Origin of the sequence: Streptomyces sp. NPDC013187 (assembly GCF_042899705.1) — a bacterium.
In the GTDB taxonomy this organism is placed as follows: domain Bacteria; phylum Actinomycetota; class Actinomycetes; order Streptomycetales; family Streptomycetaceae; genus Streptomyces; species Streptomyces hawaiiensis_A.
Genome location: NZ_JBIBAF010000006.1, coordinates 171,871 through 227,588, shown reverse-complemented (window position 1 = coordinate 227,588; position 55,718 = coordinate 171,871). Strand labels below are relative to the sequence as shown.

The window sequence follows — 55,718 nt, the reverse complement described above, 5'->3', positions numbered from 1 at the left end:
CAGCCGGGGACCCACCACCGTCACGGCGACCAGGTCGGTCACCGCGGAACGCCCCGTGCGGGGGTCGACGATGTGGTCTCCGCGCTCCGCCGTCCCGGACGTGGCCACGGACAGTTCCTCCGCCCCGGCCGCCGAGACGACCGCCGCGAGACCCCCCGGACGCAACGGGTCGGACACGCCCACCCGCCACGGCCGCTGCCCACCCGGTGTCCCGAGCAACTGCACATCGCCGCCGCCGTTCAGGTTCACCCCGCACACCCCGGGCACGTCCGCCAGCAGCCGCGCCGCCCGCTCGACCGCCCAGCCCTTCACGATGCCGGTCGGATCGAGGCGGCCCTGATACGACGTGCTGAACCAGCCGTCGCTCAGCCGCTCGGCCTCGGCGGCCAGTTCCAGCACCTCGGCGACCTCGGGATCGCACTGGGCGACGGTCACCTCACCGCGCTGCAGCCGCGAGATCTGGCTGTCCTCGCGGTACGTGCTGAACACCGCGTCCACCCGGTGCAGCCCGGCGACGGCCTCGTCCAGGGCGGCGCGCACGGCGGCCGGTTCCCCGCCGCGGACGTCGAAGGAGAAGACGGTCCCCATCGTCTCCTCGGCATGACGTACCGCGGCGGGAGCCTGTGCGGAGTCGGCCACCGTGTCAGCCACCGGCCTGGTCCAGCGCGGACTGGAGGGACTTCTTGTAGCCGGCGCTGGTGTACGTGGCGCCCGACACCGCGTCGATGTCCGCGGTTCCGGCCGCCACGGCCGCCTGGTTGAGGCGGGGGACGGAGGAGGAGGTGATCTGGTCGCTGCGGCCGCCCTTGGGGGCCTGGACCGCCTCGGCCTTGGTGATCTTCCCCCCGGCGACGGTCACCCGGACCTGCACCGGCCCGTACTGCGTCTGCGCCACGCTGCCGGTCAGCGTCTGTGTCGCCGCCTGGCCACCGCCCGACCCCGCCGCCTGGCCGCCGCCCGACCCCGCCGCCTGCGAGGAACCGCCCCCGGCCGGCGCCTTGTCGAGCGCCGACTGGAGCGACTTCTTGTAGCCGGCGCTGGTGTATGTGGCGCCCGACACCGCGTCGATGTCCGCGGTTCCGGCCGCCACGGCCGCCTGGTTGAGGCGGGGGACCGAGCTGGCGGTGATCTGGTCGCTGCGGCCGCCCTTGGGGGCCTGGACCGCCTCGGCCTGTGTGATCTTGCCGTTGCTCATGGTCAGGCGGACCTGCACCGGCCCGTACTGCGTCTGAGCGACATCGCCGGTCAGCGTCTGCGCACCGCCCGAGCCCTGCTGCGCTCCGGCCGACGCCTTGGCCTTGTCCAGGGCCGACTGGAGGGACTTCTTGTAGCCGGCGCTGGTGTACGTCGCCCCGGAGACCGCGTCGATCTCCGCGCTCTGCGCCGCCACGGCCGCCTGGTTGAGGCGGGGGACCGAGCTGGCGGTGATCTGGTCGCTGCGGCCGCCCTTGGGGGCCTGGACCGCCTCGGCCTGGGTGATCTTGCCGTTGCTCATGGTCAGGCGGACCTGCACCGCGCCGTACTGCGTCTGCGCCGCGTCACCGGTGACCGCGCCGTTCACGCCGCCCTGCGGTGCCTGCCCGGCCGCCGCGGGCGGCGCCTGCCCCGCCGCCTGGGCGGACCCCGGGTCGGAGGCCGGCTTCAAGGACAGCAGCAGCACGATCCCGGAGACGGTGGCTGCGCCGGCGAGCACGGCACGCCGGACGGGGTGAGACTTCCTCATCGTTTCCCAAACTCCTGAAGGGCCGTTGGTGTCCCGTCGCTCACATCTCGAACGACTCGTGATGGATGCGGCGGGCGGGTACTCCCGCTCCGCGCAGTGCCTCGTAGACCGACTGCGCGAAACCGGGCGGCCCGCACATGAAGACGTCGTGGTCGTCGATGTCCGGGATCTTCCGCTGGAGGGACTCCGCGGAGATGTCCGGGCGTTCCCCTTCCGGACTGTTGACCGCGTACATCAGCCGGGCGCCGCGCTCGTCGGCGATCTTGGCGAGTTCGCCCCAGAGCGCCAGGTCCTGGGTGGTGTTGGCCCGGTAGAGCAGGGTGATGTCACCGGACGCGCCCGGCAGCGTCTCGAACAGCGCCCGCATCGGCGTGATGCCGACCCCGCCCGCGACGAGCAGGACCTTGCCGCGGCTGCGGCGCTGCGCGGTCATCGCGCCGTACGGGCCCTCGGCCCACACCTTGGTGCCGGGCTCGAGGTCCCGCAGCCGGGAGGTGTGGTCACCGATCGCCTTGACCGTGATGCGCAGCATGTCCGGGCGGGGAGCCGCCGACAGCGAGTACGGGTGCGAACTGAAGCGCATGCCCGGCGCCTTGAACCGCCAGCGGAAGAAGTGCCCGGCCTCCGCGCCCATCCGGTGCAGCTTGCGCCCGCTGATCAGCACGGACACGATCCCCGGGGTCTCCTCGATGACGGCCGCGACGCGCATGCGGTGCCGCAGGTTCAGCCGGATCGGGGTGAGGATCCGGTACCAGACGACCAGCGCGGTCACCACGCCGTAGAGCCCGTACCAGAAGGTCTTCGCGGCCGGCTCGACGGCGAACTCGTTGCCGGTCGTGATCTGGTGCCAGAACGTCATGTACACCGAGGCGTACGTGAGCAGATGCACGTGGTACCAGGTGTCGTAGCCGATCAGGCGGCGCACCCCGCCGATCGACAGGATCCCGATGAGGAACAGCAGGCCCGTGCCGATGGCGGCCTTGCCCATGTCCGGCAGTTGGTTGATGGAGTCCGTCGTCTGCTGGACGATGTCGCCGAGCCCCTTGCCCGCCTGGAGCGCGTAGCCCCACATGGTGAGGAAGACGTGGGCCAGCACAAGACAGAGCGTGTAACGGCCGGTCATGGCGTGCCAGCGCGCGACCCGGTCGGTGCCCACCCGGCGCTCCAGCGCGGGCACCCGGGCCATCTGGAGCACCACCAGCGCCATGAGGTAGCCGGCGAGCAGACCGGTGATCCGGCCGGCGGCCAGGATCTTGCTCGTGTTGTCCGCGAGGGACGGTGTGTTGTCCCACCACAGCCACAGCACGGCCGCCGCACCGGCCCACAGGGCGATCAGCAGCGGAACGGCCGGGGAGCGGCGCGGGCGGATGCGGCGCATCGTCTGGCGGCGGGCGGCACGTCCGCCTGCGAGCGTGGTGGTCACGGTTCCTCCGTGGGGACTTGACCCTTGGCCCACAGATACGGACCGCGACGCAGGAGTGTTCAGTCGTGCACCGAGTCGCGTGCGGACGGGAGTGACCGCTGGTCACGCTCACGCGGGTCCTCCCCGTCACAGGCGGGTGACGGCCGTGCTCCCGCTCCGCGTGCCCACGGCGATGTGCGGCCGCCGGGCGGGGTCGGCCCACACGAGGATCCGCCGCATCGCCTTCTCGGGCACGGAGACGCAACCGGCCGTCGCCCCCCGCCCGTCGACGTGGAGGAAGATGCCCGCACCGCGCCCCCGCACGGGCCGGGCGTAGTTGAAGCCGATGACGAGCGCGTGCGCGTACTGCGCGGAGTAGGTGATCAGGTGCTCGGACTCCGCGGCCCGGCAGTCGGCCGCACGCGGCTCGCTCCAGCGGTTGTAGGACCGGGAGTCGTTGTCCTGGCACCACCAGGAATCCCGGTGCACCCGGCGGTAGGTGTACGCCGTCCCGCGTGGCGCGGCCTTGATGCCGAAGGCGTACGGCAGGCCGTAGAGGCCGGTGGGCGTGGTGTTGGTGCCCTGCTTGCGGGTGGCGCCCGCGACGAGTCCGTTCGCTCCGAAACGGGCGGGTGCGGAGCCCCTCTTCACCCAGCGCCCGTCCTCGCGGTCCCACCAGGTGACCGTGCCCGTCGTCGAGGCCGGCTTCGGGGCCACCGCGGTGATCAGCTGGGTGCCGCCGCCGGTGTGGGCCATGCGGGCCGGCAGCGGCGGTGAGGGGGCGGCCGGACCGGCGCCGAGCACGATCAGGGAGGAGACGGCGAGGGCGACGGCACCGGGGTGCATGCCTCAGACGGTAGAGGGAGGCAGCGGCAACGGCAGCCCGGGTAGTCCGTCCAGGCTGCTGGCGATGTGCTCCTTCTTGCTGAAGTAAGCGCTGAGCGAGGCGTCGTCCTCCCGGGCGAACCGCTTGCCGTGCAGGTCCCGGTCCTCCTCGTACGCCATGAAGGGCACCCCGTAACCGCAGGTGTCGCGGACGAGCTCGGCGGTGACGACGATGATCGCGCGCAGTCCGTGCTGCGTCGGGTCGATGTCCGGAAAGTGCGCGAGCAGTTCCCGGAAACGGGGGTCGTCGCGGAAGACCGGCTCACCTCTGCCGTGCACGCGGACGATGTTCGGCGGGCCCTGGAAGGCACACCACATCAGGGTGATCCGCCCGTTCTCCCGCAGATGGGCGATGGTCTCGGCGTTGGAACCGGCGAAGTCGAGGTAGGCCACCGTGAGCTCGTCGAGCACCGCGAAGGAGCCCGTGAGGCCCTTGGGGGAGAGGTTGACGGTGCCGTCGGCGGCCAGGGGCGCGGTGGCGGTGAAGAAGACCGGCTGTGCCTCGATGAAGGTGCGGAGCCGACCGTCTATGCGCTCATAAGTCATTCCCATGTCGAACGATTATGGCCGCAGTTCTTTCGACGGTCTAAGGAAATGCGGGGTCCGGTCACCTCTGCCGGACCCCGCAAGCGGACGTCTGCTGTGGCCGCCCCGGCCGGCGCTCCCACGGGGCGGCCACAGCGCCTGTCACCTCACTTGTTGAGTGTGCAGGCGGCCAGGGAGTCCAGGCCCTGGGGCTTGGCGGCGGTCCGGCCGATGGCGGTGGCGATGCGGTTGACGGTCGAGACGCGCTTGTCCTTGAGGGGGCCGAGGATGGCGTTCTGGACGAAGTTGGGGCCGCCCTGGCCCACGGTGTTCACCAGGCGGGTGTTGGCTTCCCGGATCTGGGTGTCGAGGAGGGCGAGGTTGCGGTCGACCTCGGCCTTGGCGGAGGCGGGGACGGCCGGGAGCTTGGAGCGGACGTCGGGGCAGGTGATCGTGCCGGCGGCGGCGTTGCCGGCATTCCCTGCGTTGCCGGCATTTCCTGCGTTGCCCGCGTTACCGGCATTGCCCGCATTCCCGGCGTTACCCGCGTTACCGCCCGCCTGCGGCTTGCCGGCCGCGCCGCCGCCCGCGTTGGTGCCCGCGGCGTTGAGCTTGCAGGTGGCCAGGGAGTCCAGGCCCTGGGGCTTGGCGGCGGTCCGGCCGATGGCGGTGGCGATGCGGTTGACGGTCGCGACGCGCTTGTCCTTGAGGGGGCCGAGGATGGCGTTCTGGACGAAGTTGGGGCCGCCCTGGCCCACGGTGTCGACCAGGCGCTTGTTGGCTTCCTGGATCTGCGTGTTGAGCAGGGTGAGGTTGCGGTCGACCTCGGCCTTGGCGGAGGCGGGGACCGCCGGGAGCTTGGAGCGGACGTCGGGGCACGAGATGGTGCCGGGACCCGCCAGCGTCCGGGCGTTCTTGGCGCCGCTGTCGGGCGTCTCCCCGGCGAGGGCGAAGCCGGCGATCACCGTGCCGGACAGCGCCACCGCGGCGGCGCCGCCGATGAACGTGACGCGACGCTTGTTGTACTTCGGAAGAGCCCTGGACATGCGGATGCCTCACTAGGGGGTCGGGGTGTCGTCGGTGTCGTAACGCGGCGCCTGCGTTCGGCGAGAGGTACGGGTAAGCGGTTTCCCGCGTTCAAAGGATCTTCAAATTCCTCTCACGTGACCGGAAACGGCCCCTCGGCCCCGCTGGATTGACGAATCATGCAAAGGTCTGCATACTCATGCATGACGGTGAGGCACATCCACACCCCCTTGAGGAGCGCGCAGGTGAGCAGCAACAACGGTGACGTCCGGCTCTGGGGCGGCCGTTTCGCCGACGGTCCCGCCGAGGCCCTGGCGAAGCTGTCCGCGTCCGTCCACTTCGACTGGCGGCTCGCGCCGTACGACATCGCCGGTTCCCGTGCCCACGCGCGCGTGCTGCACAAGGCGGGCCTGCTCACCGAGGACGAGCTGGCCCGCATGATCGCCGGTCTCGACCAGCTCGAGGCGGACGTCGCCGACGGCTCCTTCGTGGGCACCATCGCCGACGAGGACGTGCACACCGCGCTGGAGCGCGGCCTCCTGGAGCGCCTCGGCCCCGACCTCGGCGGCAAGCTGCGTGCGGGCCGCTCCCGCAACGACCAGGTCGCGACCCTCTTCCGCATGTACCTGCGGGACCACGCCCGGATCGTCGGCGGCCTGATCGCCGAGCTCCAGGACGCGCTGATCGGCCTCGCCGAGGCCCACCCCGACGTGGCGATGCCCGGTCGCACGCACCTCCAGCACGCCCAGCCCGTCCTGTTCGCCCACCACGTCCTGGCCCACGTCCAGTCCCTCTCCCGGGACGCGGAGCGGCTGCGCCAGTGGGACGCCCGCACGGCGGTCTCGCCCTACGGCTCCGGCGCCCTCGCCGGCTCCTCCCTCGGGCTGGACCCGGAGGCGGTGGCCGAGGACCTCGGCTTCGAGCACGGCTCGGCCGGCAACTCCATCGACGGCACGGCCTCCCGCGACTTCGTCGCCGAGTTCGCGTTCATCACGGCGATGATCGGGGTCAACCTCTCCCGGATCGCCGAGGAGGTCATCATCTGGAACACGAAGGAGTTCTCCTTCGTGACCCTGCACGACGCGTTCTCCACCGGCTCGTCGATCATGCCGCAGAAGAAGAACCCGGACATCGCGGAGCTGGCCCGTGGCAAGTCGGGCCGCCTGATCGGCAACCTGACGGGCCTGATGGCCACGCTCAAGGCCCTCCCGCTCGCGTACAACCGCGACCTGCAGGAGGACAAGGAGCCGGTCTTCGACTCCATCGACCAGCTGGAGGTCCTGCTCCCGGCCTTCACCGGCATGATGGCCACCCTCACCGTCCACCGCGAGCGCATGGAGGAACTGGCCCCGGCCGGCTTCTCCCTCGCCACGGACATCGCCGAGTGGCTGGTGAAGCAGGGCGTGCCGTTCCGCGTGGCCCACGAGGTGGCGGGCGAGTGCGTGAAGGTCGCCGAGTCCGAGGACAAGGAACTGGACGCCCTGACCGACGAACAGTTCGCCAAGATCTCCGCCCACCTCACCCCCGAGGTGCGGACGGTCCTGAACGTCCCCGGCGCCCTCGCCTCCCGCAACGGCAGGGGCGGCACGGCCCCCAGCGCGGTCGCCGTCCAGCTGGCAGAGGTCAAGGCCGACGTGGCGGCCCAGCACGAGTGGGCAGTGGCCAAGAAGCAGGCCTGAGGGCGTCGCCCCCAGGGGCCGGGCGGGTGCGCGACAAGCCACGACGCACCCGCACTCGCCGAAGCACCGCTCGAACCGAGCACTGAGAGCGAGCGTCGAAGGTCATCGCGGGTACGTTGGTCGGAAGCCGTACCGGACCCGACCGAACGGAGCCCGCGATGCCCTTCGCGCGACTGGCAACCGCAACGACCCCCACCTGCCACATCGGACTGGGCCTCGCCGCCGTAGGACGCCCCGGTTACATCAACCTCGGCCGTGACGAAGACCTCGGAGAAGACCGCAGCGTCGAAACGCTGCGCACCCGCACGCACGAACTCCTCGACGCCGCCTACGCCCAGGGCGTCCGCTACTTCGACGCCGCCCGCTCCTACGGCCGCTCCGAGGAGTTCCTCGCCGAATGGCTCAAGGCCAGGCCGGCCTTCGGCGACATCGTCGTGGGCAGCAAGTGGGGTTACACCTACACCGCCGGCTGGTCCACCGACGCCGAGCAGCACGAGGTCAAGGACCACACCCTCGCCACCTACGAACGGCAGCGCGCGGAGAGCGAGACGCTGCTCGGCGACCGGCTCGACCTCTATCAGATCCACTCGGTGACCCCGGACAGCCCGGCCCTGACCGACAAGGAACTGCACGCGAAGCTCGCGGAAGCCGCCGCGCAGGGCCTCACCGTCGGGTTCTCCACCAGCGGCCCCGCCCAGGCGGACGCCATCCGCGCCGCCCTCGCCGTGACGGTCGACGGCGAACCCCTCTTCCGCACCGTGCAGTCCACGTACAACGCGCTGGAGACCTCCGCCGGCCCGGCCCTCGCCGAGGCGCACGAGGCCGGACTCACCGTGATCGTCAAGGAGGGCATGGCCAACGGCCGGCTCGCCGGGCCCCATGCGCCGGACGCCGTGCGGGAGATCGCCGAGCGGACCGGGCTGGGCTGCGACGCCGTCGCCCTGGCCGTCATCCTGCGGCAGCCCTGGGCCGGTGTCGTCCTGTCCGGCGCGGCCACCACCAACCAGCTCGCCTCGAACCTGCACGCGGCGGTCGTCGACCTCGACGACGACGAGCTCGAGCGCCTCGCCACGCTGGTGGAGGACCCGCAGGCGTACTGGGAGCGGCGCGCGCAGCTGCCCTGGCACTGATCACCCCGTCAGCTGCACCGATACGGCAGCCATGAGTCACGCATGCCCCGAGTGAGACATTGATGTCTCATTTGGGTTATGGTTGTCTCATGGCTGTCGATCCTGAGCACGTGCTGCGCGCCGCCGCGGCCCTGCTGACCCGCAATTCCACCGCGACCATGGACGAGGTCGCGAAGGCCGCCGGAATCAGCCGGGCCACGCTGCACCGGCACTTCGCCGGACGCGACGCCCTCGTCCGGGCGCTGGAGGCGCTCGGCATCGCCGAGTGCGAAGCCGCCCTGGACGAGGCCCGGCTCGACGAGGGCTCGGCAAGCGACGCCGTACGCCGACTGGTCGGGGCCATCGAGCCCGCCGCCGGACTGCTCGCGTTCCTCTACACCGAGAACCAGCTGTTCGAGGGCGAGGAGCAGAACGCCGGCTGGGCCACGATCGACGACCGCATCTCCGCCCTGTTCCGGCGCGGCCAGCTCGGCGGTGAATTCCGCATCGACCTCACGCCCGCCTGGCTCACCGAGGCGCTGTACGGCCTGATGGCCTCCGGCGCCTGGATGGTGCACAGCGGCAAGGGCGCCCCCAAGGACTTCCAGCACATGATCGTCGAGCTGTTGCTCGGCGGCGCACTCAGGAGAGAGGAATCATGACCAGCACCCTGCAGCCGGCGAAGACCACCGAGGCGGTGGAGCGCCCGGGCCGCTGGCTCGCGCTCGGTGTCCTGGTACTCGCCGTGTTGCTGGTGGCCGTCGACGCGACCGTCCTCGGCCTCGCGACCCCCTACATCAGCGAGGATCTGAAGCCCTCCGGCACTCAGCTGCTGTGGATCGGCGACGTCTACTCGTTCGTCATCGCCGGTCTGCTCGTCTCCATGGGCAGCCTCGGCGACCGGATCGGCCGCAAGCGGATCCTGCTGATCGGTGCCACGGCGTTCGGCGCGATATCCGTCGTCAACGCCTACGCCACCACGCCCGAGATGATGATCGTCGCGCGGGCGCTGCTCGGCGTCGCCGGTGCGACCCTGATGCCGGCCACCCTCGCCCTGATCCGCAACCTCTTCCACGACCCGCGCGAACGCAGCCTCGCCGTCGGCATCTGGGGCGCCACCGCCTCCGCCGGTACGGCGGTCGGGCCGATCGTCGGCGGGTTCCTGCTGGAGCACTTCTGGTGGGGCTCGGTCTTCCTGATCAACCTGCCGGTGATGGCCGTCCTGGTCCTCGTCGGCATCAAGCTGCTGCCCGAGTCGCGCACATCGAACCCCGGCCCCTGGGATCTGGTCAGCGTCGTGCTGTCGCTGGTCGGCATGATCGGTGTGGTGTACGCGATCAAGGAGGCCGCCACCCACGGTTTCGGGTGGAGCACCCTGGCAGCGGGCCTGCTGGGCACGGCCGCCCTGTCCGGATTCGTCCGCCGTCAGCTCAGGCTGCCGACGCCGCTGCTGGACATGCGGTTGTTCCGTCACCGCGGCTTCAGCGGGGCGGTGCTGGCCGATCTGCTGACCATCCTCGGCCTGTCCGGACTGGTGTTCTTCCTGTCCCAGTATCTGCAACTCGTCCAGGGCAGGCGGCCGTTCGAGGCCGGGCTGGCCGAGCTGCCCGCGGCGATCGGCGCGGTGGTGGCCGGGCTGGTCGCGGGGCGTGTGGCCCGGCGCTTCTCGGTGCGGGCCGTGGTCTCCGGCGGCCTCGCGGCGATAGGCGTGGCTCTGGCCGCGCTCACGGTGCTCGACCAGTCCACGGGCTACCCGCTGCTCGGCACCGCGCTGCTGGTGGTCGGTGTGGGCGCCGGCTTCTCGTTCACCGTGACGGCGGACGTCATCCTCTCCAGCGTGCCCAAGGAGCAGGCGGGTTCGGCCTCCGCCGTGTCCGAGACGGCGTACGAACTCGGCGCCGCGCTCGGTATCGCCGCGCTGGGCTCCATCGTCACCGGCGTCTACCGCGACTTCACCGGCCCCGCGGGCACACCGCCCGCGGCCCACGAGTCGCTGGGCGGCGCCGCCGAGGCGGCGGCACACATGCCCGCCCACAGCGCCGCCACGATGCTCGACGCGGCTCGCACGTCCTTCGTCGAGGGCCTGGCCCTGGCAGCGGGCGCGGGCGCGGCGGTCCTCCTGGCAGCGGCGGTGGCGGCGTGGTTCCTGCTACGAGGCCAGAAGCTGGAAGGCGACGGACCGCAACACGCATGAGCGCCACGCCCTCGAGGTCATGCCCTCAGGGGCGCGGGGAACTGCGCGCACAGGCACGGGGCTCCACATGGCCACGCCCTTGAGTCATGCCCCTGAGGGGCGCGGGGAACTGCGCGCACAGGCACGGGGCTCCACATGGCCACGCCCTTGAGGTCATGCCCTCAGGGGCGCGGGGAACCGCGCGACACGCTCACGGGGCTGCACACCAGCGACGCCTTGGAGGTCATGCCCTTCAGGGGCGCGGGGAACTGCGCGACAAGCCCGCGCGACCCGCAGCCGCCGACGGCCCCCGGCCGCCCGACCCCGTCCGCGCCCCGGGAAACCTACGCCGCTTCCTTCGCCTTGCTCGCGTACATGTCCACGTACTCCTGCCCGGACAGCCGCATCACCTCGGCCATCACCGAGTCCGTCACGGCCCGCAGCACATACCGGTCCCGGTCCATCCCCTCGTACCGGGAGAACTCCATCGCCTCACCGAAGCGCACCGTGACCTTGCCCGGACGGGGCAGCCCCGCCCCACCCGGCTGCAGCTTGTCCGTGCCGATCATGGCGAAGGGCACCACGGGCGCACCCGTCATCAGGGTCAGCCGGGCGATCCCCGTCCGCCCCCGGTACAGCCGCCCGTCGGGCGACCGCGTCCCCTCCGGGTAGATGCCGAACATGCGGCCCTCCTCCAGCACGCGCCGCCCGGTCATCAGCGCGGCGACACCGCCCCGCCCACCGTCCCGGTCCACCGGGATCATGCCGACGCCGGTGAAGAACCAGGCCATCAGCCGGCCCTTGAGACCCTTGCCGGTGACGTACTCGTCCTTGCCGATGAAGACGACCTGACGGTCGCAGACCAGCGGCAGGATCATCGAGTCGATGAACGTCAGGTGGTTGCCGGCCAGGATGACCGGGCCATCACCGGGAATGTGCTCCGCACCCTCCACCTGTGGGCGGAACATCAGGCGCATGATCGGGCCGAGCACTGCCTTGATGAGCACGAAGCGGGACAACGGACCCTCCGGTGTCAAGGGGTTCTGTATGAGTCTGTGCAGGTGAGGACGATACTCGTGGCCCCGGCCATCGCGCACATCGGGCGCGGCGACTTCACCGAGGCCTTACGCACTGTTGACGCGCGTTTACCTGCGGTGGCACACCACCCACGATACGAAACGCGGCCGACATGCTGTGACGCACGTCCCCCCGGAGCCCACCCCACGCGTTCCCAGAACGGCCCGGCCGAATCGAACAGACACGACGAACCGTCAACTCGACCTCCTCACCAGCCACTACGACATCCGAGGTCACCCGCGTGTTCCGCCCGAGGTCTCCCACTGGTCATGTACGCGCCCCTACGATCGGCGCGCACGGACGAGCCGAACGGCAGAGAGGGCGCTCATGGGAACGCGGGAGTCGAACGAAGAAACGAGTGGTACCGGACGGCGGTCCCTGCTCGGCGCGGCGGTGCTCGGCGCCGGCGGAGCGGTTCTCGGCATGACCGGCACGGCGCGTGCCGACAGCGCCCGGCACGGCGGCGGACACGGCGGAGTGAAGAGCCTGCCCAAGCCGACGATCATCGGCCACCGCGGCGCCAGCGGCTACCGCCCCGAGCACACCTTCGGTTCGTATCAGCTGGCCCTCGATCTGGGTGCCGACATCGTCGAGGCGGGCGACCTGGTGCCGACCAGGGACGGGCACCTGGTCTGCCGTCACGAGCCGGAGATCGGCGGCACCACGGACGTCGCCGACCACCCCGAGTTCGCCGGCCGCAAGAAGACCAAGCTGCTCGACGGCGTCTCCACCACCGGCTGGTTCACCGAGGACTTCACGCTCGCCGAGCTGAAGACGCTGCGCGCGGTCGAGCGCATCCCGGCCAACCGCCCGCACAACACGCTCTACAACGGCCGCTGGGAGATCCCCACCTTCGAAGAGGTCCTCAGGTGGCAGGACGAGCAGACCCGTAAGCGCGGCAAGCAGGTGTGGATCTATCCCGAGCTCAAGCACCCCACCTACTTCCGCAAGCAGGGCCTGCCCCTGGAAGAGCGGGTCGCCAAGCTGCTGGGCAAGTACCGCAAGGACCGGCGCACCTCCCCGGTCATCCTCCAGTCCTTCGAGCCGACCAGCGTCCAGCGCCTGCACAAGCTCGTCGACAACCCGCTGGTCGTCCTGCTGTCCTCGGCGACCTCCCGCCCCTGGGACTTCGTCGAGACCGGCGACCCGCGCACGGTCGCCGACCTGGTCAAGCCGGCCGGTCTCAGGGAGATCGCCTCCTACGCGCAGGGCATCGGCCCGACCCTTGACCTGGTCGTCCCGCGCGACGCCCAGGGCAGGCTCACCAAGCCGACGACGCTCGTCTCCGACGCGCACAGGGTGGGCCTCATCCTGCACCCCTACACCATGCGCAACGAGAATCCCTTCCTGCCTGCCGACTTCCGCAAGGGCGCGGACCCGGACGCCTACGGTGATGTCTTCGGTGCCTACCAGGCGTACTTCGCGACGGGCATCGACGGCGTCTTCACCGACCAGCCCGACACCGGTCTGCTGGCCCGCGAGGACTTCACCGGCTGAGCCGCGTCAACGTCCGGGCTCACACCCCCCGGTCGAGTGAGCTTCCGCCGCCCGGGCAACCCGCCGCCCGGGCGGCCGCGTCGCTCCGCATATGACGCACGACCTGGTCACCGCCCTGCGCCCGCTGCTCACCGCCGAGGCCTCCGCCGAGGCATATTCCGCCGGAACCGAACCAGGTGACCTGGAGCAGGCGGTCTGGCTCCGTCTGCTGGAGCGGCTCGACGCCGAAGGGCCGCCGCTCGACCCCGAGCAGTGGCTCCGCCGCGCCGTGCGCTCCGAGGTGCGCCGCACCCGCCGAACGAGCCGCCTCGAACGGCCGTACGCCGGTGAGCCGGTCGACGACGGGGACCGCGACCCCGAACAGCTCGCCCTCACCGCGGCCCGTGGCCGGGCCCTGCGCGAGGCCGTGCGCCGCCTCCCGGGCCGCTGCCCACGGCTGATGGAGGCCCTGCTCTCGCCGGAGGACCTGACATACCGGGAAATCGCAGGGGAGTTGGGTATCTCACAGGGGAGTCTTGGCCCGGAACGTTCCAGATGCCTGGGATGTCTCAGGAGATTGCTGACGCCGGAGGTTGCGGCCCGCTGAGGACGGGGATAGGAGTGGGGACGACAGGTGATCAGATGAGCGGGAGGCGTGCGCACATGGGCATGAGCGTGACCATCTCTGCGGCGACCGAGCAGGACGCGGAGCAGATCTTCAGGCTGCAGTACCTGTGCTTCCAGCCGGAGGCGGCGCTGTACGGGAACTACCGCATCGACCCGCTCGTCCAAACCCTCGACTCGGTCCGCGAGGAGGTCACCCGCGACTGCGTCTTCGTGGCCCGGCTCGGCGAGGAGGTCGTCGGCTCGGTCCGGGGCTCGGTCACCGAGGACGGCGCCGCCGCGATCGGCAAACTCTGCGTCCACCCCCGCCTCCAGGGCCACGGCATCGGCGCCCGCCTCCTCAGGGCGGCCGAATCGGCCCTCGCCGGCGACCACGGCGCCACCCGCTTCCGCCTCCACACGGGCCACCGCAGCGAGGGCAACCTCCGCCTCTACCGCAAGGTCGGCTACGAAACGGTGGGCACGTCCCAGGGCGCGGACGGCGTACCGATGATCGTCCTGGAGAAGCCGGCGAGCACGTACGCAGCGACGGCTTGAGTCTCGCCCCTCAGGGGCGCGGGGAACTGCGCGACAAGCCACACCCGGCCCGCGGCCGCCTGACACACCTCAGGCGGCACCCTCCCGGGGCGCACCCTTCCGCAGCCAGTAGATGGCGGACACCGGCAGGATCACCGGAATGAAGAGATACCCCATCCCGAAGTCCGACCACACGGTGGCGTCGGGAAACGCCGACGGCTCGGCCAACGTCCAGGTCCCCACGGTCAGTACGCCCACCAACTCGGCGACACAGCACGCCAGGGCGACCCTCCGCGCCGTCTCCCCACCCCGCACCAGCGAGTACGTGATGAACCCGTACACGACACCGGCCACGGCCGACAGCGAGTAGGCGAGCGGCGCCCGGTCGAACTCCGTCGCGATCTGGAACGCGGACCGCGACACCGCCCCCACGACCATCACGCCGTACAGCCACACCAGCAGCGTGCCCGGCCCGCTGATCAGCCGGCGCCGGCTCACCTCAGCCTCCCCAGATGTCATAGAGACGCACCTCCAGCACCGCCAGCACTACACCGCCGGCGGCCACCGTCACCGAACCCCACCGCGTCCGCTCGGCCAGCGACATGAACCCCGCCGCCGGGACACACGCGAACGCCCCCAGCAGATACGCCACGAAGATCGTCGTCCCCTGCTCCGGCTTCTCGCCCTGCGCGAGCAGCACGATCCCCACGACCAGCTGGACCAGCGACAGCAGCGTGACCACGGCCATCCCGATGAAGTGCCAGTCCTTCGTCGGCTGGTCGCGGTAGGCCGCCCAGCCGCACCAGGCGGCGAGCAGCAGCGCGGCGACGCCGGTCACCAGCGTCAGGGCATTCAGCATGCAGCGACCTTATTACGGCCGAAAAGGCCCCCTGCTTCCGGCCCTGGCCTGCACCGTAGGGTCGAGGACATGACGATCCACGCGCAGGCCCTGCTGTTCGACAACGACGGAACCCTCGTCTCCTCCCTCGCCTCGGTGGACCGCTGCTGGACGCGGTGGGCCGGGGAGTACGGGATCACGGCCGAGGAGTTCGCGCGCGTCGAACTGCACGGGCGTCCGGCCGCAGAGATAGCCGCCGACCTGCTGCCCGCCGAGGTCGTGCCGGCCGCCGTCGCGCGCATCGAGGACCTGGAGGTGGAGGACGTGCCCAACGACGGGGTACACCTGCTGCCGGGCACGCGGGCCTTCCTCGACGTGCTGCCCGCCGAGCGCTGGGCCGTCGTCACCTCGGCCACCCGGCGCCTCGCCGAGGCCCGCCTCGACGCCGTCGGCATCCTGCCCAAGACGCTCGTCGCCGCGGACGACATCACCCGTGGAAAGCCCGATCCCGAGCCCTACCTGCTCGCCGCCCGCGCGCTCGGCGTGGACCCGGCGCACTGCGTCGTCTTCGAGGACGCCCCGGCGGGCCTGACGGCCGGCCGCGCCGCAGGCATGACCACCGTGGCGTTGACCACAACCCATCAGGCTCACGAACTCCACGCCGATCTCGTCGTCGAGGATCTGTCGGCCCTGTCCGCGCTGGTCACCGAGCAGGGCGTGGAAATCTCCGTGCACGGCTGACGACCCCGGATCTCCGTCCACCGCTGTCCAGCATCCGGACAGCGGAGGGTCGGTCAGGACCGTACGCGTGTTTTACTGACGACATGACCACGACGAGCGACCGCATCCCCGCGACCGAGGCGACCATGACGCCCGGTGCTCGTTGTATGTGTCGAATGTGCGCCTTCTAGAGGGCCCCTGCACCACCCCTGAGCTCGCGCCCCGAAGCGAGACGCGGCCTGTCCGCACGCCCTGAGCGTCGCGTGACCCGAAGCCGCCCGCGCACATGTTCTCCCCGGTTCCACTCCCCAGCGAGAACCGTGTCGCGTCCCTGACCGAATGCACCTGTGCCCGGGCACCCCCACGCCCGCGCACTCGACAGTGACGGAATCCCAGTGATCACCACCTCGGGCCTGACCAAGGTCTACCGTGCACGCGGCCGTGAGGTCACCGCCCTGGACGGCGTCGACCTGCACGTCCGCGAAGGCGAGGTGTACGGCGTCATCGGCCAGTCCGGCGCCGGCAAGTCCTCGCTCATCCGCTGCGTCAACCTGCTGGAACGCCCCACGGCCGGCACCGTGACCGTCGCCGGGCAGGACCTGACCGCCCTGGCCGGCCGCGGGCCCCGCGCCGGAAAGGAACTCCGGGAGGCGCGCAGCCGTATCGGCATGGTCTTCCAGCACTTCAACCTGCTGTCCTCCCGGACCGTCCAGGACAACGTCGAGCTGCCGCTGGAGATCCTCGGGACGTCCGGGCAGGAACGCTCCCGCAAGGCGCTGGAGCTGCTCGACCTCGTCGGTCTCGCCGACAAGGCCAAGTCCTACCCGGCGCAGCTCTCCGGCGGCCAGAAGCAGCGCGTCGGCATCGCCCGCGCCCTCGCCGGCGACCCGAAGGTGCTGCTGTCCGACGAGGCCACCAGCGCCCTCGACCCCGAGACCACCCGCTCGATCCTGGCGCTGCTGCGCGACCTCAACCGCCAGCTCGGTCTGACCGTCCTGCTCATCACCCACGAGATGGACGTCGTGAAGTCGGTCTGCGACTCGGCCGCCCTCATGGAGAACGGGCGCATCGTCGAGTCCGGCACCGTCAGCGAACTCCTCGCGACGCCCGGCTCCGAACTCGCCTCGGCGCTCTTCCCGCTCGACGGCGAGGCCTCCGGCGAGGACCGCACCGTCGTCGACGTCACCTTCCAGGGCGAGAGTGCCACCCAGCCCGTCATCTCGCAGCTGGCCCGCACCTACAACATCGACATATCGATCCTCGGTGCCGCCATCGACACCGTCGGCGGCCTCCAGGTCGGCCGGATGCGCATCGAACTGCCCGGCCGCTACGAGGACAACGTCGTGCCCATCGGCTTCCTGCGTGAAAAGGGCCTCCAGATCGACCTCCTGGGCCATGACTCCGAACCGGTGAAGGAAGGTGCCAAGTGACCTGGTCCGAGATGCAGCCCCTGCTGGAGCAGGCGTGTTGGGACACCCTCTACATGGTCGGCTGGTCCACGCTCATCGCCGTCGTCGGCGGACTGCCGCTCGGCATCCTGCTGGTTCTCACCGACCGCGGCGGCCTGCTGCAGAACCTCGCCGCCAACAAGGTCATCGGGCAGATCGTGAACATCGCCCGCTCTCTGCCGTTCATCATCCTGATGGTCGCGCTGATGGGCTTCACCCGCTCGATCACCGGGACGACCATCGGCGTCGAGGCCGCCATCGTGCCGCTCGCCGTCGGCGCCATCCCGTTCTTCGCGCGCCTGGTCGAGACGGCCGTCCGCGAAGTGGACCACGGGCTCGTCGAGGCCGTTCAGGCCATGGGCGGCAACACCTGGACCATCGTCCGCAAGGTCCTCGTCCCCGAGTCCCTGCCGTCGCTGATCTCCAGCACCACCACCACGATCGTCGCCCTCATCGGCTACTCCGCCATGGCGGGCACCGTCGGCGCCGGAGGCCTCGGCGACATCGCCATCCGGTACGGCTACCAGCGCTTCGAGACCCAGCTGATGTGGATCACCGTCGCGATCCTCGCCGTCGTCATCTCGGTCATCCAGTTCGCCGGTGATTACGCGGCCCGCTCCCTGCACCGCCGCGGCGCCCACTCCGGCCCCGCCCCCAAGCTGCGGCTGCTCAAAGCCGCCTCCTGACTCCCCGCCCACCCACGACGGGGTCGCACCACCGCAAGGCCACAAGGAAAGGCACTTTTCGTGCGTAACACCGCCAAGATCACCACCGCCGCACTCGCCGCCGGAGCCCTCACCCTCGGGCTCAGCGCCTGCGGCGCGGACAGCTCGGACACCGACGGGCCGCTGATCGTCGCCGCCAGCCCCGTGCCACACGCCGAGATCCTCGACTACGTCAAGGACAACCTGGCGAAGAAGGAAGGCCTCGACCTCCAGGTCAAGGAGTTCACGGACTACGTCACGCCGAACACGGCGACGCAGGACGGCTCCGTCGGCGCCAACTACTTCCAGAACAAGCCGTACCTCGACGACTTCAACAAGAAGAACGGCACCGACATCGTGCCGGTCGTCACGGTCCACCTGGAGCCGCTCGGCCTCTACTCCCACAAGGTCAAGAAGGCCGACGACCTGAAGAGCGGTGCGACGGTCGCCATCCCCAACGACACGGTCAACGAGGCCCGCGCCCTCAAGCTCCTCGCCGCCCACGGGCTCATCACCCTCAAGGCGGGCGTCGGCAACGAGGCGACCCCCTCCGACATCACCAAGAACCCCAAGAACCTCAAGTTCAAGGAGCTGGAGGCGGCCCAGACCCCGCGCTCCCTCGACGACGTGGACGCCGCCGTGGTCAACGGCAACTACGCCATCGAGGCCGACCTCAAGCCCTCCAAGGACGCCCTGGTCCTGGAGTCCCCGAAGAACAACCCCTACGGCAACTTCCTCGCCGTGAAGAAGGGCAACGAGGACGACCCGCGCGTGAAGAAGCTCGCGAAGCTGCTCACCTCGCCCGAGGTCAAGAAGTTCATCCAGGACAAGTACGCCGGCTCCGTGCTCGCCTCCTTCTGAGCCCGCATCCGGCACTCGCGCACGGGGTCCTCCCCCCACCCGGTGGGGAGGGTCCCGTGGTGCGGATCAGTGCTTTCATGCTGCATGCTGGGCAGTTCAGCATGCCCTGAAGGTTCACCGAAGGTTACGGAGCGGCGCATGACGAGCACCTTCCCCAACATCTCCATCAGCACGGAGCGGTTGGTGCTGCGTCCCCTCGACGAAGACGACGTCGCCTCCCTGGCCGCGATGATGAACGACGAACAGGTGGCGGCCTGGACCTCCGTCCCCCAGCCCTTCACGGAAAGCGGCGCCCGCACCTGGATCACCGAGTACGCCCCCACGCAGCGTACCGAGGGACACGGAATCGACTTCGCCGTCACCGAGTTCCTCACGCAGCGCCTGGTCGGCGTCATCCAGCTCGGCAAGACCAACTGGCACGTGCGCTCCGCCGAACTGTCGTACATCATCGCCCCCTGGGCACGCGGTGAGGGCTACGCCTCCGAGGCCGCCCTGGCCACCGCCCAGTGGCTCTTCGGGGACCAGAAGTTCGAGCGCATCGAACTGCGCACGGCGGCCGACAACACCGCCTCCCAGCAGGTCGCCCAGAAGATCGGCTGTATCAGCGAGGGCGTGCTGCGCAACGCCTGTATAGCCCGGGCCCGTGCTGAGGACGGCACCTGGACCGACGTACGCACCGACTTCATCGTCTGGAGCCTGCTCCCCGAGGACCTGGAGGGCGTCGGCGACCAGCTTCGTGACGGCTTCACGTCCTTCGGCGACTGGAACTGACCGGAACCCCCCGGAGGACGCCGGCGACAACGGCACCGGCACTCCCCCCTTCGCCTCCACCGGGTACCCTCACGGAGCCCGCCCCCGGGCCGCTCCCCACCACGCCACGCAGACGACCTGCGCAAACCAAACCCCTGGAGACTGACGACGATGGCCGACCGCGTCACGGTGATCGGCTGGGACGGTTCGCCACTGACCGCCGCGGCGAGCGCCGCCCTGGGCGCCGCCACGCTGGTGGCCGGCGCCGCCCACCACCTGGCGCTGCCCGAGGTGCCCGCCGGTGCCGAGCGCATCCGCCTCGGCAGTGTCGCCCTCGCCGCCCGCCGTATCGCAGCCCACCGCGGCACGGCCGTGGTCCTCGCCGACGGCGACCCGGGCTTCTTCGGTGTCGTACGCACCCTGCGGGCCCCCGAGTTCGGCCTCGAGGTGGAGGTCGTGCCCGCCGTCTCCTCCGTCGCCGCCGCCTTCGCCCGCGCCGGGATGCCCTGGGACGACGCACAGGTGGTCGTCGCACACCCTCGTACCCTGCGACGCGCGGTCAACGTATGCCGCGCCCACACCAAGGTGGCGGTCCTCACCTCACCCGGCGCGGGCCCCGCAGAACTCGGCCTGCTCCTCGAAGGAGTCCACCGCTCCTTCGTCATCTGCGAGGAACTCGGCACCGCCCGCGAGCGCGTCTCCGTCGTCACCTCCGACAAGGCCGCCGACCACACCTGGCGCGACCCCAACGTCGTCATCGTCCTCGGCGGCCCGGCCCGGCCGGACACGGCGGGGGAGAGCGGCGGCTGGATCTCCGGCCGCGACCCGTCCGCCGGACCGCGCGGCTGGACCCTGCCCTCCGACGCCTACGGCACGGACCTCGGGGAGGGCGAGACCCAACTGCTGCGTGCCTCCCAACTCGCCCGTCTCGGGCCCCGCGTCGGTGACCTCGTGTGGGACATCGGCTGCGGCAGCGGCGCCTTCGCCGTCGAGGCCGCCCGGGCCGGTGCCGCCGTTCTCGCCGTCGACAGCGACAGGGCCGCCTGCGCCCGCACCGACGCCACGGCCCGCCGCCTCGGCGTCCAGCTCCAGATCGTGCACGGCACCGCCCCGCACATCCTGGAGAACCTCCCCGAGCCGGACGTCGTCCGCGTCGGCGGCGGGGGAGCGGCCGTCGTCTCGGCGGTCGCCGACCGCCGCCCGCAGCGCATCGTCACGCACGCCGCCACCCGCGACGCCGCCGAACTGATCGGCCGCGACCTGACCGAGCACGGCTACGGCGTCGAGTGCGCCCTCCTCCAGTCCGTCGAACTCGACACCAGGGCCTGGACGGAGAAGGAACGGAGCGTCGCGTTCCTGCTCAGCGGCGTACTGCCGAAGCGCGGCGCCTGACCCCGCGACCGTCCGCACGACCGTCCCCGTGATCGGTTTGTCGTACTGCGCGCGGTAGGCTGGCCGATCGCTGCACCGCACAAGGACGCCCGGCGCTTCGTCGGTCAATGTCCGGAAAACCCGCCCGTTTTGGGGTGTGTGTGGTACGGCAGAACCGGAGGACGCGCAACGTGGCGCAGTCCACAGCGGAACCGTCGCGGATCAAGCTGCCGTGGGGGTGGTTCGACCGCGACAATGCCAGTGAATGGCTTTGTCGCCTTTTCCGGGCGGACCGTTCGTGCCGCTGGGGACGCACGCTCGTTCTTCACTGCGGGGCGGTCGGTGCGCCGTCCCGGGCGAGCTGGTCGTAGGAGCACTAACCGATGGGCGAGGGGTACGCATGACCGACACCGGCCAGGTCCCGGGCGAGGGACTGCCGGAGAGCGCAGGCATGGTGGAGCAGCCGGACGCCCCCGCGCCCGGTCCGTACCCCTACCTCTCCGAGACCACCGCCGAGGACGAAGACCTGCTGCTGTTGCCGGGCGCCCAGGGCGCCTGGGGCAACGAGGTCCCACCGCCCGCGCCGGAGCCGGTCGAGGAGGCCGTGCACCAGCCCGGCCCGCACGAGATCTCGGGCCGTGACAGCGGCTCGGTCGACCTCAGCGCGGTCCGTCTGCCCGACCCGCCGCCGATCCCGCCCATCACCCCGCGCCGGCCCCTGCACCTCGGTCCGCCGCTGCCCGACAGCTCGGCGAGCCCTGTCCGTTCCCTCGCCGACCGCGGCCCCGCCGACGCACCGGTACGCCAGCCGTCACCGTCCCCGGCGGGTCCCGAGTACCTCGACGGTCCCCGTACCCCTGAGGCGCAGACGCAGCCCGCCACGCCCTGGGGCGTGCCGGCCCCGCACCCGGCCCAGGTGAGCGCCGGGGCGGCGCCTGCGGAAACGGTTGTTCCGGCAGCGGAACCGATGGGCACGGCCCAGGCGGTCGCGACCCAGGCGCCGACGGAGACGAACCACACGACACCGTCGGCTCCGGCCGCACCCGCGCAGCCCGTGCACGCCGAGCAGCCCGCGGGCACGCCCCTGATGACCGCCGAGCCCGAGCAGGTCGCCCCCGAGGCGGCGGCTGCCGTGGGTGACCCCGTGGTTCCGGGTGTGGTTCCCGGTGTGGACCCGGCAGAGGGTCAGCCGGCTGCGGCCGAGGCCGGTCAGGTTCCCGTGGGTGTTCACGTGGGTGAGGCTGCCCCCGCTGGTGAGGCTGCCCCCGCTGGTGTGGCTGCCCCCGCTGGTGCGGGTGCCGGACCGGACGCGGCCCAAGCCGTCGCCCCGGAGCAGGTCATGACCGCGCAGGGGGCAGACCCCGCGGCCCTGGACGTGGACGCGGCAGCGGGCCGAGTGGCTGCCGCCCAGGCCGGCCTGGTTCCTGCCGGTGGTTCCGCAGGTGCGGCCGAGGCCCAGGTGACCGAGGCTCAGATCGGAGAGGCTCAGGCAACCGGTGCGGCCGAGGCCCAGGTGACAGAGGCTCAGATCGGAGAGGCTCAGGCGACCGAGGCCGGGGACGCGACTCCCGAGCAGGCTGCGGCCGCCACGGGCGACCCCGCCGGAGCGGGTACCGGCCCCGACGCGGGCCAGGTGACCGGCGCCGACGCGGGGACCATGGCTGCTCCCGAAGCGGTCGCGCCGCCGGCATCGGAGCCGGGACCGGCCGTGAACGGCGCAGCGCAGAACGGTGCACCCGCCGGTGAGTCTCCTGAGGCTCCCGGACCGGACGCCTCCGGCGAGCAGACCCGGTCGGCCGCTGCCGAGCATGCCGAGGCCCCGGCTCCCGCCCCGCAGGCCGACCAGGCCCCGCAGGCCGTGGCACCCGCTTCTGCTCCGCAGGCCGACCAGGCTCCGCAGGCCGTGACACCCGCTTCTGCTCCGCAGGCCGACCAAGCCCCGCAGGCCGACCAAGCCCCGCAGGCCGGCCAGGTCCCGGACGCGGTCCCCTTCCCGGATGCTGCCTCCGGTCCGGAGCACGCGGCCGTCACCTCGCCCGAGCCCACCGGCCCAGAGGTATCCGCCCAGGTACCGGACGAGGCAGCCGCTGCCGCTGCCGCTGCCGCTGCCGCTCCCGCGCCCGACGCAGCTGCCCCGGAAGCCGTTCCGGCCCCGGGTGTCGCCCCCGAGGCCGCCGCATCAGGCCCGGACGAGGCCCCCGCACCCGGTGCGGACGCCACCGCCTCCGAGACCGTGATGCCGGGGCCGGAGACCAACGCCGAAGAGGCTGGGCCGCAGTCCCAGCCGCAGCCAGAGGCGGTGATCGACGCCGGGACGCCCGCGCAGGAAACGCAGGCGACGGCCCCGCAGCCCACCCCTGTCGGCCCTCACTCCGAGGCCGCCGACCAGGTCGCCGCTGCCCAGGCCACCGAGCCGGCCGGCCCGGAAGGGGCCGTTCCACCCGCCGAGACCGCCGCCACCCCTGCCCCGGCCCCGATCGCCGAAGGCGGCGCTGCCCCGGCAACGGACGGTGTCGTCACCACGGCCCCGGAAGCGGCAGCCCTGGCCGCCGAGCCCGCCGAGGCCCCCGTCCCCACCCCCGCCCCCGAGCCGGACACCACCCCGGAGGCGACCGCCCCGGCCCAGCCCCCGGCGGCAGCGGCACCCGCCGAGGCCCCCGCACCCGCCGAGGCACCGGAGGCACCCGTGCCCGCCACCGCCGCGACAGCCCCCACCGCCGACGCGCCAGACCCGGCCCAGGCCCCGGAGGCGGCGGTCATGGCCGCCTCCACCGCCGAGACCGTCGAGCCGGGTTCAGCCCCCGACGCTCCCGCATCCACCGAGGACGTCACCGTCGTCCTCCCCGCCCCGGCCGCGGACGAGCAGCACGGACAGCCGGTACAGGGCCCGCAGCAGTCGCCGCCGGCGACGCCCGAGACGCTGGAGCCCCCCGCACCCGCCGTCACCGTCCCGGCACCCCGCGACGGTGATGCCGAACTCGCACAGAACGCCGACGACCTGGACACCCGGGCCGCCGAACAGGAAGACCTCGCCGACCAGGAACGCCGAGAAGAGAGCGCGGCCGCAGTGGCAGAAGCCCGACAGTCCACCGGCCCCGCGGCCCCCGGCTACGACCCCGCCGAGCGCGAGGCCGTCCTGAAGGTCATGCGCGAACGCCGCGACATCCGCAACGGCTTCCGCAGCGACCCCATCCCGCACGAGGTGCTGCTCCGGGTCCTGGAGGCCGCCCACCACGCGCCCTCCGTGGGCCACTCGCAGCCCTGGGACTTCGTCGTCATCCGCTCCGCCGACACGCGGCGCGCGATGCACGAACTGGCCATGCGTCAGCGCGACGCCTACGCGAAGTCCCTCCCCAAGGGCCGGGCGAAGCAGTTCAAGGAACTGAAGATCGAGGCCATCCTCGACACGCCGGTGAACATCGTGGTCACGGCCGATCCGACCCGTGGCGGCCGCCACACCCTCGGCCGCCACACCCAGCCCCAGATGGCCCCGTACTCGGCGGCCCTGGCCGTGGAGAACCTCTGGCTCGCCGCCCGCGCCGAAGGCCTCGGTGTCGGCTGGGTCAGCTTCTTCGACGAGCGCGAGATGGTCCGCGCCCTCGGCCTGCCCGAGCACCTGGAGATCATCGCCTACCTGTGCGTCGGCTACGTCGACGAGTTCCCGGACGAGCCCGAGCTGTTGCAGGCCGGCTGGTCCAAGCGCCGCCCGCTGTCGTGGGTCGTGCACGAAGAGACATACGGCCGCCGTGCCCTGCCCGGAGAGGAACCCCACGACCTGCTCGCCGAGACCGTCGCGCAGATCCGCCCGCTGGACGCCAAGGCGCTCGGCGAGGCGTGGGAGCGCCAGAAGCGTATGACCAAGCCGGCCGGAGCGCTGGGCATGCTGGAGATCATCTCCGCACAGCTGTCCGGCCTGTCCCGCCAGTGCCCGCCGCCCATCCCGGAGCCCGCGGCCGTCGCCATCTTCGCGGGCGACCACGGTGTGCACGCCCAGGGCGTGACCCCCTGGCCGCAGGAGGTCACGGCCCAGATGGTGGCCAACTTCCTGGGCGGCGGCGCCGTGTGCAACGCCTTCGCCACCCAGGTCGGTGCCGAGGTCTGCATCGTGGACGTGGGCGTCGCCGCCGACCTCCCGGCCACCCCGGGCCTGCTGCCCCGCAAGATCCGTGCCGGTACGTCCGACCTGACGACCGGCCCCGCGATGACCCGCGAGGAGGCCCGGCAGGCCATCGAGGTCGGCATCGAGACCGCCCGCGACCTGGTCGCCGCCGGCAACAAGGCCCTGCTGACCGGTGAGATGGGCATCGCGAACACCACCGCGTCCGCCGCCCTGATCTCCGTCTTCACGGGTGCGGACCCGGCCGAGGTCACCGGCCGGGGCACGGGAATCAACGACGAGACCCTAGCCCGCAAGACCGAGGTCGTCCGCCGGGCCCTGGAACTCCACCAGCCGGACCCGGCCGACCCGATCGGCGTGCTCGCCGCGATCGGCGGTTTCGAGCACGCCGCCATCGTCGGCCTGCTCCTCGGCGGCGCCTCCCTGCGTACGCCGGTGATCCTGGACGGCGTCAGCGCCGGCGCCGCCGCCCTGGTCGCCCGCGCGATCGCCCCGGAGGTGCTGGCCGCGTGCATCGCGGGCCACCGCAGCGCCGAGCCGGGCCACGTCGCCGCCCTCAACAAGCTGGGCCTGCGCCCCCTGGTCGACCTCGACCTCCGGCTCGGCGAGGGCACCGGCGCCCTGCTCGCCCTGCCGCTGGTCCAGAGCACGGCCCGGGCGATGCACGAGGTGGCGACGTTCGATTCGGCAGGAGTGACGGAGAAGTAGGGCTCCGGCCGTCCCCGTGGGTCCGGGGGAGGGCGTTCCGCAGGACGGACCGCCCGCCCCCCGGACCGCCCGTCCGCGAACCGCCCCGGACCGCCCACCGGCGGCACCCTCGGGTGCCCAGCCACTGGACCACCTGAGCCGCCCTCCCTCGCGCCCACTAAAATCCGCACGTCAGGGCACTGAACACCGCCGCAACAGGAGCCGCACCTCATGGCCGAACATCCCGCCTACCCCGTAGGTCTCCGCCTCACCGGCCGTCGTGTGGTCGTCCTCGGCGGCGGCCAGGTCGCCCAGCGCCGCCTCCCGGCACTGATCGCGGCGGGCGCGGACATCCTCCTCGTGTCCCCCGAGGCGACCCCCTCGGTCGAGGCCATGGCGGACGCCGGCGAGATCACCTGGCAAAGGCGCCCGTACAGGGAGGGTGACCTCGCGGACGCCTGGTACGCCCTGATCGCCACCAGCGACACGGAGGCGAACGGCACGGCATCGGCCGAGGCGGAGCGCCACCGCGTCTGGTGCGTCCGGTCCGACGACGCCGACAAGGCCACGGCCTGGACCCCGGCCACCGGTCACAGCGAGGGCGTCACGGTCGCCGTTCTGACCACCGACGTCAAGGGGCGCGACCCCCGCCACACCGCCGCCGTCCGCGACGCGGTCGTCGAGGGCCTGCGCGACGGCACGCTCGTCGCCCCGCATCACCGCACTCGCACCCCCGGAGTCGCCCTCGTCGGCGGCGGCCCCGGCGACCCGGACCTCATCACCGTGCGCGGCCGCCGCCTGCTCGCCGAGGCGGACGTCGTCATCGCGGACCGCCTCGGCCCGCGCGACCTCCTCGCCGAACTGCCGCCCCACGTCGAGGTGATCGACGCCGCGAAGATCCCCTACGGCCGCTTCATGGCCCAGGAGGCCATCAACAACGCGCTGATCGAGCATGCGAAGCAGGGCAAGTCGGTCGTCCGGCTGAAGGGCGGCGATCCGTACGTCTTCGGCCGCGGCATGGAGGAGCTCCAGGCCCTCGCCGAGGCCGGCATCCCCTGCACGGTCGTCCCCGGGATCTCCAGCTCGATCTCGGTCCCGGGCGCGGCCGGCATCCCGGTCACCCATCGCGGCGTCGCCCACGAGTTCACCGTGGTCAGCGGCCACGTCGCGCCCGACGACGAGCGCTCCCTGGTCGACTGGCCGTCCCTGGCCCGCCTGACCGGCACGCTGGTGATCCTCATGGGCGTCGACAAGATCGGAAAGATCGCCGAGACGCTCGTCGCCCACGGAAAGCCCGCCGACACTCCCGTCGCCCTCGTCCAGGAGGGCACGACCGCCGCTCAGCGCCGCGTCGACGCGACCCTCGCGACCGTCGCGGAGACCGTGCGCACCGAGGACGTGAAGCCCCCGGCGGTCATCGTCATCGGCGAGGTCGTGAAGGTCGGCTCCCCGACCACGGCGACGAACGAGTAACCCCGGGTAACCCAACCCGTCCCGAGCCGTTGGCACCGCACCCAGGACAAGGCAGTATCACCCTGTGGCCGATCTCATCACCGTCGAGGATCCCGACGACCCGCGTCTGCGCGACTACACCGGCCTGACCGACGTGGAGCTGCGCCGCAAGCGCGAACCCGCCGAGGGCCTGTTCATCGCCGAGGGCGAGAAGGTCATCAGAAGGGCCAAGGAAGCGGGCTACGAGATGCGGTCCATGCTGCTCTCGGCCAAGTGGGTCGACGTCATGCGCGACGTCATCGACGAACTCCCCGCCCCGGTCTACGCCGTCAGCCCGGAGCTCGCCGAGCAGGTCACCGGCTACCACGTGCACCGCGGCGCGCTCGCCTCCATGCAGCGCAAACCCCTGCCCACGGCCGCCGACCTCCTCCGGACCGCCCGCCGCGTCGTCATCATGGAGTCGGTCAACGACCACACCAACATCGGCGCCATCTTCCGCTCGGCCGCCGCCCTCGGCATGGACGCCGTCCTGCTCTCGCCCGACTGCGCCGACCCCCTCTACCGCCGCAGCGTGAAGGTCTCCATGGGTGCGGTCTTCTCCGTCCCGTACGCCCGCCTCGACACCTGGCCCAAGGGCCTGGAGTCCGTCCGCGAGGCGGGCTTCACCCTCCTCGCCCTCACCCCCGACGAGAAGGCCCGGTCCCTCGACGAGGCCGCCCCGCACACCATGGACCGCGTGGCCCTCATGCTCGGCGCCGAGGGCGACGGCCTGTCCACCCAGGCCCTGGTCGCCGCCGACGAGTGGGTCCGCATCCCCATGTCCCACGGCGTCGACTCCCTCAACGTGGGCGCGGCCGCCGCCGTGGCCTTCTACGCCGTGGCCACCGGCCGGCCCACGGACTGAGCCGTGGAGCAGCGCGAGGCGATCGTCGCCGTGCTCCGGCGCGGCGAGCGCCTCCTTGCGATCCGGCGCGGCCCGGCCGTCGCCCGGCCCGGCTACTGGCAGCCCCTCAGCGGCAAGGTCGAGCCGGGCGAGACCCAGGAGCAGGCGGTCGTCCGGGAGGTCCACGAGGAGGTCGGCCTCACCGTCGTACCGGAGGCGAAGGTCTGGGAGTCGGAGACCGACGACCACCGTTTCCGTCTCCACTGGTGGACCGCCCGGGCCGACACCGGCGAGGTGGTCCCCGACCCGCGTGAGGTCGCCGAGACCCGCTGGGTCACCCCGGGTGAGTTCCTGGCCCTTGACCCGCTCTTCGACGGCGACCGTGAGTTCTTCGAGCGGATCCTGCCGCGGCTGTGACACCCCGCTGAAGCGGGGCGTCGTTCCACGGCCGCAGTCGCGCGACCCGGGTTCCTACGGCTCGAAGTCCCGCGGGCGGTCGTCCTGCTGGACGTGCTCCTGCCGCACGCCGCCCCCGTCGCCGCCGAGCCCCCGCGCCGGGCCCTGGCAGCCCTGAACCAGGGCGATACCGACCGCCACCAGCAACGTCACCACGACGAACACGAACAGCCGCTGCCGCAGCAGCCGCGGATTGGCGGGCCGCAGTTTGGTGCCCGTGTTCCTGGGCGCCGGGCGCCCGGCGCCGCTGTGCGGGGCGGGGCGCCCGCCACTGCCCGACCGTGTCCCGTCGCGCCCGGTGGGCGTCGGCCGCGGCCCCGACCGCGACGGGGTGCCGCCCCGCGAGGCACCGGGCCCGCGCATCGGCGTCCTGCCGCGGCTTCCGCTTCCCGTCGACCGGTTACCGCTCCCGGTCGCCCGGGCACCGCCCCGCGCACCGGTCCCGCTCTGCGAAGCCGTACCGTCCGGCGAGCCATGGCCGTCCCGGGAGGGAGCGGAACCCCGGGGCGGGGGAGTGCCCCGTCCCCGCTGCGGCCCGGAACTCTGCTGCCCCTGCGGACGCCGGGCCCGCTCGGGGTAGGTGTCGACGGGCCGGTCGCTGTCGGCGCCGCGCGGCGCGGGCGGCCGGACGCCGGGGAGGTCCTGCGACTCCCGGGCCGCGATCTCCTTCAGCCGCAACGACAGTTGGAGCGTGCTGGGCCGCTCCTCGGGATCCTTCGCCAGACACGCCCGGACGAGCGGAGCCAGCGCGTCGGGCACGCCGTGCAGCTGCGGCTCCTCGTGCACCACGCGGTACAGCATCACCTCGGAACTGCCGTGCCCGAAGGGCGAGTCGCCCATGGAGGAGTACGCGAGCGTGGCACCGAGCGAGAACACGTCCGTGGCCGGTGTGACGGCGGCCCCGCGCACCTGCTCCGGCGCGAGGAAGCCGGGGGAGCCGACCGCCGTGCCCACATGGGTGAGCGTCGAGGCGCCGGTCGCCCAGGCGATGCCGAAGTCGATGATCCGCGGCCCCTTCGGGGACAGCAGGATGTTGGAGGGCTTCAGGTCCCGGTGCACCACCCCGGCCTCGTGCACCGCGACCAGGCCCTCCGAAAGGGCGGCACCGACGGCCGCGACATCGGCCGCGCAGAGCGGCCCCTCGGCCGCCACCTTGTCGTGCAGGGAAGGGCCGGGCACGTACTGCGTGGCGAACCAGGGGCGGTCCGCGTCGAGGTCGGCGGCCACCAGCCGGGCCGTGCAGCCACCACGGATCCGCCGGGCCGCCGAGACCTCACGGGCGAACCGGGAGCGGAACTCCTGATCCTCCGCCAGGTCCGGACGGATGACCTTGAGCGCGACCCGCTGCCCCTTCTTGTCGGAGCCCAGGTAGACCACGCCCATCCCGCCCGCGCCGAGCCGTCTGTGAAGCTTGAACGAGCCGACGACGCGCGGGTCCTCGCGCCTCAGGCGCATCATCGCCATGTTCATCCCCGCTGCCCGGTCCTGTGACGAGCCACAGCTTACGTTTCCGCGGCCGCCCGCGCGCAGAGGCCGCGCCCTCTCAGCGTGATGGATTGTCAGTGGTGGGTGGGAGACTTGAAGAGTGGTCAGGGAGGGCGCGAAGAGGCGGACTTCGCGTGCGGAGTGATCCCAACCACCCGTCGCAGAAGGGGGATTGGTCCTGTGAAGGGTGATCGTGTGGAGATAGTCGTGGACGCGGGGGACACGACGCGCACGTACGAGGTCGTGGCGAGCAGAGCGGGACGCAGGGTGGAGACGACGGTACGGCGGGGTGTCGTGGAAGTGAGCGAAGTCACCCGTAGCGGGAGGGTCGTGCGTACCGCCCGCTTCATGGCGAATCGGGTGCTCGCGCTGGTGGAACAGCCCGTTCCGAGGGAGGAGAGCTCGGACAAGGAGGGATGATCCGGGCGTCCCGTCGGGGAAGACCCTGAGACCCGCGCCCTCGTCTCCACCCAGGGGAGTACATCGCAGGTGGCGGCTCATCCTCGGGGAGGCCCGCCAATCGGTACGAGGGCATGACGCCGGGGCGGGGCCGGACGCCTAGATTTGAGGTCAAGCGGCGGGTGGCAGCACTCGTCCCCCGAGGTCAGACGCCCGCCGCTGCCAACGACAACCGATAACGGTCAGGAGAGGGACCATGGCCCAGACGGCACCGCGGACACTGCTCCGCGAGGAGGGACGCAAGGCGTACGCCGCCGCGTTCCGCCCTCGTCGCCAGGGCCGTCGCCACCCGCTGGTGGCGACGCTGATGGCCCTTCCCCTGGCGGTCCTGCTCCTCCTCGTCTTCGACGGGTGGGAGACAGTGGCCACACAGGCGTCGTCCGTGGGAGAGATGCTGGGGCGCTGAGCGGCGACCCCAGGCCCGGAAGAGCGGTCCGGGCGGGGACATCACACCCATGAAACCCCGTGGGGACGGGGGTGCGGCGGACGGCACAAATGCCGGCGCAGCTGGGGAGCTGCGCCGGCATTGCTTTTCCTTCAGCCGGATCCACTCGCCGCCGCTGCCGGCATGCGTGCCGACCAGGGGCGGCATGGGAGGGCGCAGCGGCATCGCACTCCATCGGGCCGCACCCCTCGCCCGCCCGGCCGCAGTCCCGACGCCGAGAATCTGATGCCGCCAGTTCCTGACACGGTGTGCCCCCACCGCACGTACCCTCGCCCCGTGACCCCCGCCCCACTCCTGCGCGCGCTCGCCGCCAAGGCCCGAGTCGCCGCCCATGCGCGCTCGTCGGCCTGCCCCTGCGGCGCGGCCACGCTCGCGGACCGCCCCGACGGCATCGTCGTACGCCACGCGGACACCGTCGCGAAGGCCCACCCACCGGACAGCGACCCGGCCGAACTCGCCGGCCGCCTCACCCTGGCCACTCGCCTCCCCGGTATCCTCCTGCCCCCACTCGACCCCACCCCGCTCGCACTGCACGGCCGCCTCGTGACGTTCTGGCCGTACGGCACCCCCGTGGATCCCGACGACCCGGACGCCGCCCCATGGGAAGCCGCCGCCACCCTCCTCGCCCGCCTCCACCGCACTCCGGCCCCGCCGGGCCTGCCCTCCATGCGTGGCCCTGCCAAGGCGGCCCGAGCCGTGGCCCGGCTCCGCGAGGCCGGCCCGCACCCGGCGGCCGCCCCCGTCCTGCGCGCCTGGGCCACACTCCCGCCCTGGGCCCGGGCCGAGGCCCCCATGCCGCACACCGGCACCCTCTGCCACGGTGACCTCCACCTCGGCCAGCTCGTACGCCGCGCAGCCCCCGACGGCCCCTGGCTGTTGATCGACGTGGACGACCTCGGTACCGGCGTCCCCGCCTGGGACCTCGCCCGCCCCGCCGCCTGGTACGCCTGCGGCCTGCTCCCGCCCGGGGAATGGGCGCGCTTCCTCACCGCCTACCGCGAGGCCGGCGGTCCCGCCGTCCCGGTCGAGGGCGATCCCTGGCCCGCTCTCGACGTCGCCGCCCGCGCCCTCACCGCGCAGACCGCGGCAAGGGCCGTCGCCAAGGCGGTCGCGGCCGGGCGCCCGCTGGACGAGGTGGAGCAGTCGGTCGTGGACGCCTGTGACCGAATGGCTACCGTCCCGCCACAGTTGGCGCAGGAGCACACGAAGTAGGGTGCAACCGACTGCAGCGGGACAGAGTCTGTCCTGGCGAGATGTGAAGCAGGACCGACCGGCGAGGAGTTGAACGACCATGCAGTGTCCGAAGTGCCGTGCGCCGATGCACACGTACAACCGCAACGGTGTCCAGATCGAGCAGTGCAGTGGCTGCCGCGGGATCTTTCTCGACTACGGCGAGCTGGAGTCGCTGACCCGCCTGGAGGCCCAGTGGTCCCAGCCGGCCCCGCCGCCCCCGCCCGCCCCGCAGGCCTACCCCGCCCCGCCGGCTCCCGCCTGGGGTGCCCCGCACGGCGGCCACGGCCACCACGGTCATCATGGCCACCACCGCAGCAAGAGCTTCGGCCACATGCTGTTCTCGTCCTGACGCGCGTCGCGGAACGGCGTCGCGAAACGCAAGGAGCCCCCGGCCTCGAACGGCCGGGGGCTCCTGCGTGATGTGGACGATACTGGGATTGAACCAGTGACCTCTTCCGTGTCAGGGAAGCGCTCTCCCGCTGAGCTAATCGTCCTCGGGACCATGCATACGGACCGCATCCGTTCATGGGCACTGCGTGCGCGATACTGGGATTGAACCAGTGACCTCTTCCGTGTCAGGGAAGCGCTCTCCCGCTGAGCTAATCGCGCGGGTGGGATCGTGAGTGATCCAGTGGACGATACTGGGATTGAACCAGTGACCTCTTCCGTGTCAGGGAAGCGCTCTCCCGCTGAGCTAATCGTCCTTGGAGGTGGAGACGGGATTTGAACCCGTGTAGACGGCTTTGCAGGCCGTTGCCTCGCCTCTCGGCCACTCCACCAGGAGTGTAGGGGACCGGGAGTCCCCCTCTTCCTTCGAGCGGACGACGAGGTTCGAACTCGCGACCTCAACCTTGGCAAGGTTGCGCTCTACCAACTGAGCTACGTCCGCCTGTCGTTTCGGTCCGCTCTCGCGGCCCGGCGACGTGTTGAACTCTAGCGGATTCCGGGGCCAGTACAAAAACGCGTTTGTGCAGCGTGCTGCGCTTCCCCTGCTCAGCGATGTCAGAGGGCCGCCCGACGGGACATCCCCCGGCCACCCGCGAGACACCCGCCATAGACTCGACTGCGTGCTCGACCTCCCTCCTCTCGCCCGCTTCGGCGACCGCGTCGCCACCGGGCTCCTCGACGTCACCGACGACCCCGAAGCCCTGGAGTCCAGCGGCTTCTGGGCCGTCTGCGCCGACTTCGAGGGCCGGCTGACCTGCGCACGCTTCGCGCAGGTCCGGACCGCGGACGTGCCCGCCCCCGTGCCCGGCACATGGCACGGGCCGGCGGCCGGTGACTGGACGTCCTCGCTCGACCGCGCCGCGTACACGACCGCCGTGCGGCGGATCCGCGAACACATCGCGGCCGGCGAGGTCTACCAGGCGAACCTGTGCCGGGTGCTGTCGGCGCCCGTCCAGCCCGGCGCCGACGTGGACGCCCTCACGGCACTGCTCGCCCGCGGCAACCCGGCGCCGTATGCGGGAACGATTCGCCTGCCCGGTCACGGCGTGGAGATCGCCACCGCCTCCCCCGAACTGTTCCTGCGGCGCGACGGCCGGATCGTCGAGTCCGGGCCGATCAAGGGCACCGGCAGGACGGAGGCGGACCTGCTGGAGAAGGACTACGCCGAGAACGTGATGATCGTGGACCTCGTCCGCAACGACATCGGGCGGGTGTGCGCCACGGGCAGTGTCACGGTGCCCGACCTGTGCGCCGTCGAGAAGCATCCGGGGCTGGTCCACCTCGTCTCGACGGTCCGTGGCGAGCTGGACCACGGGGTCGGCTGGGCCGAGCTGATCGGCGCCGCCTTCCCTCCCGGCTCGGTCACCGGCGCGCCCAAGTCGAGTGCGCTGCGGATCATCGACGCGCTGGAGACGGCGCCCAGGGGGCCGTACTGCGGCGGGATCGGCTGGGTCGACGCCGACCGGGGGGCCGGAGAGCTGGCCGTAGGCATCCGTACCTTCTGGATCGACCGGACGGAAGGCGTACTGCGCTTCGGCACCGGTGCCGGCATCACCTGGGGCTCCGATCCCGAGGGGGAGTGGCGGGAGACCGAGCTGAAGGCGTCCCGGCTGCTCGCGATAGCGTCGGGAGCGTATGAGGTGAGCGGAGAGGACCTGCGGGAGGACCTGACGTGAAGATCTGGCTCGACGGCGGACTGCAGGACACCGAGTCCGCCCGCGTCTCCGTCTTCGACCACGGCCTGACCGTGGGCGACGGCATCTTCGAGACGGTGAAGGCCGTGCACGGCCGGCCGTTCGCCCTCACGCGGCACCTCGACCGGCTGACCCGGTCCGCGCGCGGCCTGGGACTGCCGGACCCGGACCACGACGAGGTGCGCCGAGCCTGCGCCGCGGTCCTCGATGCCAACCCCGTGCCGCTCGGCCGTCTCCGCATCACCTACACCGGCGGTCACGGCCCCCTCGGCTCCGACCGCGGCGGGCACGGCCAGACCCTCGTCGTCGCCCTCGGCGAGACGACCCGGCGCCCCGACTCGACCGCCGTGATCACGGTGCCCTGGACCCGTAACGAGCGCGGCGCCCTCACCGGCCTGAAGACCACCTCGTACGCCGAGAACGTCGTCGCCCTCGCCCGGGCCCGTGAACAGGGCGCTTCCGAGGCCCTGTTCGCCAACACGGTGGGACAGCTGTGCGAGGGCACCGGGTCGAACGTCTTCGTCGTCCTCGACGGCGAGATCCACACGCCGCCGCTCGCCTCGGGCTGCCTCGCGGGCATCACCCGCGCGCTGGCGGCCGAATGGACCGGCGCGAAGGAGACCGACCTGCCACTGGACGTCCTGGAGCGGGCCGAGGAGATCTTCCTGACGTCCACCCTGCGGGACGTGCAGGCCGTGCACCGCGTCGACGGCCGTGAGCTGCCCGGCGCGCCCGGTCCGGTGACCGCCAAGGCCATGCGGATCTTCGACGAGCGGGCCGGGAACGACCTCGACCCCTGACAGCCCCGGAAATTCGGCTGAACGGGGCCGTGGTTGCGGGTAGAACACCCCTGATGACCACGACCCTGCGGCCGACCGAGCCGCTTCAGCAGAACGCCGACGGGACGCGCTCACGCCGCTACCAGGTGTGCGTGAACAGCCGTCCCGTGGGGGCGATACACCTCGGCACGCATCCCGTGTTCGGCGGGGCGGTGGCCCGGATCATGAAGCTGCACATCGACGAACCGGACCGCAGGCGGGGTCGCGGCACGGTCGCCGCGCTCGCCGCGGAGGAGGTGGTGCGCGGCTGGGGGTGCCGCCGCATCGAGGCGGCGGTCCCCGCCACGTCCGAGGCGGGCCTCCGGCTCGCCACGGCGCTCGGCTACGTCGTCCGCAACCGCGGCATGGAGAAGCGGCTCGGCGACACCCCGCCGGAGCTGCCCGAGGGCAGCCGCGCCCGGCCCATGACCGAGGCGGAGTTCGGCCCTTGGCTGGAGAAGGGCAAGGAGGGCTACGCGCGCAGCTGGATCGAGCGGGGCGTCCCGGAGGCCGAGGCCCGGGTCAAGTCGGAGCGCGACCACGCCACCCTGCTGCCCGCCGGCCTCGCCACCCCCGGCATGCTGATCAGCGTCGTCGAGCACCTGGGGACACCGGTGGGCGCGCTGTGGCTGGCGGTGCGCGCGGACAGCGCGTTCGTCTTCGACGTGGAGACCGACGCCGCCCACCGCGGAAAGGGCCACGGCCGCACCCTGATGCTGCTGGCCGAGGCCCAGACGATCGCGGAGGGCAGGCGGACCCTCGGTCTCAACGTCTTCTCCGGCAACACCCCGGCCGAGCGGCTCTACGCGTCTCTCGGCTACGAGACCGTGCAGTACGCCATGTACAAACCGCTGCTCTAGCGGCCCGGGGGCCGAGGGCGGGGCGAGGGAGTCAGTGCTGCCGCCCGGCCAGCAGCCGGTCCGCGATCTCCTCGATCCGCTCGCGCAGCCCCTCCTGGCTCTTGCCGCCGTCGAGCCGCTCACCGCCGATGACGTACGTCGGGGTGCCGGTCACGCCGATCGCCTTGCCCTCGGCCTGGTCGGCGTCCACGATCAGGATGTGCCGGCCGTCGACCAGCGCGGTGTCGAACTCCTCGGCGTCCAGGTCCAGTTCGCGGGCCACCTCGACCAGGAAGGGTTCTCCCTTACGGGCCAGCTCCTCGACCCGCCCCAGCAGGGCCTCCGCGTACGGCCATCCCCGGCCCTGCTCCCACGCCTCCTCCGCTGCCTGGGCGGCGGCGAAGGCGTGCTTGTTCTTCTCCAGCGGGAAGTGCCGCAGCCGCAGCTCCAGACGGTCGCCGTAGCGGGAGCGCAGGGCACGGAGATCGTCCAGCGCGGTACGGCAGTCCGAGCACTGGAGGTCGCACCAGATCTCGAGGACGGGGGCGGCGGAACGGTCGGAGGAGGAGTCACTCATACCGACAGTCTTCCAGCAGGTGCGACCGGGAGCGCGGCCCGCGTCGGCACCGGCGGAAAGGAGACCCGGAGATGTCCCTGATGTCGGGCCCGGAGCATGGCCCGCCGGGGTGCCGCGGGTGCAGGATGGAAGGGACGAAGCGTTCCGACCCGACCGTGCCACGCCTGGAGGACCGGATGATTGCCGAGACCGTCTGCTCCGCCGTGTCCGCGGCAGGCCTGGGCATCGCGGTCGTCACGGCGTACCGCAAGCGCTACCTCGCCGCGGTCCGTGTCGCGGCCTACTCCCTCGTCCCGATCGGCCTGGTGATGACGGGCGTCGTCGAGTGGCTGGCCGACACCGCCTTCAGCCCGACGGCCTGGGCCGGGTTCGGGGTGCTCGGCGTCGCGTGGGTGCTCTTCATGACCACACGAGCCGTGGAACGCCGCCGCGGTGGTACCCGTAAGGAGCGCGGGGCCGCGGCACGGGCTGCCGAGCGGCCCGCGGTGGCACCCGCCTCGGCACCTTCCCTGGGCCAGGGCTCCCGCACCGCGCCCCGGCCCGCGTCGGCGTCCCGCGGCGAGGACGACTTCAGCGACATCGAGGCCATCCTCAAGAAGCACGGCATATGACGGCCACCCCCGCCCGCAGCTGAATCGTCACAGTGAGTCCGCTGACGCGCGGAAGCGATCACAACCCGAACGGGACCTCGCGGAATGGGCGCACTCTCGCACGGAACGAGCGCACTGATCGCGTTCGGCCGGGCGACTGCGCCATCATCGCCGCGAGATGCTGGACACGACGAAACAGAGCGACCCCGCACCGCCGCAGGACGAGCCATGTCCTCCGCTGGACGAGCCCTTTCTCCCGCAGGACGAGCCACGTCCCCGGCAGGACGAGCCGCGCGGTTGCCTCTTCGCCCTCTCCCAGCCACCGCTGATGATCTTCCTGGCGGTGATCGGGAGCCTGCTGCTCATGGCCTCGTTGCACGATCTGCTCTTGCTGTGAGCCTGACCCGCGGTACCCGGCGCCACCCGCCGGGGCCGCGTCGGCATCGACGGCTTCCGCACGGGCCGCGTCGGCATCGACTGCCTCCGCGGTCTCCGACCCCGCGACGGCCCGGCGACGGCAGTCAGCCCGCGGCCTCTTTGCGGCGCGCGCGATAGGCGGCCACGTGCAGGCGGTTTCCACAGGTGCGGCTGTCGCAGTAGCGCCGTGAGCGGTTGCGGGACAGGTCGACGAAGGCGCGCCGGCAGTCGGGCGCCTCACAGCGCCGCAGCCGCTCCTGCTCCCCGGCGACCACGAAGAACGCCAGCGCCATCCCGCAGTCGGCGGCCAGGTGATCGGCGACGGAGGCACCCGGGGCGAAGTAGTGCACATGCCAGTCGTAGCCGTCGTGGTCCGTGAGCCTGGGGGTGGTGCCGGCGGCCGCGACCAGGTCGTTGATCTGCCCGGCGGCGGTCCGGGCGTCGGGGGCCGCGAAGACGGCGGCGAAGCGTGCGCGGATCTTGCGCACGGCGGAGAGGTCGAAGTCCGAGAGCACCCCGACATCGCTGATCTCGTGGTTCCGCACGAAGTCCGTGAGGGTCGCCACGTCCGGCAGCCCGTCCGCCGCCGTGTCGTCCTCCGGTGCGGTGTTCACCAGATCGACCACGGTGTCGAGGGCGCACCGGGTGTCGTGGGTGATCAGCACGATTCGCTCCCTGGCCTGAGGGTCGGGCGGGCGCCCGCCGATGCTGGCCGATGGTAACGGCTTCGCCACCGCCGGACCCTCCACATGCCCGCACATGGCTTCGAATACAACGCCGCAGGGCCCGCGGGGGTTCCCGAGCAGCCAGCAGCCAGCAGCCAGCAGCCAGCAGCCAGCAGCCAGCAGCCGGCAGCAGGTGCGGGCGAGCGGGGGAGGGTGTACGCGCGAACCGGCGCCGTACCGCGTGAGCCGCGATATCGGCGCCGGTGTCATCCCGTATGCGGTTGTCCGGGCCCGAGCCGTCTCCCCGAGTCGACGGCGCCGGGCGGCTTTGCGGGGGCCTCGCCCTAGCTTTCCGCCAGGATGTGCGAGAGCTCCTGGTCGAGGTCGAAGTGCCGGTGTTCCGTGCCGGGCGGCACGGCGGCGTCGGTCCGCTTCAGGAAGGACTCCAGGGCCCGTGCCGGGGCCTCCAGCAGGGCCTCGCCCTCCGGCGAGCTCAGGGCGATGCACACGACGCCCTGGCCGTGGCTGCGCGACGGCCAGACGCGGACGTCGCCGGTGCCCGTAGGGCGGTGAAGTCCCTCGGCGAGGAGGTCGCGGGCGAACACCCACTCGACGGTTTCCTCGGCTCCGGTGTGGAAGGTGGCGTGCACGGCGTAGGGGTCGGCCGTGTCGTACCGCAGGCCTGCGGGGACAGGCAGGGAGGACTCGCTCGACACAACGAGGCGCAGGTGCAGCTCGCAGCTGACCGTGGTGTTCATAAGCGCCAGGGCCTTTCGCTCAGTGTGCGCTCGGGGATTCGCACGTCGGCGAAATCGACATGCCACCTACGGTGCCGTTGTAAACCCCTCTGAGTGTTTTGCGTGCCTTTACGTAACTCTTCCGGCCGAGGGATCGTTCGCGTCCTGCGTCCATTCCGGTGACTGGTTTCGCTCGGGTAGTGTTTCCCCGTATGAATACGGGGAGTAACGAGCCGGGCGAGGTGGCCGTGGCATCGAACGAGACGGGGACGGGCGAGGCGCACGGCGAGCAGGATCGCGGGCTCGGCTCGCGCGCGCCGGAATTCATCAAGGCCCGCCGGGCGCTGCACCTCAGCTGGCAGGTCGGCGTCTTCATCATCGGACTCGCGGTCGTCGTGACCGGCATCATCATGCTGCCCCTGCCCGGACCGGGGTGGGTCGTGATCTTCGGCGGCATGGCGATCTGGGCGACGGAGTTCGTCTGGGCCCAGCTGGTGCTCCGCTGGACCAAGCGGAAGGTCACCGAGGCGGCGCAGCGCGCGCTCGATCCCAAGGTGCGGCGCCGCAACATCATCCTGACGTCGATCGGGCTGGTGATCATCGGCGTGCTGGCCGGCATCTACCTGTGGAAGTTCGGCATCACCATGCCGTGGAAGATCAAGGACCAGTGAGCGTCACAGGCACCCCCTGACATGGGGTAATGTTCTTCCTGCGTCCGGGCGATTAGCTCAGTGGGAGAGCGCTTCGTTCACACCGAAGAGGTCACTGGTTCGAACCCAGTATCGCCCACCCGGAACAGCGGCCCACCTGCGATTCAGCAGGTGGGCTGCTGTTGTTGTACCTGCCGGAGCATCGTCGGGCCTCCCCGGCTTCCGGGCTTCCGGGCCTCCCCGGCTTCCGGGCTTCCGGGCCTCCCGGCCTCCAGGTTTCCGGGCCTCCCGGCCTCCCGGCCTCCGGACCGGGCCGGGGTCGCGAGATCGCTGACGGGAGGCCGACCTGCAGCGGTCCGTACCGTCCGGCGGCGTGGCCGCCACCGACGACTCGACAGGGGCTTGGCCGGAAAGGGGCCCTGCCCCCGCACCCCTCCGTCCGCCGGTCCGGCGTCGGTTTTCGGTCGCGCGCGAAAACGGCCCGGCTCGCCCCTCCGCGTTCGGCGCCTCGGTCACGTCGTCGTCACCAGCGATGTCGCCCGACCCGGTCCACGGCCCCACCTCCACGGACCGCTCCGTCACCCGTCGCCTCGGCAAGAAATTCTTGTCCGAATCATTGACGCACCCTCAGCCCCTCCGTACCTTGTGCCAGCAAGCGCTTACTTGAAACGATTCATGCGAGCGGGACGACGTGCGGGGAGGTCCAACCGTGGTGAACGGCAGGAATGTTGAGAGACGTACGATCCTGAAGGCGGCCGGAGCCACGGCAGCCACGCTGGGGCTGGCCGCGACGACCGGCTGCGGTGGTGACGGAGGGACCTCCGCGGACGGGACGGTGACGATCCGTTACGCGTGGTGGGGTGGCGAGCCGCGCACCATCGCCATCAAGAAGACGATCGCGCTCTTCGAGAAGAAGTACCCGAAGATCAAGATCAAGCCTGAATTCACCGACTACGAGGCGTTCTGGGAGAAGTTCCAGACCCAGGCGTCCGGTGGTAATCCTCCGGACGTTTTCCAGAATGCGGTCGGCTTCCTGCGCAAGTACGACAAGCGCGGTGTTCTGATGGATCTCAAGACGCAGGCGGACGCGGGGAATCTGCGCCTGGAGAACTTCCGCAACGGCGTCCTGGCGAACGGTCAGGTCGACGGCAAGCAGATCGGCATTCCCGTCGGCGCCAACACCATGGCGCTCGTCATCGACCTCAAAGCCTTCAAGAAGGCGGGCGTCGAGGCGAAGATGGGCTGGACCTGGGACGAGTACTTCGACGCGCTCCAGACGATCCAGGACAAGGTGAAGATCGCCGGTGACACCGGCTACTCCAGCATCATGTACCTCTACGACCTGTACCTGCGCCAGAACGGCAAGGCCTTCTTCACCGACTCCGATCTCGGTTTCACCGAGGACGATCTGACGCAGTGGTGGGAGGACGGCTACAAGCGCGTCAAGTCCGGGCTCGTCGCCGACCCGAAGAAGGTCGAGCAGGCCAAGCCCAAGTCCGCGCTCTCGGCCGGGCTCGCCGCGTCCGAGTTCACCTGGGACAACTTCTCCATCCGCTACGAGGGCGAGGGCGAGTCGGACTACGGGCTCGCGCCGATCCCCACCACAAACGGCAAGGACACCGGCCAGTACCTCGGTTCGCTGATGCTCAGCGCCTTCTCCGGCACCAAGCACCCCAAGGAAGTCGCCCAGTTCATCGACTTCATGGTCCACGACCCCGAGGTCGGCAAGATCATGGGCTACGACCGCGGCATCCTCGCCACGACCGAGCAGTACGACGCCTTCACGCCCACCGACGAGAACAACAAGGGCGTCAAGGCCTACGAGGAGGAGGTCGCCAAGGCCGGTGTCCTCGGGAAGATAACCCCGCACCCGTCGGGCGCCGACGTCATCGAGGCGGCCTTCCTGCGCATCGGCGGCGAGGTCGCCCAGGGCAAGACCAAGCCGGCCGACGCCGCGAAGGCGCTGTTCAGCGAGGCCAAGGCCGCATTCGCGGGCTGAGGGGACGTACCACACCATGACGCTCGTCAAGGAAGCGCCCGCGCGCCCGGCCGGGAAGCGGTCCGCCGCTCCCGCCGCCGGGCGGCGCGGGCGGCGCCGCGAGAACATCGCCGGCTATCTGTTCATGTCACCGTGGATCGCGGGCTTCCTGCTGCTCACGGCGGGACCGATGATCGCGTCGCTGTACTACGCGTTCACCAGCTACAACCTGTTCACGCCGCCCCAGTGGGTGGGGCTGGACAACTTCACGACCATGTTCCAGGACCCGCGCTGGCAGAAGTCGGTCGAGGTCACGCTGAAGTACGTCGTCGTGGCCACACCGCTGAAGCTGCTGCTCGCGCTGGGCGTCGCGCTGCTGCTCGCACAGAAGCGGCGCGGACAGGGCTTGTACCGGGCCGCGTTCTACATGCCCTCGCTCATCGGTGCCAGCGTCTCCGTCGGCTTCGTGTGGCGGGCCCTGTTCTCGGACGACGCGGTCGTGGACCGTACCCAGAAGATCTTCGGTGTTGACGTCGGGGGCTGGATCGGCAACCCGGACTACGTCATCTACGCCCTGGTGGCTCTGAGCATCTGGCAGTTCGGTGCGCCGATGGTCATCTTCCTGGCCGGTCTCAAGCAGGTCCCGCAGGAGCTGTACGAGGCCGCCGAGGTGGACGGGGCCGGCCCCCTGCGGCGGTTCTGGAACATCACGCTGCCGATGATCTCCCCGGTGCTGTTCTTCAACGTGCTGCTGGAGTCCATCCACGCGTTCCAGGTGTTCGGCTCCGCCTACGTCGTCTCCGACACCCGGTGCGGGCCCGCCGACGCCACGCTCGTCTACACCTGTTACCTCTACCAGAAGGGCTTCAAGGAGGCCCAGATGGGCTTCGCCTCCGCGATGGCCTGGACGCTGGTGGTCGCGGTGGCGCTCGTCACGGCGGTCCTGTTCTGGTCGCAGAAGAAATGGGTGCACTACGAGGAGGCCGCCAAGTGACCAGTGCCACCACACCTGTTGTGCACACCGGGGACGAGCGGAAGCGCGTCGGATCCATCGCCTGGCACGTGGGCGCGCTCGTCGTCCTCGCGGTAGTCCTGTACCCCGTGATCTGGGTCGTCGGTGCCTCGTTCAAACCGAGCAAGGACATCATCGCCAGCCTCGACCTGCTGCCCACCAAGCCGGTCTGGGCGAACTTCTCCGGGCTCGCCGACGGCATTTCCGGCATCTCCATCGGCAGCTTCTTCTGGAACTCGCTGGTGTACGCGGTCCTCGCCGTGGTCGGTGTCGTGCTGTCCAGCTCACTGACCGCGTACGCCTTCGCCAAGATCCGGTTCGCCGGGCGGAACCTGCTGTTCACGCTGATGATCGGCACGCTGCTGCTGCCGTACCACGTGCTGCTCATCCCGCAGTACGTGCTCTTCCGCAACCTCGAACTCACCGACACGCTGGTGCCGCTCGTGGCGGGCAAGTACCTGGCGACGGAGGCGTTCTTCGTCTTCCTGATGGTGCAGTTCATGCGCGGGCTGCCGCGCGAGCTCGACGAGGCCGCCAAGCTCGACGGCTGCGGGCACTTCAGGACCTACTGGTCCATCGTGCTGCCGCTGAGCCGCCCCGCGCTCATCACCAGCGCCATTTTCACCTTCATCAACGCCTGGAACGACTTCATGGGGCCGTTGATCTACCTCAACACCCCCGACAAATACACCGTCTCGCTCGGTCTGATGATGTTCCGCGACCAGGAGGGCATCTCCAACTACGGCAGCATGATCGCGATGTCGCTGGTGGCGCTCGTGCCGGTCATCGCCTTCTTCATGGCCTTCCAGCGCTATCTGATCGACGGTATGGCGACCTCCGGACTGAAGGGCTGAGGCGGTCACCATGGCCCACGTGCGTGCGAAGGCCCGTTCCCCACGCAAGGCGCCCGTCCTCGGCGGCGAGAAGTTCGCCGTCTTCGCGGAGTGCCTGCTCACCGGCGTGTGGATCGCGGTGGCCTGTCTCGGGGTCGTCACCTACCCCGCGGCCTTCGCCGCCGGCGCACGGCACCTGCGGCGTCGTACGGCCCACGAGAGCGGAGGCCGGGGGGAGTTCGTCGCGGACTTCCGGGCGGCCCTGCGCGGGGGGTGGGCCGTCGGGGTCGGCGGATGGGTGGCGGCCGCCGCGGTCTGGGTGGACGTCCTGGCCGCGCGGGCCGGTATCCCCGGCGGGCCCTTCGTCGGGGCCGTCGGGATCTTCGCCCTGATCGGACTGGTCGTGGCCCTGCTGCGGGCGGCGGCCGTCTGGACGCCGGGCACGTCCTGGAGGGCGCTCCTCGGGGACGCCGGACGCCGGACCGTGCTCGATCCCGCCGGATCCTTCCTGCTCACCGCCGGGCTCGCCGTGGTCGCCCTGTCCGGATGGATCGTCGCGCCGCTGGCGATCCCCGTCCTGGGGGCCGTCGCGGCGGCGGCCGTCGCCGTGGAGGAGCGGTACCGGCACCGCTGACCGGACACGCCCCCCACATCCCAGCTCGGCGCCCCGGCGCCGCGGCTCTCTATGTCATGCCCCTGACCAGCGTACGGATTCGCTTCCCGCACGGACGAGGAAAGGCAGCATCGCCATGTCTCCCATCCCCCGCAGATCCCTCCTCAAGGCAGCCGCCGTCACCGGAGCCGCCGCCCAGTTCAGCTGGGCGCTGGGAGCCCAGAACGCCCAGGCCGCGCCCGGAGCCGAACCCGCCGACGCGGACCCGGTGACCCTGGACTGGCTGGAGGACGGCGGCCTCGGCGCCGCGCCCGGCTCCACCGTCGGCGTGCCCTGGCCCAAGGGCGCGTACCAGAAGGACCAGACCTTCGCGCTGACGGACGCCGCCGGCAAGGCCGTGCCCGTGCAGTCCTGGCCGATCGCCTACTGGCCCGACGGCTCCCTCAAGTGGACCGCGCACGCGGTCGCCTCGGGCGACGGCAAGCTCACCCTCGCCGCCGGGACACCCGCCGCACCCGAGAAGAAGGTCACCGTCGAGAAGCGCGGCGGGACCATCGCCATCTCCACCGGCGTCATCACCGCGAGGATCGGCAACTCCGGCTCCACCCTCGTCAAGTCCGTCACCCGCGGCTCCACCGAGATCGCGAAGAACGGCCGTCTCGTGCTGATCCGCCAGCCCGAGATCGAGGACGAGGACCAGGGCGCGGTCAAGACGGAGCGCTTCGACGGCGCGATCTCCAAGGTCGAGGTCGAGCAGGCGGGCCCGGTCCGCGCGGTCGTCCGCATCGACGGCAAGCACCGCAAGGGCGGCCGCAGCTGGCTGCCCTTCTCGATCAGGCTCTACTTCTACGCGGGCGCCGACTCCTTCCGCATGGTGCACACCATCACCTACGACGGCAAGCAGGAGCCGGGCAAGGCCGGCGGCGACTTCATCCGCGGCCTCGGTGTCCGCTTCACCGTGCCGATGCGCGACCAGTCGTACGACCGTCACATCCGCATCGGCGGCGACGGCACCGGACTGCTGCGCGAAGCCGTCAAGGGCATCACCGGACTGCGCCGGGACCCGGGCGCGGCGGTGCAGGCGGCCCAGTTCGAGGGCAAGAAGCTGCCCGATCCCGCCACCTGGGACCAGCGGGTGACGACCCGGCTGCAGTACATCCCCGAGTGGGGCGACTACACCCTCTCCCAGCTGTCCGCCGACGGCTTCACGCTGCGCAAGCGCACCAAGAAGGGGCACGGCTGGGTCGCGGCGGGCGGTGGCCGGCGCGCCTCCGGCTTCGGCTACGTCGGCGGGGCGAGCGGCGGGTTCTCCTTCGGGCTGCGCGACTTCTGGGAGAAGTTCCCCGCCCAGCTCGACATCCGGGACGCCCACACCGACGAGGCCGAGGTCACCCTCTGGCTCTGGTCGCCCGAGGCACAGCCCATGGACATGCGCTTCTACCACGACGGCATGGGCCAGGACACCTACCCGGAGCAGATCGAAGGCCTCAACATCACCTACGAGGACTACGAGCCGGAGTTCGGCACCCCCTACGGCATCGCCCGCACCTCCGAACTCCTCTTCTGGGCCAACGAGTCGACGCCGAGCCCGGACCGGTTCGCCGAGCAGGTCGAGGCCGTCCGCGTACTGCCGCAGCTGGCCGCCCCGCCCCGGCAGCTCATCAAGGCCAAGGTCTTCGGACCGGGCCTCTACTCCGAGCCCGACCGCTCCACCCCGGCCAAGGCGAAGATCGAGGACCACCTCGACTTCCTCTTCACCTACTACAAGGACCAGGTGGAGCAGCGCCGCTGGTACGGGTTCTGGGACTACGGCGACATCATGCACACCTACGACACGTTCCGGCACCAGTGGCGGTACGACATCGGAGGCTACGCCTGGGACAACTCCGAGCTGTCGCCTGACCTGTGGCTCTGGTTCGCCTACCTGCGCTCCGGCCGCGCCGACATCTTCCGCTTCGCCGAGGCGATGACCCGGCACACCGGCGAGGTCGACGTCTACCACCTGGGCAAATGGGCGGGCCTGGGCACCCGGCACGGCGTGCAGCACTTCGCCGACAGTGCCAAGCAGCAGCGCATCGCCAACACCACCTACCGGCGCTACTACTACTTCCTCACGGCGGACGAACGCGTCGGCGACCTCATGCACGCCAACGTCGACTCCGACGAGACGTTCCTCGCCCTCGACCCGCTGCGCAAGATCCGCACCGAGCCGTACACCCCCGACCGGCACGCCCTGTCGATCGGCTTCGGCACGGACTGGAGCGGCCTGGTGTCCGCCTGGCTGACGGAGTGGGAGCGCAAGGGCCCCAAGTGGGAGAAAGCCAAGGCCCGTGTGCTGTCCACGATGGAGACCATCGCCGCCCAGCCCAACGGCTTCGTCCAGGGCAGCGGCCTGTACGACCTGGACACGGGCAAGTTCGCCGTCGCCGACAAGCCCAAGGTGGAGGTCTCGCACCTCTCGGCCGTCTTCGGCCTGGGCGAGCTGTGCGCAGAGCTCATCGACCTGGTCGACATGCCCAAGTTCAACGAGGCGTACTACGACTACTGCCGCTACTTCAACGCCACCAAGGCCGAACAGGCGGCACGCTACGGCTCCAACTTCGGCAACCTGCTGCTGTTCCAGGGGCACTCGCGCCTCGACGCGTACGCGGCCGTCAAGACCGGGGACGAGAAACTCGCCAAGCGGGCGTGGGAGAAGTTCTACAACTCCGACGGCTACAAGGAGTCGGCGCCCTGGCGGACGGAGAAGCTGAGCGGCCCCGTCGCGCTGGTGCCCGGCAGCGAGGCCACCTGGGTGTCCACCAACGACACCGCGCTGTACGGCCTCGCCGCCATCGAGAACCTGGCGCTGCTCGGCGACAAGATGCCGTAGGAGGAAACTGAAGGAGCGGACGGCCGCAACGAGCGGTTCCCGTGGCGACGCCCCGGCGGGAACCGCTCGTCCTAGTCGATGATCTGGTTGAAGAACAGGACGGCCGGGGCCACCACCCCGCCGCCCACGCTCACCGCGACCGGCCACACGTTTCCGGCCAGCGCCGCCAGGACGGTGGCACCGATGCCGACCAGGGCCGCCAGCAGGAAGACGATCGCGGCGCGCTGGCTGATCAGCGGTCCGTCCCGGCCGCGCCCTCGACGGTCGGCCTGTGCCACCTCGGCGCCCCCTACCGCACGCCGTGAACGGGCTCGTGCGCCCGTTGCCGCAGGGACGCGTCTTGGCCGCCCGGGCCCGGCACGTACCAGGGATCCTGCGCCGGACGCAGGAGTTCGAAGCGGACACCGCTGCCGTCACCACTCGTCCTGACCCCGTACACGGCGGGCTCCGGCAGGCTGTTGTAGTGGAAGGGCGTCGAGAAGTAGTAGGCGCCGGTGTCCGGCACCGAGATGAGGTCACCGGGTTCCAGAAGGGGCAGAGCGCGGTCGCGCGCCAGCAGGTCACCGGCGAAGCAGGCGGGTCCCGCGACGTCCTGGCGGACCGGCCCGCCCCGCTTGGCCCTGCCGCTCGCGTCGTGCGCCTCGATCCGCAGCGGCCAGGCGTCGGGGTTGAACACCGTCCGGGTGGCCACCTGCACACCGGCGTGGGTGACCGCGATCCGCCGGCCGCCCATGCTCTTGGTGTACTCGACGTACGCGGCGGTGAACCCGTTCTTGGCGAGGACGGACCGCCCGAACTCGGTGACGATCTCGTACCCGCCGGAGAACAGGGCGGGGGCCTGGGCGCGCAACTGCCGGACGTACATGTCGAAGGTCGGCGTGGTCTCGTCGTCGGCGAAGTTGACGGGCAGTCCGCCGCCGATGTCGATGCCGACGACCTGGCGCCGTCCGAGCGAGGCGTTGACCTCCTCGGCGAACGCCACGGCCTGCCCTACCCCGCCGGCCATGAGGTCGAGCGGGCAGCCCTGCGAACCGGCGTGCGTGTGCACCCAGGTCAGCCACGGATGGTCGTGGTAGGCGCGCAGCAGCCGCTGCCGGCTTCCCGGGTCCGCCAGGGGGACGCCGAACTTCGACGTGCTCGTCGCCGTGCTCATCGCGGCGATGCTGCCGCCGCCGAGCTGGGAGTTGACGCGCACCCCGATCCGCGAGACCGGGAAGCGGCCGTCCAGCGCCCGGTCGATCCGCGCCAGCTCCTGGTAGTTGTCCGCGTTGACGGCCACACCCAGGTCGAGGGCGTGCCGCAGCTCGGCCTCCGTCTTGGCGGGGGAGTCGAAGACGATCCGGTCCGGGGCGAATCCCGCTGCCAGCGCGCGGGCCAGCTCACCCGCGGTGGCCACCTCGCAGCCCATGCCGAGCCGCCGCAGCTCCGCCAGCACCGGCACCAGGCAGTTCGCCTTGGCGGCGAACGCGTGCAGCACCCGCGGGGCGGAGGGGAAAGCGCGGTGCAGGGATCCGACGGTCGCGGCTACGCCGTCGAGATCGACGAAGGCGGCCAGCTGGGACCGCCCGGCGTCCAGCAGCCCCTGCCGTACCGCTTCCTGGAGGATCCGTGTCCGCCGCTCGGCGGCGGGAGTCAGTCCGGTCATGGTGAGCCTTCCGGTGTTCGTACGCGAGGCCCGGGACCGCCCCGGGTGGAACACCAGGCTGGGGTCCGCACCGGCACGGCGTCTTCGTCGAGTCGTCAAAAACGCGGGCCTCGCCGACGGCGGTCGGACGCAACAACTCGGCTGCCGGGGAACGACGTTGTGCGCTACGACAAAAACGGGGCCCTTCGATGGTGGCCGGGGCCGAACGGCGGACGGCGCGTGCTCGGCCGCGCCTCGCCGCCGGTCACTCAGGGGTCCGGTCGAGGCGCATCCCGCGGCGCCGGCCGAGGAGCCGCAGCCGCTCGCCGTGTGCCTCAGTCCTCCCCACCCAGACGCAACTGCACCTGGGCGAGCAGCCGGGCGTCGGGATTCTCCAGGTCCAGTCCCGACACCTGTCTGATCCTGCGCAACCGGTACCGCAGACTGTTGGCGTGCACGCCCAGCGCGCGCGACGCGGCGGACACGTCGCCGAAGTGGTCGAGGTAGGCGCGCAGGGTCTCCACCAGGCAACTGCCGCCGTGATCGGCGTCGAACTCCCTCAGCCGGGCCACCGAGGTCCGCGCGGGCAGCGTCAAGCCGCGCAGGGCCTCGACGACCTGGAGAATGCCCACGGTGTCCGCGACGTCCTCGCTCCGCGCGACGGTGTGCGGCCCGGCGGCCGCGATGAGCGCCTGCAGGGCCCGCTCGGCCGACCGGCGTGACGCGGGTGCCCCAGCCAGGCCTGGGACCACGTCGCCGAGCCCCACCTTCACCGCCGAGCCGATCGTCGCCGACAACTGATCGGCCAGTGCGTTCCCGAGCCGCCTCACCTGGCCGTCGGCCCGCTCGGGGTTCCGCTCTAACCCGCTCAGCAGCACCAGGGCCCCGCCGCCCGCCGGGACCACCACGACTCGGTGACCCAGGGCCGCGCAGTGCAGGGTCACCAGGCCGTACAGCCCCGGCGGGCCCTCGTCCGTGCGGCGGCCGGACCCGACGCCCACCGCCAGGACGGCACAGGGCTCCCGGGGCGGCAGCGAGGCCCGCTCCGCCAGCACCTCGACGGACCCACGGTCCTCCAGCAGCGTCCGGGCCGCGTCCTCCACCAGCCGGCCGTCCGAACTGTGGGTGCGGTGATGGAGCAGGTGGGCGGCGGCGGCCCGGGCCGCCGCGCGCAGCGTCTGTGCGGCGTTCGGCGACAGCGGGCGGCCGGCCACCGCCGCCACCCAGATGGACCCGAGCGCCTCTCCGCCCGCCCGCACGGCGCCCACCAGGCGCTCCGGGTCCTGCCCGTGGGCGGGCCGGTGCAGCACGTCGCCCGCACCCCACAACGCCTGGAAGAACCCCGCCTCCCGCATGGCCGCCACCCGCCAGGGCGGCACACGACGGCCGAGGATGGTCAGCCGGCGCATCTCGTCCACGTTCTCCTCGGTGGACGAGTACGCCAGCACCCGCGACTCCGTGTCCTCGATCGTCACCGAGCCTCCCACCAGGGCGGCCACCGCATCGGCCAGGGAGTCCAGATCGCCCAGGGGCACGCCGCCCGCAGCGGGCATCGGGGGCGCACCCGCCGCGGCCAGCCCGGCCCGCAGCACCCCCACGAGTTGTGCCCAGGTGCACCAGGCGGTGCGGAAGAGCACCGCCGTGCCGCCCTCCTCCGCGGCCGCCTGCAGCGCCCGCGCGGTGGGCTCGGACCGGCCCGGGCCGAACACCACGCCCGCCGCGCCGGCCTCACCGGCCCGGCGTACCACGTCGACCGCATGCGCCGAGCTCGGGTCGACGCCGACCGCGAGCAGTAACTCCCGCGGTCTGATGACCGGTTCCAGGGCGTCCAGCACATGGACGCCGGTCACCTGCGTCCGCAGTCCTTCCGGGGCCGTGTGCAACTCCACGGCTCCCACCCCCACCAGTGAGAGCAGGCGCTCCAGCGTCCCCTGGTCCCCGGCGCCCGTGCCCCGGCCCGGCGACTCCCCCAGGTCCGTCATACCGCCCCCTGTCCCCGCCCGAGCGTGCCGCTGTCGCGGCGGCCGATCGGAGAACGTATGACATCACGGGACTTGTCCGCAGTCGAGACGGCATCGGCACACCTGGCGCCGCGACGTCACCTGCCGCGCCGCTAGTTCATCCTCCCCAGGACCTCCCGCACCCTCCGGACGTCCCGGATCCGCTGCTCGTACGTCGCCCCGAGGGCGAGCAGCAGGAGCCCGGCGAGGGCGGGAGGCGCCCAGCGGGGGAGCGCCCCCGTCACCTGCACGACGTACGGGGCGAGTTCGTGCAGGGTGACCAGGGCCAGCGCCGAGCCGCCGAGCATCAGCGGTGACTGGAGGTGGTGCCGGGCGCCCAGCAGCGTGACCAGCAGGGCCGCACCGCCCAGCAGCAGTGGCCGGGTCCAGTACGGGTCGGCCCAGGCCGTGACCAGGCTCGGCAGGAGCGTGACGGTGAGGCCGGCGCCGTACGCCGTCCAGGAGGAGGTCCGCGGGTCGCGGCGCCGGCGCAGGGCGCCGACGAGCAGCGCCGGGACGGTCACCGGGAGCGTGTACGCCTCGGGCGTGCCCACGTCCCAGGCCGCCAGGCGTACCCACGCGGCCAGCACGAACAGGGCCGTGGCCGGGTAGCCGACGGGACGGCGCTCCTCGCGCAGGGCCGTGCCCGCGGCGATCACCCCGCACAGGGCCAGCACCAGGGCGAGCATCGGCGGGTCGGTGACGGCGAGAGCCACGGCGAACAGACCGACGCCGGCCCCCACGGCCTCGACGGGCACCGTCGCCCGGGATGCGCCCAGGCGCGCCGCCAGCAGGGCTGCGGCAGCAGCAACGGCCAGCACCGGCAGGGCGGTCCGGGCCGGCGGCCAGTCCGCCGCGGCACCGGACGCGGCGGCTAGCGCGGCGGCGTGCACCAGAGCGGCCGGAGCGGTGAAGGGAGCGACGCCCGCCCGCCACGAGGCCACTGCGAACAGCGCCGTCAGCGCGGACAGCACGACCAGCGTCGCGGACTGGGACGCGAGCGAGAGCAGGGTGAGTCCGGCGGCCGTGACCACGGCGAGGACGAGGGCCGTGACCTGCGCGGCCCCCTCCGTGACCCGGCACGCGTGCAGCGCGACCGCCGTGACGACGCCCAGGACCAGCATCCCCGCGAGGTACGGAGCCTCGAAGACCGCGGGCAGTATCAGCGCCGTGGCCCAGAGCAGCCCCGCGGCACCCAGCCGGGCCCGCGCACGCCACTCCTGCGCGCGGACCGCCAGGGCGAGCACGGCGGCGACGGCCACCAGCACCAGGGGAGCCGGTGCCGTGTCCGGCGGCCAGGGCACACCGGCGGCCACCGCCGCACGGGCGTCAGCCGGAGCACCGCTCCACACCCGGTCCAGCCGGACGGCCGGACCCAGCAGCACCACGGCGACGACGGGCAGCGTCCACAGCACCGCCAGCGCCTGTACGGCACCGCAGGCCCAGGCGAAGCCCCTGCGCATCGCGTCCGGCAGCCGTTCGGCCCGCACCGCCCCCAACAGGGCGACACCGACGGCCAGATGAGCCGGAACCGCCCACTGCGAGGGCACCACCGAGCGGGCCACCCCGCCGAGCGCGGCCACCACGAGCAGCCCGGACACGATGGCGAGGCCGAGGGCGTGCTTCCTGCCCGGCTCCTGCCGGGCCGTACCCAGGGCGATCGCCGCCGCCAGCAGGAGCAGCGCCCCGGCGCGGGAAGCGTCACCCGGACCGCCGGCCGTCAAGGACAGCCAGCCGGCCCCCACAACACCCCAGCCACCCACGCCGTACGCACCGACGACGGCGGTGATCCGAGCGGCCCCGGCCGTCAGCCGCAGCACCGCCACCGCGTCGAGCCCGGCCGTCACCAGCAGCGCGGCCGTGATCGCATACGCACCCGCGTCGGCGGACAGGGCCCACAGCAACAGCGGGAACTGGGCCGCGGCCAGGGCGCACGGCAGGGGCAGACGGAGCGCGGCCGTGACCGGCAGCAGGCCGTACGCCGACCAGGCCACCGCCAGCACCGCGGACGCGGCCGCCGCGTACCCGGTGCCGTCCGTCCCGGAAAGGGCCGCCGCGTGCAGCGCGTAGGCGTCCAGGACGGTCAGGGCGAGCCCGAGGCCCGCCACGGACTCGGCCGTCGACCGCAGCCCCCGCTTCAGGAGGGCCACGGGCGCGGCGAGCGTGGCCGCCGTGACCACGCCGAGCACCAGGGCCCGCCCGGCGATCCCCATCTGTCCCCAGCTGACCAGCGTGAACACCGCCGCCGCGAGCGTGAGCAGGACACCGCCGAGGACCAGCAGCACGTTCTGCACGCTGGGTGCCGCCGTCTCGGGGCGCGGCGATGCGGTGATCGGGGGCTGCGCCGAGGCCCAGGGCCGCGACTGCTGCTGCGTCTGCTGCAGTGCCGCGACCAGCCAGGCGCGACGGGTCAGCAACTGGGAACGCCGGGCGTCCAGTTGCCGGAGTTCGGTGTCGAGGAGCCGCAGTTCCTCGGCCGGGGGCGGAAGGTGGGTCATGGATCGCAGTGTGGTCCGCGTCACCCGGCACGGCATGAGTGCGGGTACTCAGGCGCGTACTCAGACGGTCCGCGTCGCTCCTGGGCAGACTTCCGGCATGGACTGGAACCATTACCGCTTCCGCAGTCTGTGGACCCTGCCCGCACCGCCCGCCACCGTCTACGCCGTGCTGGAACGCCCTGAGGACTACCCGCGCTGGTGGCGCCAGGTCCGGGAGGTGACCCGGCTCGACGGCACCACCGGGGTGATCCGCATCCGCTCCGCCCTGCCGTACGACATGACCTTCACGGCGCGGGAGGTGCGGCGCGACCCCGCGGCCGGTGTGCTGGAGACCGCGCTGTCCGGGGACATCGAGGGCTGGGCACGCTGGACCGTCACACCGCACGGGACGGGCAGTCTGGCGCGCTACGACCAGGTCGTCGGCGTGCGCAAGCCGCTGCTGCGGCGCCTCGCCGTACCGGGACGGCCTCTCTTCCGCGCCAACCACGCGCTGATGATGCGGTCCGGGCGGCGCGGACTCCGCCGGCACCTCGAAGCGGTTTGAAGGAAGCGTGCCCGGACCTGTATGGTTCAGTGCGTTCCCGGGCGATTAGCTCAGTGGGAGAGCGCTTCGTTCACACCGAAGAGGTCACTGGTTCGAACCCAGTATCGCCCACCGGAAACAGCCGGTCCGTCACAGACGGACCGGTTTTTTCATGCCCTCACGGACCCCGTGCCCAGGTGCTCAGGCCGCCGCCGGCAGGTCCGGACGCAGCGGCCACGCCGGGTCGACCGCCTCGTCCACACCGCTGCGCGCGAACCACGCCTGCAGGCCCCGCGCCTGCGCCGCGTGCCACACCGCCTGCAGGGTGTGCAGCTCACCCGGGGCGAGACGCTCCAGCCGGGACGCGAACCGGCGGCCCACCGCCCGGGTGACCTCCAGTGCCGCCACGGCGTCGGCCGCCGCGTCGTGCGCGCCCTCCAGGGCCACGCCGTAGTGCGCACACAGGTCGGTCAGGGTGCGGCGGCCCTTGCGGTAGCGGTCCAGGTGCTTGTCCAGGACCCGCGGGTCGAGCACGGACAGCGGCGCCGACTCGAACCAGCGGCCGAGCGCCGAGGCGCGGTGCCGGCGCAACTCCCGGTCCAGCATGGTCAGATCGAACGGCGCGTTCATCACCACGACCGGGCGCCCGGCGTGCGCCTGCTCGGCCAGTGCCTGCGCTATCTCGTACATCACCGGCGCCGGCCACCGGCCGTTGAGCCGCAGGTGCTCCTCCGTCAGCCCGTGCACCGCCGTCGCCTCCGCCGGCACCGGCACCCCCGGGTTCACCAGCCAACGGCTCACCCGCGGCCGGATGCCCGGCGCGTCCTGGACGACGACGGCGGCCGACACGATCCGGTCGGTCTCGACGTCCACGCCCGTCGTCTCCGTGTCGAAGGCGGCCAGCGGCCCCTCGAACCAGCTCGTCGTCATAGCCACACAACCCCTCGTTCACCTTCGGCAGTTGACGCACCGTCCGCTGCCCGATTCGGTGATACCCGGGCTGTTTGCGCCGTACGCCGGAAGGAGACAACAGGAGTACGGGTTGTTGCAGTTCAGCGGCCCGCAGCGGGGAATCACTTGTTCTGGAAGGCTGTTGGCCATGGCCATAGCGCAGCCCGAACGGGGCGGGCTGCTGCCCGAGCGCACGGCTCCCTCTCGCGGCACTCTCGCCACCACCGCCTGCATGGAGACACTGCAGGTCGGCTATCTGCACGCCGTCGCGGCGGCCGCCGGCTGTTCGCTGTCCCAGCCCTTTCCCGACAACGGCATCGACTGGCACGTCAGCCACAGCGCCCCCGGGCACACGGTCGACGACGAGGTCACCATCAAGGTGCAGCTCAAGGCCACCTACCAGGTGCCGCCCAACCCACCCGGCCGCACCTTCTCCTTCACGCTCGACAACGACCACCTGGCGAAGCTCGCCCGCACACCCGTGTCGGTGCACAAGATCCTCGTGGTGATGCTGGTGCCGCGCTCCCAGGACGACTGGCTGCGCGCCGGCCACGACCGGCTCGACCTGCGGCACTGCTGCTACTGGACCAACCTCGCCGGACAGCCGATCACCGGCCGCCGCCGCACCACCGTGCGGATACCGACCTCACGCATCTTCGACGACCGGGCCCTGTGCGAGATCATGACGCGGGTCGGGACGGGAGGGAAACCGTGACGCACCGCCCGACCGAGGAGCCACTGAGGCAGGTCCGGCCGCACCCCGTCGACACCACCTGGAGCGGCTCACCGCCCGAGCCGCCCGAGCCGGCCGGCATCGACCCGGCCGTGCTGGGCGCCCTGCTGCGCCGGCACGGCTGGCAGCGGCGCGGCGGCGCCCCCGGACGCTACGGCCGCTGGACCCCGCCCGGCCCCGGCGGCAGCGGCACCAGCCTCCTGGTGCCGGAGAGCCGCGCCTTCCCCGACAGCGACGAGCTGCTCGGCGAGGCCCTGCTCGCCCTGTCCCGCAGCGGCTCACCCTCCGCCCGCGAGGTCCTCGTCTCCCTCGCCGTGCCCAGCGACGAGATCCGCTGGTGGCACGACGTCCCCGCCGGACCCGCCGGCGCGGCGTCCTGGACCGTGGAGGACCGGCTGCGCGGCGCCGCCCGCCGGACGCTGCTCGCCGCGGCCCTCGCCACCCGCGCCCGGGCCGGCTACCACGGCGCCCGTCACCGTCGCTCCGCCGCCGCGGCCCTGGAGAACGTCCTCGTCGGCTCCGC

Annotated in this window: 53 protein-coding genes and 7 tRNA genes (2 of these 60 only partly in view); 37 read left to right on the top strand and 23 right to left on the bottom strand. The window is 71.8% G+C overall.

Annotated elements, in window-relative coordinates; all coding sequences use genetic code 11:
• The 6 genes from ACFY5B_RS14525 to ACFY5B_RS14500 all read right to left on the bottom strand — a co-directional run.
• Positions 1–651, bottom strand: the 5' portion of a protein-coding gene (locus ACFY5B_RS14525; RefSeq protein ID WP_389968835.1) for an FAD:protein FMN transferase. The gene continues 153 nt to the left of window position 1, outside the view; 651 of the gene's 804 nt are visible here — the first part of the coding sequence; the start codon lies at positions 649–651; its stop codon lies beyond the left edge, outside the window.
• Positions 644–1,723: an FMN-binding protein gene (locus ACFY5B_RS14520; protein ID WP_389968833.1), complete on the bottom strand. Its 1,080-nt coding sequence runs from the start codon at positions 1,721–1,723 to the stop codon at positions 644–646. The genes ACFY5B_RS14525 and ACFY5B_RS14520 overlap by 8 nt, the downstream gene beginning before the upstream one ends.
• A gap of 40 nt (positions 1,724–1,763) precedes the next feature.
• Positions 1,764–3,146, bottom strand: coding sequence for a ferric reductase-like transmembrane domain-containing protein (locus tag ACFY5B_RS14515; RefSeq protein WP_389968831.1), 1,383 nt, complete (start codon positions 3,144–3,146; stop codon positions 1,764–1,766).
• 126 nt (positions 3,147–3,272) lie between these two features.
• Entirely contained in the window at positions 3,273–3,971 is a 699-nt protein-coding gene (locus ACFY5B_RS14510; protein ID WP_389968829.1) for a L,D-transpeptidase, read from the bottom strand.
• 3 nt (positions 3,972–3,974) lie between these two features.
• Positions 3,975–4,562: a pyridoxamine 5'-phosphate oxidase family protein gene (locus ACFY5B_RS14505; protein WP_389968827.1), complete on the bottom strand. Its 588-nt coding sequence runs from the start codon at positions 4,560–4,562 to the stop codon at positions 3,975–3,977.
• A 140-nt stretch (positions 4,563–4,702) separates the two neighbouring features.
• Positions 4,703–5,581 carry a hypothetical protein gene (locus ACFY5B_RS14500; RefSeq protein ID WP_389968825.1) on the bottom strand — a complete coding sequence of 293 codons (879 nt, stop codon included), beginning with the start codon at positions 5,579–5,581 and terminating at the stop codon, positions 4,703–4,705.
• A 225-nt stretch (positions 5,582–5,806) separates the two neighbouring features.
• Here ACFY5B_RS14500 and argH point away from each other — a divergent pair, with 225 nt between their 5' ends.
• The 4 genes from argH to ACFY5B_RS14480 all read left to right on the top strand — a co-directional run bounded on the left by argH (position 5,807) and on the right by ACFY5B_RS14480 (position 10,543).
• On the top strand, positions 5,807–7,240 hold the full coding sequence (gene argH / locus ACFY5B_RS14495; protein ID WP_389968823.1) for an argininosuccinate lyase: 1,434 nt from the start codon (positions 5,807–5,809) through the stop codon (positions 7,238–7,240).
• Positions 7,241–7,398: 158 nt separating this feature from the next.
• Positions 7,399–8,370: an aldo/keto reductase gene (locus ACFY5B_RS14490; RefSeq protein ID WP_389968821.1), complete on the top strand. Its 972-nt coding sequence runs from the start codon at positions 7,399–7,401 to the stop codon at positions 8,368–8,370.
• Positions 8,371–8,459: 89 nt separating this feature from the next.
• Complete coding sequence (locus tag ACFY5B_RS14485; RefSeq protein ID WP_389968819.1) at positions 8,460–9,011, top strand: TetR/AcrR family transcriptional regulator; 552 nt, start codon at positions 8,460–8,462, stop codon at positions 9,009–9,011.
• On the top strand, positions 9,008–10,543 hold the full coding sequence (locus tag ACFY5B_RS14480) for an MFS transporter (RefSeq protein WP_389968817.1): 1,536 nt from the start codon (positions 9,008–9,010) through the stop codon (positions 10,541–10,543). The genes ACFY5B_RS14485 and ACFY5B_RS14480 overlap by 4 nt, the downstream gene beginning before the upstream one ends.
• A 323-nt stretch (positions 10,544–10,866) precedes the next feature.
• Here the strand turns inward: ACFY5B_RS14480 and ACFY5B_RS14475 are convergent, their stop codons facing one another.
• The gene (locus ACFY5B_RS14475) at positions 10,867–11,541 is read right to left on the bottom strand and encodes a lysophospholipid acyltransferase family protein (protein WP_344454500.1); all 675 of its coding nucleotides are present in this window, start codon (positions 11,539–11,541) and stop codon (positions 10,867–10,869) included.
• A 385-nt stretch (positions 11,542–11,926) separates the two neighbouring features.
• On the opposite strand from ACFY5B_RS14475, the gene ACFY5B_RS14470 reads away from it, so the two are divergent.
• From ACFY5B_RS14470 to ACFY5B_RS14460, 3 genes are all read left to right on the top strand, one after another.
• Positions 11,927–13,096 carry a glycerophosphodiester phosphodiesterase gene (locus ACFY5B_RS14470; RefSeq protein WP_389968815.1) on the top strand — a complete coding sequence of 390 codons (1,170 nt, stop codon included), beginning with the start codon at positions 11,927–11,929 and terminating at the stop codon, positions 13,094–13,096.
• A 91-nt stretch (positions 13,097–13,187) separates the two neighbouring features.
• On the top strand, positions 13,188–13,682 hold the full coding sequence (locus ACFY5B_RS14465; RefSeq protein ID WP_389968813.1) for an RNA polymerase sigma factor: 495 nt from the start codon (positions 13,188–13,190) through the stop codon (positions 13,680–13,682).
• Between the two features lie 56 nt (positions 13,683–13,738).
• On the top strand, positions 13,739–14,236 hold the full coding sequence (locus ACFY5B_RS14460; RefSeq protein WP_389969194.1) for a GNAT family N-acetyltransferase: 498 nt from the start codon (positions 13,739–13,741) through the stop codon (positions 14,234–14,236).
• 69 nt (positions 14,237–14,305) lie between these two features.
• Here the strand turns inward: ACFY5B_RS14460 and ACFY5B_RS14455 are convergent, their stop codons facing one another.
• Both ACFY5B_RS14455 and ACFY5B_RS14450 read right to left on the bottom strand, forming a co-directional pair.
• Complete coding sequence (locus ACFY5B_RS14455) at positions 14,306–14,734, bottom strand: hypothetical protein (RefSeq protein WP_389968811.1); 429 nt, start codon at positions 14,732–14,734, stop codon at positions 14,306–14,308.
• The gene (locus tag ACFY5B_RS14450) at positions 14,715–15,074 is read right to left on the bottom strand and encodes a hypothetical protein (RefSeq protein ID WP_053668244.1); all 360 of its coding nucleotides are present in this window, start codon (positions 15,072–15,074) and stop codon (positions 14,715–14,717) included. The genes ACFY5B_RS14455 and ACFY5B_RS14450 overlap by 20 nt, the downstream gene beginning before the upstream one ends.
• 69 nt (positions 15,075–15,143) lie before the next feature.
• Here ACFY5B_RS14450 and ACFY5B_RS14445 point away from each other — a divergent pair, with 69 nt between their 5' ends.
• The 10 genes from ACFY5B_RS14445 to ACFY5B_RS14400 all read left to right on the top strand — a co-directional run bounded on the left by ACFY5B_RS14445 (position 15,144) and on the right by ACFY5B_RS14400 (position 28,463).
• Positions 15,144–15,794, top strand: a complete 651-nt coding sequence (locus tag ACFY5B_RS14445; RefSeq protein ID WP_389968809.1) for an HAD family hydrolase — start codon at positions 15,144–15,146, stop codon at positions 15,792–15,794.
• A 374-nt stretch (positions 15,795–16,168) separates the two neighbouring features.
• On the top strand, positions 16,169–17,203 hold the full coding sequence (locus tag ACFY5B_RS14440) for a methionine ABC transporter ATP-binding protein (protein WP_389968807.1): 1,035 nt from the start codon (positions 16,169–16,171) through the stop codon (positions 17,201–17,203).
• Positions 17,200–17,907 (top strand): methionine ABC transporter permease, encoded by a 708-nt coding sequence (locus ACFY5B_RS14435; RefSeq protein WP_389968805.1) that lies wholly within the window; start codon positions 17,200–17,202, stop codon positions 17,905–17,907. The genes ACFY5B_RS14440 and ACFY5B_RS14435 overlap by 4 nt, the downstream gene beginning before the upstream one ends.
• Positions 17,908–17,967: 60 nt before the next feature.
• On the top strand, positions 17,968–18,786 hold the full coding sequence (locus ACFY5B_RS14430) for a MetQ/NlpA family ABC transporter substrate-binding protein (RefSeq protein WP_389968803.1): 819 nt from the start codon (positions 17,968–17,970) through the stop codon (positions 18,784–18,786).
• 138 nt (positions 18,787–18,924) lie between these two features.
• Positions 18,925–19,557, top strand: a complete 633-nt coding sequence (locus ACFY5B_RS14425) for a GNAT family N-acetyltransferase (protein ID WP_344454514.1) — start codon at positions 18,925–18,927, stop codon at positions 19,555–19,557.
• 150 nt (positions 19,558–19,707) lie between these two features.
• Entirely contained in the window at positions 19,708–20,928 is a 1,221-nt protein-coding gene (gene cbiE / locus ACFY5B_RS14420; RefSeq protein ID WP_389968800.1) for a precorrin-6y C5,15-methyltransferase (decarboxylating) subunit CbiE, read from the top strand.
• A 379-nt stretch (positions 20,929–21,307) separates the two neighbouring features.
• A complete protein-coding gene (gene cobT, locus ACFY5B_RS14415; protein ID WP_389968798.1) occupies positions 21,308–25,732 on the top strand; it encodes a nicotinate-nucleotide--dimethylbenzimidazole phosphoribosyltransferase in 4,425 nt (1,474 codons plus the stop codon).
• 210 nt (positions 25,733–25,942) lie between these two features.
• On the top strand, positions 25,943–27,184 hold the full coding sequence (gene cobA / locus ACFY5B_RS14410; protein ID WP_389968796.1) for a uroporphyrinogen-III C-methyltransferase: 1,242 nt from the start codon (positions 25,943–25,945) through the stop codon (positions 27,182–27,184).
• A 64-nt stretch (positions 27,185–27,248) separates the two neighbouring features.
• A complete protein-coding gene (locus ACFY5B_RS14405) occupies positions 27,249–28,067 on the top strand; it encodes a TrmH family RNA methyltransferase (protein WP_389968794.1) in 819 nt (272 codons plus the stop codon).
• A gap of 3 nt (positions 28,068–28,070) precedes the next feature.
• Positions 28,071–28,463: an NUDIX domain-containing protein gene (locus tag ACFY5B_RS14400; RefSeq protein WP_389968792.1), complete on the top strand. Its 393-nt coding sequence runs from the start codon at positions 28,071–28,073 to the stop codon at positions 28,461–28,463.
• 54 nt (positions 28,464–28,517) lie between these two features.
• Here the strand turns inward: ACFY5B_RS14400 and ACFY5B_RS14395 are convergent, their stop codons facing one another.
• The gene (locus ACFY5B_RS14395) at positions 28,518–29,972 is read right to left on the bottom strand and encodes a protein kinase (RefSeq protein ID WP_389968790.1); all 1,455 of its coding nucleotides are present in this window, start codon (positions 29,970–29,972) and stop codon (positions 28,518–28,520) included.
• Between the two features lie 195 nt (positions 29,973–30,167).
• Between ACFY5B_RS14395 and ACFY5B_RS14390 the strand changes: the two genes are divergently transcribed.
• The 4 genes from ACFY5B_RS14390 (at position 30,168) to ACFY5B_RS14375 (ending at position 32,473) form a co-directional block, all read left to right on the top strand.
• Entirely contained in the window at positions 30,168–30,407 is a 240-nt protein-coding gene (locus ACFY5B_RS14390) for a hypothetical protein (protein WP_104778733.1), read from the top strand.
• 235 nt (positions 30,408–30,642) lie between these two features.
• Positions 30,643–30,852, top strand: coding sequence for a hypothetical protein (locus tag ACFY5B_RS14385; protein WP_053668257.1), 210 nt, complete (start codon positions 30,643–30,645; stop codon positions 30,850–30,852).
• 315 nt (positions 30,853–31,167) lie between these two features.
• On the top strand, positions 31,168–32,103 hold the full coding sequence (locus ACFY5B_RS14380) for a phosphotransferase family protein (protein WP_389968787.1): 936 nt from the start codon (positions 31,168–31,170) through the stop codon (positions 32,101–32,103).
• A gap of 79 nt (positions 32,104–32,182) precedes the next feature.
• Positions 32,183–32,473, top strand: a complete 291-nt coding sequence (locus tag ACFY5B_RS14375) for a zf-TFIIB domain-containing protein (protein ID WP_344454529.1) — start codon at positions 32,183–32,185, stop codon at positions 32,471–32,473.
• 73 nt (positions 32,474–32,546) lie between these two features.
• Here ACFY5B_RS14375 and ACFY5B_RS14370 read toward each other — a convergent pair.
• From ACFY5B_RS14370 to ACFY5B_RS14350, 5 genes are all read right to left on the bottom strand, one after another.
• A tRNA-Val gene (locus ACFY5B_RS14370) sits at positions 32,547–32,618 on the bottom strand.
• A 43-nt stretch (positions 32,619–32,661) separates the two neighbouring features.
• Positions 32,662–32,733: transfer RNA gene (locus ACFY5B_RS14365), tRNA-Val, on the bottom strand.
• Between the two features lie 23 nt (positions 32,734–32,756).
• Positions 32,757–32,828 (bottom strand) — tRNA-Val (locus tag ACFY5B_RS14360).
• A 1-nt stretch (position 32,829) separates the two neighbouring features.
• Positions 32,830–32,903, bottom strand: a tRNA-Cys gene (locus tag ACFY5B_RS14355).
• Positions 32,904–32,940: 37 nt separating this feature from the next.
• Positions 32,941–33,013, bottom strand: a tRNA-Gly gene (locus ACFY5B_RS14350).
• Positions 33,014–33,191: 178 nt separating this feature from the next.
• On the opposite strand from ACFY5B_RS14350, the gene ACFY5B_RS14345 reads away from it, so the two are divergent.
• The 3 genes from ACFY5B_RS14345 to ACFY5B_RS14335 are packed head-to-tail and all read left to right on the top strand — an operon-like array spanning position 33,192 to position 35,943.
• Positions 33,192–34,247 carry a chorismate-binding protein gene (locus ACFY5B_RS14345; protein ID WP_389968784.1) on the top strand — a complete coding sequence of 352 codons (1,056 nt, stop codon included), beginning with the start codon at positions 33,192–33,194 and terminating at the stop codon, positions 34,245–34,247.
• Positions 34,244–35,065 carry an aminotransferase class IV gene (locus tag ACFY5B_RS14340; RefSeq protein ID WP_389968782.1) on the top strand — a complete coding sequence of 274 codons (822 nt, stop codon included), beginning with the start codon at positions 34,244–34,246 and terminating at the stop codon, positions 35,063–35,065. The genes ACFY5B_RS14345 and ACFY5B_RS14340 overlap by 4 nt, the downstream gene beginning before the upstream one ends.
• A 53-nt stretch (positions 35,066–35,118) precedes the next feature.
• On the top strand, positions 35,119–35,943 hold the full coding sequence (locus tag ACFY5B_RS14335; protein ID WP_389968780.1) for a GNAT family N-acetyltransferase: 825 nt from the start codon (positions 35,119–35,121) through the stop codon (positions 35,941–35,943).
• Positions 35,944–35,974: 31 nt separating this feature from the next.
• On the opposite strand, the gene ACFY5B_RS14330 is transcribed toward ACFY5B_RS14335, so the two are convergent.
• Positions 35,975–36,499, bottom strand: a complete 525-nt coding sequence (locus ACFY5B_RS14330) for a DsbA family protein (protein ID WP_389968778.1) — start codon at positions 36,497–36,499, stop codon at positions 35,975–35,977.
• 176 nt (positions 36,500–36,675) lie between these two features.
• Between ACFY5B_RS14330 and ACFY5B_RS14325 the strand changes: the two genes are divergently transcribed.
• A complete protein-coding gene (locus ACFY5B_RS14325; RefSeq protein ID WP_389968777.1) occupies positions 36,676–37,110 on the top strand; it encodes a hypothetical protein in 435 nt (144 codons plus the stop codon).
• Positions 37,111–37,267: 157 nt separating this feature from the next.
• On the top strand, positions 37,268–37,486 hold the full coding sequence (locus ACFY5B_RS14320; RefSeq protein WP_389969214.1) for a hypothetical protein: 219 nt from the start codon (positions 37,268–37,270) through the stop codon (positions 37,484–37,486).
• 124 nt (positions 37,487–37,610) lie between these two features.
• Here the strand turns inward: ACFY5B_RS14320 and ACFY5B_RS14315 are convergent, their stop codons facing one another.
• Together ACFY5B_RS14315 and ACFY5B_RS14310 are read right to left on the bottom strand one after the other, a co-directional pair.
• Positions 37,611–38,171, bottom strand: a complete 561-nt coding sequence (locus tag ACFY5B_RS14315; RefSeq protein ID WP_362240353.1) for a CGNR zinc finger domain-containing protein — start codon at positions 38,169–38,171, stop codon at positions 37,611–37,613.
• A 344-nt stretch (positions 38,172–38,515) separates the two neighbouring features.
• The gene (locus tag ACFY5B_RS14310) at positions 38,516–38,929 is read right to left on the bottom strand and encodes an SsgA family sporulation/cell division regulator (RefSeq protein WP_004002642.1); all 414 of its coding nucleotides are present in this window, start codon (positions 38,927–38,929) and stop codon (positions 38,516–38,518) included.
• Positions 38,930–39,120: 191 nt separating this feature from the next.
• On the opposite strand from ACFY5B_RS14310, the gene ACFY5B_RS14305 reads away from it, so the two are divergent.
• The 7 genes from ACFY5B_RS14305 (at position 39,121) to ACFY5B_RS14275 (ending at position 46,866) form a co-directional block, all read left to right on the top strand.
• Positions 39,121–39,579, top strand: a complete 459-nt coding sequence (locus tag ACFY5B_RS14305; RefSeq protein ID WP_033309619.1) for a TIGR02611 family protein — start codon at positions 39,121–39,123, stop codon at positions 39,577–39,579.
• Between the two features lie 46 nt (positions 39,580–39,625).
• Positions 39,626–39,697 (top strand) — tRNA-Val (locus ACFY5B_RS14300).
• Positions 39,698–40,267: 570 nt separating this feature from the next.
• A complete protein-coding gene (locus ACFY5B_RS14295) occupies positions 40,268–41,557 on the top strand; it encodes an extracellular solute-binding protein (RefSeq protein ID WP_389968774.1) in 1,290 nt (429 codons plus the stop codon).
• Positions 41,558–41,573: 16 nt separating this feature from the next.
• Positions 41,574–42,530, top strand: coding sequence for a carbohydrate ABC transporter permease (locus ACFY5B_RS14290; protein ID WP_389968772.1), 957 nt, complete (start codon positions 41,574–41,576; stop codon positions 42,528–42,530).
• Positions 42,527–43,402: a carbohydrate ABC transporter permease gene (locus ACFY5B_RS14285; protein ID WP_389968770.1), complete on the top strand. Its 876-nt coding sequence runs from the start codon at positions 42,527–42,529 to the stop codon at positions 43,400–43,402. Before ACFY5B_RS14290 ends, ACFY5B_RS14285 begins: the two co-directional genes overlap by 4 nt.
• 10 nt (positions 43,403–43,412) lie before the next feature.
• The gene (locus tag ACFY5B_RS14280) at positions 43,413–44,015 is read left to right on the top strand and encodes a hypothetical protein (RefSeq protein ID WP_389968768.1); all 603 of its coding nucleotides are present in this window, start codon (positions 43,413–43,415) and stop codon (positions 44,013–44,015) included.
• A 115-nt stretch (positions 44,016–44,130) separates the two neighbouring features.
• Positions 44,131–46,866, top strand: coding sequence for a Tat pathway signal sequence domain protein (locus ACFY5B_RS14275; protein ID WP_389968766.1), 2,736 nt, complete (start codon positions 44,131–44,133; stop codon positions 46,864–46,866).
• Positions 46,867–46,937: 71 nt separating this feature from the next.
• On the opposite strand, the gene ACFY5B_RS14270 is transcribed toward ACFY5B_RS14275, so the two are convergent.
• From ACFY5B_RS14270 to ACFY5B_RS14255, 4 genes are all read right to left on the bottom strand, one after another.
• Positions 46,938–47,144, bottom strand: a complete 207-nt coding sequence (locus ACFY5B_RS14270; RefSeq protein ID WP_389968764.1) for a hypothetical protein — start codon at positions 47,142–47,144, stop codon at positions 46,938–46,940.
• A gap of 11 nt (positions 47,145–47,155) precedes the next feature.
• Positions 47,156–48,511, bottom strand: a complete 1,356-nt coding sequence (locus ACFY5B_RS14265; protein ID WP_389968762.1) for a diaminopimelate decarboxylase — start codon at positions 48,509–48,511, stop codon at positions 47,156–47,158.
• A gap of 314 nt (positions 48,512–48,825) precedes the next feature.
• A complete protein-coding gene (locus ACFY5B_RS14260) occupies positions 48,826–50,472 on the bottom strand; it encodes a helix-turn-helix domain-containing protein (protein WP_389968760.1) in 1,647 nt (548 codons plus the stop codon).
• Positions 50,473–50,603: 131 nt separating this feature from the next.
• Entirely contained in the window at positions 50,604–53,024 is a 2,421-nt protein-coding gene (locus tag ACFY5B_RS14255) for an SCO7613 C-terminal domain-containing membrane protein (RefSeq protein ID WP_389968758.1), read from the bottom strand.
• A gap of 61 nt (positions 53,025–53,085) precedes the next feature.
• Between ACFY5B_RS14255 and ACFY5B_RS14250 the strand changes: the two genes are divergently transcribed.
• The gene (locus ACFY5B_RS14250; protein ID WP_389968756.1) at positions 53,086–53,532 is read left to right on the top strand and encodes an SRPBCC family protein; all 447 of its coding nucleotides are present in this window, start codon (positions 53,086–53,088) and stop codon (positions 53,530–53,532) included.
• A gap of 39 nt (positions 53,533–53,571) precedes the next feature.
• Positions 53,572–53,643: transfer RNA gene (locus ACFY5B_RS14245), tRNA-Val, on the top strand.
• Between the two features lie 69 nt (positions 53,644–53,712).
• Here ACFY5B_RS14245 and ACFY5B_RS14240 read toward each other — a convergent pair.
• Entirely contained in the window at positions 53,713–54,441 is a 729-nt protein-coding gene (locus ACFY5B_RS14240) for a 3'-5' exonuclease (RefSeq protein WP_389968754.1), read from the bottom strand.
• 169 nt (positions 54,442–54,610) lie between these two features.
• Between ACFY5B_RS14240 and ACFY5B_RS14235 the strand changes: the two genes are divergently transcribed.
• Both ACFY5B_RS14235 and ACFY5B_RS14230 read left to right on the top strand, forming a co-directional pair.
• On the top strand, positions 54,611–55,177 hold the full coding sequence (locus ACFY5B_RS14235; RefSeq protein ID WP_053668277.1) for a DUF4365 domain-containing protein: 567 nt from the start codon (positions 54,611–54,613) through the stop codon (positions 55,175–55,177).
• A protein-coding gene (locus tag ACFY5B_RS14230) for a hypothetical protein (protein WP_389968752.1) crosses the window boundary here: on the top strand, positions 55,174–55,718 show its beginning. Its footprint extends 682 nt past the window's final position; 545 of the gene's 1,227 nt are visible here — the first part of the coding sequence; it begins with the start codon at positions 55,174–55,176; its stop codon lies beyond the right edge, outside the window. The genes ACFY5B_RS14235 and ACFY5B_RS14230 overlap by 4 nt, the downstream gene beginning before the upstream one ends.

Bases quoted from the DNA above. Each gene is read 5' to 3' on its own strand.
- ACFY5B_RS14520 (WP_389968833.1), bottom strand. From the start codon at position 1,723: ATGAGGAAGTCTCACCCCGTCCGGCGTGCCGTGCTCGCCGGCGCAGCC.
- ACFY5B_RS14510 (WP_389968829.1), bottom strand. From the start codon at position 3,971: ATGCACCCCGGTGCCGTCGCCCTCGCCGTCTCCTCCCTGATCGTGCTC.
- ACFY5B_RS14505 (WP_389968827.1), bottom strand. From the start codon at position 4,562: ATGGGAATGACTTATGAGCGCATAGACGGTCGGCTCCGCACCTTCATC.
- ACFY5B_RS14500 (WP_389968825.1), bottom strand. From the start codon at position 5,581: ATGTCCAGGGCTCTTCCGAAGTACAACAAGCGTCGCGTCACGTTCATC.
- ACFY5B_RS14490 (WP_389968821.1), top strand. From the start codon at position 7,399: ATGCCCTTCGCGCGACTGGCAACCGCAACGACCCCCACCTGCCACATC.
- ACFY5B_RS14485 (WP_389968819.1), top strand. From the start codon at position 8,460: ATGGCTGTCGATCCTGAGCACGTGCTGCGCGCCGCCGCGGCCCTGCTG.
- ACFY5B_RS14480 (WP_389968817.1), top strand. From the start codon at position 9,008: ATGACCAGCACCCTGCAGCCGGCGAAGACCACCGAGGCGGTGGAGCGC.
- ACFY5B_RS14470 (WP_389968815.1), top strand. From the start codon at position 11,927: ATGGGAACGCGGGAGTCGAACGAAGAAACGAGTGGTACCGGACGGCGG.
- ACFY5B_RS14465 (WP_389968813.1), top strand. From the start codon at position 13,188: ATGACGCACGACCTGGTCACCGCCCTGCGCCCGCTGCTCACCGCCGAG.
- ACFY5B_RS14460 (WP_389969194.1), top strand. From the start codon at position 13,739: ATGGGCATGAGCGTGACCATCTCTGCGGCGACCGAGCAGGACGCGGAG.
- ACFY5B_RS14455 (WP_389968811.1), bottom strand. From the start codon at position 14,734: ATGACATCTGGGGAGGCTGAGGTGAGCCGGCGCCGGCTGATCAGCGGG.
- ACFY5B_RS14450 (WP_053668244.1), bottom strand. From the start codon at position 15,074: ATGCTGAATGCCCTGACGCTGGTGACCGGCGTCGCCGCGCTGCTGCTC.
- ACFY5B_RS14445 (WP_389968809.1), top strand. From the start codon at position 15,144: ATGACGATCCACGCGCAGGCCCTGCTGTTCGACAACGACGGAACCCTC.
- ACFY5B_RS14425 (WP_344454514.1), top strand. From the start codon at position 18,925: ATGACGAGCACCTTCCCCAACATCTCCATCAGCACGGAGCGGTTGGTG.
- cbiE (WP_389968800.1), top strand. From the start codon at position 19,708: ATGGCCGACCGCGTCACGGTGATCGGCTGGGACGGTTCGCCACTGACC.
- cobT (WP_389968798.1), top strand. From the start codon at position 21,308: ATGACCGACACCGGCCAGGTCCCGGGCGAGGGACTGCCGGAGAGCGCA.
- cobA (WP_389968796.1), top strand. From the start codon at position 25,943: ATGGCCGAACATCCCGCCTACCCCGTAGGTCTCCGCCTCACCGGCCGT.
- ACFY5B_RS14395 (WP_389968790.1), bottom strand. From the start codon at position 29,972: ATGAACATGGCGATGATGCGCCTGAGGCGCGAGGACCCGCGCGTCGTC.
- ACFY5B_RS14385 (WP_053668257.1), top strand. From the start codon at position 30,643: ATGGCCCAGACGGCACCGCGGACACTGCTCCGCGAGGAGGGACGCAAG.
- ACFY5B_RS14375 (WP_344454529.1), top strand. From the start codon at position 32,183: ATGCAGTGTCCGAAGTGCCGTGCGCCGATGCACACGTACAACCGCAAC.
- ACFY5B_RS14335 (WP_389968780.1), top strand. From the start codon at position 35,119: ATGACCACGACCCTGCGGCCGACCGAGCCGCTTCAGCAGAACGCCGAC.
- ACFY5B_RS14330 (WP_389968778.1), bottom strand. From the start codon at position 36,499: ATGAGTGACTCCTCCTCCGACCGTTCCGCCGCCCCCGTCCTCGAGATC.
- ACFY5B_RS14325 (WP_389968777.1), top strand. From the start codon at position 36,676: ATGATTGCCGAGACCGTCTGCTCCGCCGTGTCCGCGGCAGGCCTGGGC.
- ACFY5B_RS14320 (WP_389969214.1), top strand. From the start codon at position 37,268: ATGCTGGACACGACGAAACAGAGCGACCCCGCACCGCCGCAGGACGAG.
- ACFY5B_RS14310 (WP_004002642.1), bottom strand. From the start codon at position 38,929: ATGAACACCACGGTCAGCTGCGAGCTGCACCTGCGCCTCGTTGTGTCG.
- ACFY5B_RS14305 (WP_033309619.1), top strand. From the start codon at position 39,121: ATGAATACGGGGAGTAACGAGCCGGGCGAGGTGGCCGTGGCATCGAAC.
- ACFY5B_RS14290 (WP_389968772.1), top strand. From the start codon at position 41,574: ATGACGCTCGTCAAGGAAGCGCCCGCGCGCCCGGCCGGGAAGCGGTCC.
- ACFY5B_RS14280 (WP_389968768.1), top strand. From the start codon at position 43,413: ATGGCCCACGTGCGTGCGAAGGCCCGTTCCCCACGCAAGGCGCCCGTC.
- ACFY5B_RS14275 (WP_389968766.1), top strand. From the start codon at position 44,131: ATGTCTCCCATCCCCCGCAGATCCCTCCTCAAGGCAGCCGCCGTCACC.
- ACFY5B_RS14265 (WP_389968762.1), bottom strand. From the start codon at position 48,511: ATGACCGGACTGACTCCCGCCGCCGAGCGGCGGACACGGATCCTCCAG.
- ACFY5B_RS14260 (WP_389968760.1), bottom strand. From the start codon at position 50,472: ATGACGGACCTGGGGGAGTCGCCGGGCCGGGGCACGGGCGCCGGGGAC.
- ACFY5B_RS14255 (WP_389968758.1), bottom strand. From the start codon at position 53,024: ATGCCGTGCCGGGTGACGCGGACCACACTGCGATCCATGACCCACCTT.
- ACFY5B_RS14250 (WP_389968756.1), top strand. From the start codon at position 53,086: ATGGACTGGAACCATTACCGCTTCCGCAGTCTGTGGACCCTGCCCGCA.
- ACFY5B_RS14240 (WP_389968754.1), bottom strand. From the start codon at position 54,441: ATGACGACGAGCTGGTTCGAGGGGCCGCTGGCCGCCTTCGACACGGAG.
- ACFY5B_RS14235 (WP_053668277.1), top strand. From the start codon at position 54,611: ATGGCCATAGCGCAGCCCGAACGGGGCGGGCTGCTGCCCGAGCGCACG.